Origin of the sequence: Streptomyces sp. NPDC050658 (assembly GCF_044457025.1) — a bacterium.
Lineage (GTDB): Bacteria > Actinomycetota > Actinomycetes > Streptomycetales > Streptomycetaceae > Streptomyces.
Genome location: NZ_JBITGM010000001.1, coordinates 1133673 through 1191343, shown reverse-complemented (window position 1 = coordinate 1191343; position 57671 = coordinate 1133673). Strand labels below are relative to the sequence as shown.

Genomic DNA, 57671 nt, shown 5'->3' with positions numbered 1-57671 from the left:
AACAGCCGCAGGGGGAGGGGGTACAGCCGTACGAGAAGAAGGGCCGCGATGCCGCCGACCAGCAGTGGCGCGGCGCTCACCAGACCGCCGCCCAGGGACGAGTCCCGCCGCAGCGTCACCACCGCCCCCACCGCGAGCACGAACAGCACCAGCTCGGCCACCGTCCGCCGCCGCGAGGGCCGCGCCGTCAGGAGATCGTCGCGGCCCTCGTGCGCACGCGGCCTGCGGTGCGTGAACGCCGCACGGACCGGGAGCGCCGCACAGCCCACCACTCCCACCACGACCGCCGCGAGCACCGAAGGCCAGAGCCGCGCGTCCGGCACCAGGAGCACCGCGCCCAGCAGCCCCAGCGCGGCGGCCGGCACCGCGACCACCGACGTCTCGGCCAGCAGCCGCCCCGCGACGCCGCGCACGCTGCCGCCGCGCGAGCGCAGCAGTGCGAGCTCTTCATGGCGTCGTACGGCGGTGAGGGAGCAGGTCATCAGGAGGACCACGGCGGCGACCCCGCCGACTCCGTACGCGGCCACGGCGACGATCGGCGACACGGCGTCGCGCAGTCCGTCGTACCCGGTGACGACCTTGTCGAGGTCGGTGGAGACGAGGGCGTCCGGGCCGGTGCGGCCGCGCAGTTCGGTGCGCAGGGGCCCGGCTTCGAGCGAGGCGATGCCGCGCTTCAGGGCGGGCAGCTCGCGGGCGGTCAGGGCGGTGAAGTCCGGGGCGATACGCCAGTACTGCTGGGGGACCTGGTCGACGGCCGGCAGGAAGGCGCCCGCGCCGGAGGCCAGGAGCAGGGCGGCGTGCCAGCGTTTCTGCGGCTCCTGGGAATTGGCGCCGGGCACGTCGATCAGGGACGGGGTGCGCAGGACGGGATCGTGGGACCAGTAGGCGGCCTTGGGGCGGCTCGGTTCGACGATCCCGGTGATCCGCACGGTCACGCGCTCGCCGGTCAGGGTGCCGATGTGGACCGCGGAGCCGGCCTTCAGCCTCATCACGCGGGCCGTGTCGGCGGTCACGGCTGCCTCGATGCGGCGGCTTTCGGCGGTGACGGTGGTGCCGTCGGATCGGGGCAGCCTGCCGTCGCGCACGCGCGCGTGGGCGGCGACACCGGCCTGGGCGGCCAGTGTGAACTGCGGGGCGATGGAGTCGGGTCGGGGCAGCGAAGGGTCCAGGCCCTCGGGTGGTCGGACCGTTCTGACGCCGTACGCCGACTGCGTGCCGTCGACGCGGATCGGCTCCGGCATGGCGGACGCGACCTCGCGGAACTTCCCGCGCAGCACGGAATCCCGCACCGCCTGCTCGCGTTCCGCGCGCGACACCTCAAGTCCGGGTGCGGGTGCGGCCAGTTCGACGGAGCTTCGCGCGGGACCCGCGTCGGTGATCGCGGCCCGTACCCCCTTGCCCTCGTACGTGTCGACCGCGCGAGGGAAGACGGCGGCGAGGAACGCGGTGACGCACACCAGCAGCGCGAGCGCGGCGGCGGGCGCGGGGGCGGCGCGGAGCCGGGTGCGGGTCCAGGGGGCAACCAGGGGCGCGGGCACGTCAGTTGCCTCCCTCGTGGCGCAGCGACACCCGCGGGTCGCCGCGGCTCAGGGACAGGGTGGCGACGATCAGGAGCGGGACCGCCGCGATGCCGGCCAGGAGCGCCGCCGCGTGCGACATCGGCAGCTCCACCAGGACCGGCGGCACGGGGCGCACAGCGTCTCCGGTGAGCACGATCAGCGGGACCACCGCCCGAGTCAGGAACGCGCCGATCGCGACGCCGACCAGCAGCGCCACGGAGAGCAACAGGCCCTGTTCCGCCGCGATGGTACGGGCCAGCTGGCGGCGTGGGGCGCCCAGCGCGCGCAGCACCGCGAACTCGGCGGAACGCTCACGCAGCGACCCCGCGGCGCTCACCGCGAAGCCCACCGCCGCGAGGGCGGCAGCCGCCACCGCCACGGCGAGCAGCGCCGACTGGGGGCCCGCGCCCAGCGGGTCGTCGCGCAGGCCTGCGGCGATCTCGTCGCGGACCAGGACCTGTTCGGGGTCGATGTCGGGGCGGGCCCGCAACGCGGCGGCCGCGTCGTCGGCGGCCCCGGGCCGGGTGCCGAGCCACCATTCGGTGGGGGAGAGCGCGGACCTGCCGTCGGACCGCAGCACCTTGTTCACTCTCGGCAGGTCGAGCAACAGGGCGCCCCCGTCGGCCTCTTCCACGCCGGAGGCCTCACCGGTCGTCGGCAGCTCGGGCACCGAGTCGGCGATCGTCACGCGCAACGAACCGCCGGTCACCGGCACATCGACACGGGAGCCCACGGACGCTCCGCTGGAGCGCAGGAACTGGTCGGTGGCTATGGCCCGAGGAGCGCCCGCCGAGCGCAGCGCACCGGCGAGGGCCGCCCGGTCCGCGCGGTCCCCGCGCACCAGCAACCCCGGCAGCGCCCGCGCCGCGTCCAGTGCGAGCACCGTCGCCTGGCGGTCGTCGGCGAGGTCCATCGTGGAGCGTGCGGCGGGTGCCGCGTGCCGGACGCCCGGGAGCGAGCCGAACACCTCGGCCTGCTGCTGCGCGGGGACCCGGCCGCCGACCACCCTGAGCTGCGTACCGGCCCTGAAGTCCGCCTGGTCCTCCTGTGAACGGTCCCAGGAGGCGCTCTGGCCGATCGCCAGCATGCCGAGCGCCACGGCGAGCACGAGGAGAAGCACCGGGCCCGCGCCCCGCAGGGGCCTGCGGCTCAGCTGCCAGCCGGCCAGCGCGCCCGACAGGCCGCGCCCCCGCGCTGCCCTGCGCTCGGCGAGCCGCGCTGCGGGCGGCAGCAGCCGCAGTGTCACGACCGTGCCCGCGAGCAGCGCCAGCGCGGGAGCCGCCACCAGCAGCGGGTCGATCCCGAGGCCGCCCGCGCCGTCACCGCTCAGCGCGCCCGAACCAGACGTCCTGCTGTCCAGCTGCCAGTACGCCACCGCCGCGATCACCAGCAGCCCCACGTCCGCGCCCGCCCGCAGCGGCGCGGGCAGCGCGGCCGACCGGGAGCCGCGCCGCACCCCGGCGCCCGACGACAGTGCGGGCGCGACCACCGCAAGCGCACAGCCCAGCGCCGTCGCCACACCGATCAGCCACACCTCCGTACCCGTGGAAGTGCCTGTGGAGGTGTCGAGCCGCACGCCCGTCCTGGCCAGTGCGCCGTGCCCCGCGAGCAGCCCGGTCAGCGGGCCCGCGAGCAGCGGTGCGAGCAGGGCCGCGGGCAGCGCGAGGAGCAGGGCCTCGACCGTGGCGAGCCAGGCGACCCTGCCGCGCGAGCCGCCCCGCGCGAGCAGCAGCTCCGTCTCGCCGCCGCGTTCCGTGCCGAGCAGCCGGGCCACCAGGAGCAGTGCGTACCCGGCGAGCATGATCAGCTGAAGGGCGACGATCAGAAGCGTCGAACGGGACACCAGCAGGGCCCGCTCGGCCCGCTCCAGGACCTCGGGGAGCGAGGTGCTCGCGCTCGGACTGCCGCCCGGCGAAGTCGACTTGGCGAGCGCGGCGGGTCCGGTCCGCGCCGCCTCGCGCAGTGCGTCGATCCGGTCCGTGGTGACGTCGCGGAAGTCCGCCGTCGCCAGCCACTGCGTGCGGCCCGCCGAGACCTTCCCCAGGGCCGTCGGATCGGCGAGCAGCGGCCCGTACGTGAGGAAGACGCTCTCGCGCACCCCGCGCCCGCCCAGCTCGTCGAGCTGCCAGTAGGGGTCGGTGGGATCGGCGGGGCGGTAGACGCCGGTGATCCGGACGGTGACCTTCGGTCCGGTGAGGCGGTCGGTGAGGGTGAGGGGGGTGGAGCCGGGGCCGAGCTTCAGACGGGCGGCGGCGGCTTCGGGGAGGGCCACGTCGATCGGGGCCTTCGCGCGCCTCGGGCCCCTGGTGTTCTTCGCGCCCTTCGAATCTTTCGCGTCCGTCGCGTCCGTCGCGTCCGTCGCGTCCGTCGCGTCCTTCGCGTACGAGGAAGGCCAACTGCCCTTCGTCAGGCGGACCCTGGAGCGGTCAAACGCCGCGAAATGCGTGAGGTCCGGATCCTCGCCCTGAGCCGCGCCCGGCAGCGCGTACGGCCCCGAACGGGCCAGGGAGCGAAGCCCCACCGGTAACCCGTCGAACGTGCGCCGCGCCCCCTCCCGTACCGCCACGTCCGCCGACTCCCGCGCACCGGGCGGGACTTGGGCCCCCACGACGAGCGAGGCCTGCGCGGCGGAGCGGGTGCGCAGGGAGTGCCGCAGCGCCGCGTCGCCGATCGAGCCGGAGAACGCGGTCAGCGTGGCCAGCACGGCGGTGGTGAGGAGCACGGCGAGCAGCGCCGCCGCGAGCAGCAGCCGGTGCGCGCGCACGCGCAGAAAGATGAACCCCGTCACAGCCCCCCTCGCCCCCGCTCGGCTCCCCCCGGAGCCGGCCGTCCTGCCTCAGCCCTCGGAGTTGACCATGGACGCCGCCGCGTACGTCAGGTAGTTCCACAGCGTCCGCTCATGCTCCTCGGACAGCTTCAGCTCGTCGACGGCCGCCCGCATGTGCTTCAGCCAGGCGTCGTGCGCGGCCCTGTCGACGGTGAACGGAGCGTGCCGCATCCGCAGCCGAGGGTGGCCGCGGTTGTCGCTGTACGTGCGCGGGCCGCCCCAGTACTGCATCAGGAACAGCGCGAGACGCTCCTCGGCCGGGCCCAGATCCTCCTCCGGGTACATCGGCCGCAGCAGCGGATCCTCCGAAACTCCCTGGTAGAAGAGGTGCACCAGGCGCCTGAAGGTCTCCTCGCCGCCGACCTGTTCGTAGAAGGTCTGCTCCTGAAGCGTGCCGCGCGGGATCTCATTCACATGGTCCATGCTCTCAGACGGGGCGGCCGAGTACGGAAGACTTAGGTCCCGGCCCTCAGTGGATGGGTGTCCGCCGCTCGCCTCGCGGGCCTCGCGGCAGCACAGTGGCTGTATGGGACCCGAAGCCGACCCCGTCCCCGTAGGACCCGAAGGACCCGAAGCCGACCCCCTCCCCGCGGAGCGGGCCAGGGCCGCCCTGGTGCGCGAGATCGAGGCGAGCGGTGCCCTGCTGCGGGACCCGGCCCTGCGGTCCGCCTTCGCATGCGTGCCGCGCCATCTGTTCGTGCCGTACTACTACGTGGCGGCCTCGGGCGGCGGCTACGAACGACTGTGGGGCGAGGACCCCGACCCGGACCGCCGGGCGCGCTGGCTGGACGGTGCGTACGCCGACGCCCCGCTCGCCACCCGCGTACGCGACGGAGAGCTCGTCTCGTCCAGCAGCCAGCCGTCCCTGATGGCGAAGATGCTGGAGGAACTGGAGCTGCCGGACGGCGGCTGCGACGTCCTGGAGATCGGCGCGGGCACCGGCTACAACGCGGCGCTGCTCGCCGACCGGCTGGGCGAGGAGCGCGTCACCACCGTCGACCTGGACCCGGAGATCACCGAGTCCGCCCGGCGGCATCTCGCGGCGGCCGGCCACCGTCCGGCCGTGGTGACCGGGGACGGCGCCGCGGGCTGCCCGGAGCACGCCCCGTACGACCGGATCATCGCGACCTGCACGCTGACCTCGGTGCCGCGCGCCTGGCTCGCCCAGTGCAGGCCCGGCGCCCGCATCCTGGCGCCGCTCGCCACCGGCCTGATCGCGCTGACGGTGCGGGACGCGACGCACGCCGAGGGGCGGTTCCTGCACACGCCCGCGTACTTCGTGCCGCTGCGGGGCGGCAGCACGCGGGCCCCGCGGGAGCAGCACCTGGGAGGGCTGCCCCGCAGGGCCCTGCAGAACGAGCTGTTCCGTTTCTTGCTGGAGCTGACCGCCGGGAGCCTCGACCCCTATGAGGCCCTCGCCCTGTGGCAGCGCGAGGGCCGGCCGGCGCGCGAGCGGTTCGGCGTCAGCGTCAGCGGCCCGCACGAGTGGGCCTGGCTCGACGAACCCGAAGGGCCGTACGCCTGGCCCCTGTGACCGGCCGTCCTGCCTGCTGTCCTAGCCGTGCCGGATGGTGATCGTCGTCCAGGCGCCGACGTGCACCTGGTCGCCGTCCTGGAGCGGCACGGGGACGAACGGCTGGATGGGCTCCTCGCCGTTGTTGACCGTCGTGCCGTTCGTCGAGTTCTGGTCGACGACCGCCCAGCTGCCGTCCGGCTGCTGGACCAGGACCGCGTGCTGGTGCGAGACGCCCGGGTCCTCCGGCGGCACCGACAGGTCGATGTCCGGGGTGTCACCCGTGGAGTGCCTGCGGCGGCCGATCGTGATCTGGTTGCCGACCAGCGGACGCTGCTGCTCCGGCGAGTACGCGGGCAGGTTCAGGCCCGAGGCCTCGGGGCCGCTGCGGTGCATCATCGCCATGAAGTACTCGCGGTCCGGGCCGATCGTCGCGGTCCAGGAGACCGTGCCGACACCGGGGCCGTAGCCGCCGGGACCCTGCGGCTGCGGGGCCTGTGCGCCCTGCGGACCCTGCGGGCCCGGACCTTGCGGCTGCCGGGTCCAGTCGCCCTGCTCGGGCGCCTGCGGGGCGGGCGGGGCGCCGGGGCCGGGAGCGGCCGACGAGGGCGGCGAGAGCACCCAGTCGTCACCGCCGCCGAAGGACGGACCCGGAGCGCCGGGGCCGGGCTGCGGCGGAGGCGGCGGAGTGCCGCCCTCCTGCGGGAACGCGGGCGGTGCCGCCGGACCCTGCTGCTGGAACGGCTGCGGGGGCCCCGAGGGCTCGCCGCCGCCGTTGAAGGGCGGCGGGGGGACCTGGCCGGGTGCTCCGCCGTTGCCGTTGCCGAACGGCGGGATCGGCTCGGCCGGGCGGTTCATCTGCGAGGGACGCGAGCCCTGGTACCCGAAGGGGTCCTGGCCCGGCTGGGTGCCCGCGGGCGGCGCCGGCGGGCCCTGCTGCTGGAACTGCTGCTGCTGGAACTGCTGCGCCGGGTTCGGCGCGGGCGGGTGCGGGGCGGCCGGGGTGTACGAGGTCGCCGTGTTCGTCAGGAAGTTCCAGCGGCACTCCTCGCAGAACGGCGCGTTCGCCTCGCGGGGCGTGCGGCACTGCGGGCAGAGCTCCGCCTCGGCGGGCTGGTCCGGCACGGCGGCCAGATGCGGGGCACCGGGGGCGGGCGGGAAGCCCGCGTCCTGGCCGGGGCCCGGCGGCGGGTAGCCGTAGCCGGGAGCGGCCGGGGGTGGCGGCGGGGGCGGCGGTACGGCACCGGCCATGCGGTGACCGCAGACCTCGCACCAGTCGTCGGAACCCGACTGGTGTCCGTTCGGGCAGGTCGGCATGTCGGCGCTTCCCCCTCTCCTTCTCCGGCCCAATGGCCGTACGTGCTGTTGGTGGGGCTGATGGCTGGCAGCTGATGCTGCTACTTCTTCACGCGAACGGTCTTCGTGGACCGCGTCTCGAGAGTCATCTCGTCGGCCTCGGCGACCCTCGCCTTCAATCGAACAGTACCTGCCACGGCATCGACCACGTCGACCACCTTCGAAAGCAGCTTCGCGGTGTCCGCGTTGCCCGAGGCGCTGGCGAGCTGAACGGCGCGGCCCAGTTTGGCCGTTGCCCCGTCGACATCGCCCGCTTTGCGGGCATCCAGGCCCTGTTGGATGACTTGTGCCAGTTCCGCCTGGCCCGTGTAGTGCGCCACCTGCGGATTGATCGACGTGGAAGCGGCCATGTCGTCCGTCCACACGGCCCGCACCAGGCCCTGCGAGAGCGTCTGCGCGCTGCCGTCCGGCTGCGGGACGATCAAGGAGACGCGGGCCGCCAGCATCTCCTGGCCCAGCTCGGCGCCCGGCACCTCGACACAGATGTGGTAGTCGCGGGACTCGTCGCCCCAGGACCCGGTGGGATAGTCCCCGGCGCGCGGCCCGGCCTCCGTGCGGCGGTCGGTCAACTCCTCGACCGTGGGCGCCACTTGCTTGACGAACTTGATCTCCACGCCCATCGGCGTCCACAGCCGCAGACTGACGTCGGCGACCTCCTTGCCCATCGCCGCCTCCATCATCTGCGTGAAGTCGGCGGACAGGCCGGACGGGTCGGCGACGATGTCGGCGCTGCCGAGCAGCGCGGAGGCGATCCCTGTGACCTCTTTCACCTCCCAGTCCGTGCCGACGCCGCGGGCGTCACAGGTGAAGCGGCCCGCGCAGGAGTCGAGCGCGGCCCTCAGGTCCTCGGGTGACTCGTGTTCATTGCGCCCGTCGGTGAGCAGGATCCCGTGCCGGATCGATACGTCGGCCGACGCGAGCAGCCGGTCGGCGAGCCGCAGCCAGGTGCCGATCGCCGTGCCGCCGCCCGCGCTGAGCTTGCGCAGCGCCTGCTTGGCCTGCGCCCGCGTCTGCGGCCCCGCCACCGCGAGCCGCCCGTCCCCGGGGAAGACCTCCTTGGCGACATGCGTGCCGCCGATCACCGCGAAGTGCACCCCGTCGCGTACGGCGTCGATCGCGGCGGAGGTGGCGTCGCGGGCCCCGCGCATCTTCGTCGGCGGATAGTCCATCGAACCGGAACAGTCGACCATGATCGCCACGGCCGCGTCCGGGCTCTGCCCCGCCGAGTAGAGGTGCGGGGCGCTGACCGCGGAACCGACCGTGCCCCCGCCCGTCGAGGTCACCGTGGCGATCGCGTTGACCTCGCGGCCGCCCTCCGGGAGGTACTCGTTCTGATACACGTCGACCGAGAACTGCGGCACGTTCGACTTCGAGAAGTTGGCCATGGATCCCTGCTCCCCCTAGACGTCCCACCCGCTTCCCCAAGCAGGTGGGTGACAAGTGCGTGTGCCCCGAGGCCCGTTGCCGGGGCCTTCTCTAGGCCGATCCTGCCCCTTGGGGCATGACACGGAACGGCACAATCGCCACTGTTACGTTGTCGTGGCCCCCGCCGTCCAGGGCGTGACCGACCAGGACCTGGGCGCTGTGCAGCGGCCGGGCCGCGGAGTCGGCGGGTACGGCGGCGGCCATTTCCTCCACCGCCTCCGCGTAGTTCCACAGACCGTCCGTGCACACCACCACTACACCCGCACGGTCCGGCTTGAAGGAAGCGGTGTGCGGCTCCAGTTCGTACGCGTCCGCGCCGAGCCAGCCCGTGATGGCGTGCGCGCGCTCGTCCGCGTACGCCTCCGCCTCGTTCATCAGACCCGCGGCCACCATCTGCGCGGCCCACGAGTCGTCCTCGGTCAGGCGGACCGTCGGACCACTGCGGTCGTCGGGCACCCAGTACGCGCGGCTGTCGCCGACCCAGCCGACGACGAGCAGTCCGCCCGCGACGATCGAGCCGACGAGCGTGCACGCGGGCGCGTTCTGGTGCGGGGAGTGCTCCCTGGCCTCGGTGGGCTCCGCGGCGAGCGCGTTCACGGCGTCGGAGGCCGAGAGGATCGCGTCGTGCATGGCCTGCTGCGGATGCGTGCCGCGCGGCAGCGATTCGAGCAGCGACTCGTTGGCCGCCCGTGACGCGGCGAGCGAGGCCTCGTCGGGGCGCGTCGCCGAGGAGACGCCGTCACAGACGATCGCGACGACGGCCGGCGAACCGTCCGGCAGCGCGGCCGACGAGATCGCGAACGCGTCCTCGTTGCGGTGGTGGCGAAGCCCCCGGTCGCTGACCGCGGCGACCGCGTCCAGCTCCTGCTCCATGTGGTCGCGCTCGCGCGGCTGGGCGTGCCCGCAGTTCTCGCAGTAGCCGTCCGGGTCGACCCGGCCCGAGCGGCACGCCACGCAGAGCTTGGTGCCGGCCGGCGGGGTGGGCTCGGGCAGCGCCGTACGGGGATCGGCGGGCTCGGTCTCCGGGCGGGGGCCCGGTGCGGCCAGCGGGTACTCGTCCGGCTCGGCGGGGTCCGCCGACGGCCGGTCGGTGCGCATGCCGCGCCCGTCGGACGCCAGCTCGCCGCCCGCCGAGTCCGTGCCCGGCAGATCCGTCGGCAGATGCGCGGGCACCGGCATGTCCGAACTGTCCACGTCCGGGGCGACGGGCCACTCGGTGGAAGCGGCACTGGACGGGCGGTTGATCGCCACCGTGGGGTGATCGTGCTCCGCGTCCGCCGAGCCCACCGGCTGCGCCGACAGGTCGTACCCGCAGGCGCCGCAGAAGAGGTCACCCGCCTCCAGCGGCTCTTCGCAGCTGGGGCACGTGGAACCGGCGGCCCCGGCAGTCTGCTGGTGCATCTGCGACATCTTCACACCCACGTCCGGGGGCGGAAACGGTTGGCCCGCTCCACCAGTTCGATCCTCTCCTCGCCACCCTGGGCGAGCCGGGCCAGTGTCCGGTACGAGCGTTCAAGGCCGAACCGGAGTCCCCGCTCGTCCAGATCGCTGCCCAGCAGCACGGTCCGCGAGCCGCCGGGCGACGCTGTCGGTGGCGCGGCGGCGTGACCGGAGTGACTACCGGAGAGTACCCAGTCCAGGGCGGTGCCGAGGACCTCGGTCGACAGGCGCTCCCGGCGCACCGCGTCGAGGCCGAAGCCCGCGAGGGCCTCGACCTGCCCCGCTGCGGCCGTCAGGTCGTCGAGGAAGCCGGGGAAGCCGGGGAAGGCGCCTCCGGGCGGCGGCGCGGCGGACAGCGCCATCCGCAGCCTCGCCCGCACCGCGGCGACCCGCGCCGCCGTGTAGTGGATCGAGGCCTCCGGCACCGACTCCAGGGTGGCGACGGCACCGCGCCGGTCGTCCGCCGCGAGCTGCACCCGTGCCAGGCCGAACGCGGCGCTGACATAGCTCGGGTCGGTCGTCCACACCAGGCGGTAGTACTCCGCCGCGTTGTCCAGCTGCCCCAGGACCTCCGCGCAGACGCCGAGGGCCAGCTTCGGCGCGGGCTCGCCGGGGAAGGCGTCGTACACGGCGTCGAAGGACAGCGCCGCGTTCTCGTGGTCGCCGGTCGCCAGCGAGGCCACGCCCCGGTACCAGACCACCCGCCAGTCGTCCGGATGCTGGAGCTCCAGCTCGGCCAACGCCTGCGCCGCGGGCTCCAGTTCACCCATGGCGAGCCGGGCGCGCAGTCCGCGCAGGCGCAGCTCCACCGAGTCGGCGGGCGCGGCCCGCAGCGCGGTGATCAGCTCGGCGGGCGCGGAGGCCATCAGGCCCGCCAGGAAACCGGCGTTCGGGTCATTCGGGTCGACGCGGGGCACCGGCAGCGCCAGCGCCGTCGCGGGGGCGTCGAGGTGGCGGACGATCCTGGCCGGCGGCGCGGCAGGGGCGGGAGGCGGACCGCCGTTGCCCGCCGCCAGCTCCGGACGGCCGCCGCGCCGGCCCACGGGCAGCGCACGCGCCCCGAGGCGCGAGACGTCCTCCGTGAGCTCGGCGAACAACTCCGTGTCCGTGACCTTCACTTCGGGCCCGAAGAGGGTGGACAGGGACGGGCGCGGCCGACCCGTCTGCAGCGCCACGACCTCCCGCAGCACGCCCGTCAGCTGTTCCGACATCTCCTGCGCGGAGGCGAACCTGCGCGCGGGGTCCGGGTCGGTGGCACGTACCAACAGGCGGTAGAAGGACTCGTACTTGCGGAAGACCTCGATGTTGTCGGGGTCCGGCAGGGAGTCCACGAACACGTTCGTGTAGCCCTGGAAGTCGAAGGTGAGCACGGCGAGGGTGCGCGCCACCGTGTAGAGGTCGGAGGCCACAGAGGGGCCGGCCTCGGCGACTTCGGGGCCCTGATAGCCGACCGTTCCGTAGATCGCCGACTCGTCGTCGTCCATCCGGCGGACCGCGCCCATGTCGATCAGCTTGAGCTGGTCCTCGGTCTGGATCGCGTTGTCGACCTTGAAGTCGCAGTACAGCAGATTGCGGCTGTGCAGATGGCCCAGCGCCTCCAGGGCCTCGATGCCGAACGCGCACGCCTGCTCCACCGGCAGCGGATCGCGCTTCCCCTCCGCCGTACGCCGGCCGTTGGCGATCTCCTTCAGGGACTTTCCGCCGACGTACTCCATGACGATGTAGCCGTCCATGGAGCCCGTGCGCTGGTCGAGGTGCTCGACGAAGTTGTAGATCCGGACGATGTTGGAGTGCTCGATCTCGGCGAGGAAGCGGCGCTCGGAGATCGCCGCGGCCATCGCGTCCTGGTCGCCCGTGTCCAGCAGACCCTTGAGGACCACCCAGCGGTCGGAGACCGCGCGGTCGATGGCGAGATACACCCAGCCGAGCCCGCCGTGCGCCAGACAGCCCACGACCTCGTACTGGCCGTGCACGATGTCGCCCGGATTCAGCTTCGGCACGAACGAGTACGGGTGCCCGCACTTGGTGCAGAACCCCTCCGTGCGGCCGGGACGGTCACCGCGCGCACGGCCGACCGGCGCCCCGCAGTCCGAGCGCGAGCAGAACCGCTTCCGCTCGGGCACCTCGGGATGCGCCTGCACCGCCTGCCGCGGATCGGGCCGCGGCACCTCCGGCACCTGAACCAGACCCGCGCCCAGCCTGCCGCGCCCCGACGAACCGGCCGCCGAGCCCGAGCTGCGCACCGACACCGAACGGGACGTCGTGCTGCCCGACAGGGAGCGCGAGAGCCGCCCCGAGACCGAGCGGCGAGACGTCGACGAGCGGGACGAGCGGGACGTCGAGGAGCGTGAACTGTTGCGTGAACTGCTGCTGTTGGACCCCTTGCCGCCACCGGTGATGCCGGTCGGGGGCGAGGACACCATGCCGCTCGGCGAGACGACCGGCGCCAGGCCGCAGGTGTCGCAGTACAGCTCGCCGCCGCCCACGTCCTCGTACGACCCCGCACATCCCGGTCGCTGGCACTTCCGCTGCTCACTCATGCTTCCCCCCTCCGGTCGGTGGGACCGCCCTGCTGCGGCACCCTCGGTGCAAGGACTTCGGCGGCGGCCTGCTGGTAGCGCAGCACCGCCTGTTCGGCCACGCGCAGATCACAGGGCGCGCTCCACAGCATCCGGCGGGCCGCGTCGTACCGCTCGACCAGGAGCGGGTCCTCCGCGTGGCCGTGCCGGGCGACCTTCGCCTTGTAGGCGTCCAGGCGCCCGCGCAGCTCGGCGCGGACCGCGAGGGGCTGGGTGACGGCCGTCAACGACTCGCGGGCGCGCAGGAGTTCGTCCTCGGCCTTCTGCTCCAGGGACTCCAGGAGCGGTGAGAGGCGGTGCCACTGGGCGTGCCTGCGGTAGTCGGACGCCATGGCCAGCTGCTCCTGCAGCGCCGTCGGCGGTCCACTCACCGCGGGCACCTCGGATGCGGCGATCTTGGCGAGGACCTCGCCACGCGCGGACCGCGCCTCGGCGAGCGTGCGGTCCGCGCGGGACAGCACGTCGCGCAGCCTGCCGAGCCGCAGTTCGGCGTCCTGCCGGACCGTGAGCACCGCGTCGATCTCCCTGCGTACGTCCTCCAGGGCGCGGGCCTCGCGGTCGTAGCGCTCGGTGTGCGGGCGGCCGCCGCCGGGGGCCGAACTGCCCGGCGCGGGCTGCCAGAAGGCCAGCGGGTCGGTCACCACCTGCTCACGGAGCAGCGTCAGCTCGGCCGTGATCCGCTCCAGGTCGTCGCCCGCCGGATGCTCACCGGGGCGTACGCCGACGGAGTGCGCGAGCTGACGGGTGCGCTGCAGCTCCGCCGCGAGGAGGTCTATACGCGCGGGCAGCGCCGACCACACCGCGTCCGCGGCGACGACCATGTCCAGCGAGTTCGCGTACAGGTCGTTCATCCGTGCGACGAGGTCGGCCAGCGTGAAGCGTTCGGTGAGCTTGGCGGGGCCGGTGATCGACGACGGCGCGGGGGCGGCGCCGCCGGCGACCGTGACGCTCTCGCCGCGGAGCAGTTCGGTCAGCTCCGCCAGATCGTCACGGTTGGGCCAGCGTCTGCGGGCCCGGATGTCGCGGGCGGTGCGCAGCGCACCCGCGTACGCGTCGAAGTAGGCCCAGAGCAGCGTGATCTGCTGCTCCGTGGCCGCCCAGCGCTCCTGGGTGGTGCCGGTCAGGCCCGCACCCTCCAGGAGGCGGCGGCCAGCGTGATCCTGGAGGGCGAGGAGCGAGGTCTCGATCGCCTCGTGCTCGGCGTCGAGCCGCGCCAGCGCACGGTCCACCTCGTCCCGGTCCATCACAGGACCGGGGGGTCCCGCGACGCTCATCGATCACCTCTCCGCTCTGCGTTGCCGTGTTCCGCTGCCTTCGCCGGTGCCTGGCGGTCAGTCGCTGTACGTCGGTGCGGGCGGTCCCGCCGATTCGCCGAGCGCGGGCTTCAGCCACTTGTCGTACGACTTCTGCCAGCCGTTGTCGCTCTTGCGGTAGTCCTCCAAGACCTGGTTCACCCGCCGCACCAGGTCGTCCGCGCCGCCCTCCGGCTTCTTCATCGCCACGCCGTAGTACTCCGTGTTGAGCGGCGCGTCGCCCTTCAGCTCGACCGTCGGGTCCTGCGCGGCCTGGCTCGCGGCGAGCGCGCTGTCCGTCACGACGGCGTCCACCTCACCGAGCTGGAGCCTTACCAGGCAGTCGAGTTGATTCGGGACCGTAGTCCCGATGTCGGCATCCAGGCCCTTCTTCTTGAGCTCCTCGAGCTGACCGAGCGCCGTGGAACCCTTCGCGGAACAGACCTTCTTGCCGTCGAGCGAGTCGTCGAACCCGGTGATGTCGGCGGACTTGGGGGCGAGGATCTGCTGGCCGGTCTTGAAGTAGGCGGTGGAGAAGGCGACTTCCTTCTCCCGGTCGCAGGTGATCGTCATCGTCCGTACGACCATGTCGACCTGGCCGCTCTGGATCGCCTTGACCCGCTGGTTCGTGGGGATGGCGCGGAACAGGACCGCGTCCCGGTCGCCGAGGATCTCCTCGGCGATCTTGTGCGCCAGGTCGATGTCGAAGCCCTCGAGCGTCGCCGTCTTCTTGTTCGGGTCGCGATAGCCCCAGCGGTAGCTGTTCTGGTCGACGCCGACGATCAGCTTCTTCACCTTGCGGTTGCGGATCGCCTCGATCGTCGGGCCGTCCTTGTCGTCCGGCGACAGGCTGGCCTCGGGCTTCTCGCACTCCTCGGCCCGCGCCGGAGCGGCCGCCGCCGAGCCCCGCCCGGCCTGCCCCGCACCGTCGTCGTCCTTCCCGGAGCCACCGGCCCCCCCGCCCATCTCCGGCAGCACGAGCACGAGGGAGCCCGTGAGGGCGCAGGCCACCGCCATGGCCGCGGCTCCGCCCCAGCCGCGCAGCCTCGCCAGTCCTCGCGTACGCATCGTCCGCCCGCCCCCTCTCACCGGTACTCCGAAAGCCGGCGCCCGATGCCGAGCACCGCGCCCGCCGCGGCGAGCACCGCGAGCACGGCGGCACCCACCGGAAGGCCCGCCATCGCGCCCTTGCCGTCGCTCGCGGCCTGCTTGAACTCGCCCTGCTCGTGCGCCAGGGCCTGCTCCAGGGCCTTGTCCACGTTGTCGAAGCACTCGCCGGTCGGCTCGTCGCTCTTGTCGCCGACGACCTTGGCGAGCGCTCCCTTGTAGTCACCCGCGTCGTCGCTGTCCCGCGCGGTCTTGTGGCGGTCCTTCCAGACCGACACGTTCTTCGCGGCGTCCTTCACGGGGTTCTTGCCCGCGGCGTCGTCGGCGATGGCCACCGCCTGGCCGAGCAGCCCGCTGTCGGCACTGCCGAGCCGCTTCATCTGCGCCTGGTACTCGTAGTCGAACTTGTCCTTGATCTCCGGCTTGTCCGCCGGGCCGACCTCGACGGTCTCCGCGCCGCGGCTGACCAGCGTCAGGTTCTCGTTGCTCCTGGCCTTCAGGGAGTTGATCCGCGCGTCGTGCAGCACGTTCAGGGACTTCACGCCATGGTCGTACGAATCACTGAGCCCCGCCCGCGCGAAGGTGTGCCCGGCGATCAGCCAGAGCAGGACCACCGTCGACGCGGCCGTCGCGGCGACCAGACCGTGGTTGAACACCCGGTTCGTCCGCCGGTAGTTGCGCCGCTGGGCCCAGCCGAGGGCGGCGAGGGCGAGCACGCCGAGGGCGATGGCGAACCAGGGGTAGGGCTTCGCGTCGTCGTAGTCCGCGCCGAGCCGCTGGTTCTCCGCCGTGTAGAGCTTCTCGGCGGCCGGGAGCATCTGCTTCTGCATCTTGTCGTTCGCGTACCGCAGATAGGCGCCGCCGAGGGGGAGGCCCTGGCGGTTGTTCGCGCGGGCGCGCTCGATCAGGCCCGTGTACTCCGGAAGCAGCTTGTTCAGCTCGCTCACCGAGGTGGCCGCCGACGATCCCGCGCCCGCGTTCGACGCGGCGTTCGCCAGTTTCTCGGACGCGGTCTTGATGTCCCGCTTGTACCGGTCGCGCACATCCGCGGGCTCCTGACCGCCGGCCAGGAAGCCGCTGGACGCGGCCGTGTTGGCGTCCGCCAGGGAGCGGTAGATGGCCGCGGCGTCGGCGCTCAGCGGCTGGCTCCGGTTCAGCACGCTGTTCGCCGCGTCCGAACGGTCCGTCATCTGCCAGGTGGTGACCGCGCCGAACGCCACGACGAGCAGCGCGAGCACGGCGCCGATGATCCGCAGCTTGCCCGGCTCCGTCGTCGCGGCGGCACGCAGCCGGTCCCGCCCCTCGACCCAGGCGGGGCGGCGCGGGGGCGCGGGCTGCGGCGGAACCTGTGCCTGCGCGCCGCCCGTCTGAGGCGGCACGGCGGGCATCGTCGGCGCTGCCTGTGCCGGCGGCGCGGCGCTGCCGTTCGGCGGATATGTCACCTTGACCTCGACCTCCCCCTCGGTCATCGGACGGTCACCTCCGCCCGCCGTGCGCGGCGCGGGAAGAGGTGCACGGCGGCAAGTATTGCCGCAGGGAGCGGCATCCGCACAGGTCTTGACTGGATCTTGTTCGATCACCCGCCCCTGCGGAGCCTCCCTCCACCACCACGAAGATCGCGTGCCGCCCCTGCCTTTCAATACGCGATTCAGCGGGGTTCGGTTCCATCGGAGGCAGCACCTTCGTAGTGCCCCCGCACCCGCGCCACAGCCCCCGAGGACGCCCCCACCCGGTCAAGTCCCAGCAGCGCCGCCCCCAGCACCGGCCGCACGGACACCACTTGCGGGACCGCCTTCGGGGCACGCGACGCCAGCAACGCACGTATCCCGTCGTCCAGTTGGGGATGACCGGCCGCCAGCACACTTCCCCCGAGCAGCACCGGCGTCTCCTCCTCCAGGAGTTCGAGCCGGGCCAGGGCGACGACCGCCATCGCCACCACCTCCTCCGCGAGCCGGTCCACGATGCCCCGCGCCACGGCGTCCCCCTCCACCGCCGTGCCGAAGAGCACCGGCGTCAGTTCATGGCGCCGCAGCTCGTCGATCCGCCCGAGATGCAGCGCCTCGATCAGGGCGTACATGGACGGCAGTCCGAAGTGTGCCGGAAGCGTGCGGGCCAGGGAGGTCGGCCCGCCGCGGCCGTCCTCCGCGCGGGCCGCGTGCCACAAGGCCTCTTCCGCCAGGCCCCAGCCGCCGCCCCAGTCCCCGGAGATCCGCCCGATCGCGGGGAAGCGGGCCGTGCGGCCGTCCGGGCGCATGCCGACGCAGTTGATGCCCGCGCCGCACACCACGGCGACCCCGCGCGGCTCCGTGACCCCCGCCCGCAGGATCGCGAACGTGTCGTTGCGCACGGCCACGCTCCGGCCCCAGCGGCGAGCGGTCAGCGCAGCCGTCAACTGCTGCTCCTCGACGGGGAGATCGGCGTTGGCGAGGCACGCCGAGACATGGTCGACCCCGTCGACCCCGGCCGCGGCGAACACCTCGCGCACCGCCGACTCCAGCACGTCCACAGCGGTCTCGACGCCCACCGCGGGCGGCTGGAACCCTCCGCCGCGCGCCGCCGCGACGACACTGCCGTCCGCGGCGACCAAGGCGACGTCGGTCTTGCTGTTGCCCGCGTCGATCGCGAGAACCGACCCGGACGCGACGGGACTCACGGCACCACTCATGCCCACGCGAGGTGCTCCCGGTTGTGCGCGATCAGCTGATCGGTGAGCTGCTCGGCGTACCCGAACTGGCCGATCAGCGGATGGGCGAGCAGCGCCCGGAACACCCGGTCACGGCCGCCCCGCAGCGCCGCCTCCAGGGCCAGCTCCTCGTACGCCGTGACGTTGGCGGTCAACCCCGCGTACAGCGGGTCGAGTTCGGGCACCGCGAGCGGCGCCGCCCCCTTCGGGCCGACCGCCGCCTGCACCTCGATGACCGCGTCGTCCGGCAGGAACGGCAGCGTTCCCCGGTTGTACGTGTTCACGACCTGGTACGGACTGCCCCCGCCGGCGAGCAGCGCCGCCGCGAGGTCGACGGCGGCCTCCGAGTAGAAGGCGCCGCCCCGCTTGCCGAGCAGCTCCGGCTTCCCGTCGAGCGCGGGATCGCCGTACATCGCCAGCAACTCCGCCTCCATGGCCGCCACTTCGGAGGCCCGGGACGGCTTCGTGCGCATCTCTCGTACGACCTCGTCGTGCGCGTAGAAGTAGCGCAGATAGTAGGAGGGGACGACGCCTAGCCGGTCCAGGACGGTGCGCGGCAGGCGCAGGTCGGCCGCGATGCCGTCGCCGTGCTCGGCGAGCAGCCCGGGCAGCACGTTCTCGCCCTCGGGCCCGCCGAGCCGCACTCCCGTCTCCCAGGTGAGGTGGTTGAGCCCCACATGGTCGAGGTGGACGTCACCGGGGGTGACGTCGAGCAGCTTCGCGAACTTCCGCTGGAAGCCGATCGCCACGTTGCAGAGCCCGACCGCCTTGTGCCCGGCCTGCAGCAGGGCGCGCGTGACGATGCCCACCGGGTTGGTGAAGTCGATGATCCAGGCGTTCGGATTGGTACGGCGTACGCGCTCGGCGATGTCCAGGACGACCGGCACCGTCCGCAGCGCCTTGGCGAGCCCGCCCGCCCCGGTCGTCTCCTGACCGACGCACCCGCACTCCAGCGGCCAGGTCTCGTCCTGATCCCGGGCGGCCTGCCCGCCGACGCGCAGCTGCAGCAGCACGGCATCAGCGCCTTCGACGCCGGCGTCCAGGTCGGAGGTGGTGACGATCAGCCCCGGATGGCCCTGCTTGGCGAAGATCCGCCGGGCAAGACCACCGACAAGCTCAAGCCGCTCGGCGGCCGGATCGACGAGGACGAGTTCCTCGATCGGCAGCGTGTCCCGCAACCGGGCGAATCCGTCGATGAGTTCGGGGGTGTAGGTGGAGCCTCCGCCCACAACGGCGAGTTTCATATGCAGCCCTTCAGCCCTTCACTCCGGTGAGCGTGACACCCTCGACGAACGCCTTCTGCGCGAAGAAGAACACGAGGATCACGGGGGCCATGACCAGCAGGGTCGCGGCCATGGTCAGGTTCCAGTCGGTGTGGTGCGCGCCCTTGAACGACTCGAGGCCGTACGAAAGGGTCCAGGCACCCGGATTCTCGGACGCGTAGATCTGCGGCCCGAAGTAGTCGTTCCAGGCGTAGAAGAACTGGAACAGCGCGACGGCGGCGATACCGGGCTTGGCCATCGGAACCACGACCCTGAGCAGGGTCCTCAGTTCCCCGCAGCCGTCGACCTTCGCCGCGTCGATGTACTCGTTCGGGATGGTCAGCAGGAACTGCCGCAGCAGGAAGATGGAGAACGCGTCGCCGAACGCCATCGGGATGATCAGCGGCCACAGCGTTCCGGACAGGTCCAGCTGCTTCGCCCAGAACAGATACATCGGGATGATGATCACCTGCGGCGGCAGCATCATCATCGAGATGACCAGCATCAGCGAGAGATTGCGCCCCCTGAACCGGAACTTGGCGAGCGCGTACGCCACGGGCAGCGAGGACACGACCGTCAGGGTGGTGCCGAGTCCCGCGTACAGAAGGGTGTTTCGCCACCAGGTCAGAAAGCCCGGGGTGTCGAAGACCTTGCTGTAGTTGGACCACTGCCAGGTGTCCGGGACCAGATCGCGGGTGAGCGTCTGCTGGTCGCTCATCAACGACGTGAGGAAGACGAACACGAACGGCAGCACGAAGAAGAGCGCGACGGCGACGCCGATGGCGTGGACGGCGATCCAGTGCAGCAGGGCCTTGCGGCGGGCGGTGCGGGCGGCGGGGGTGGTGGCCGCCGGCTCGGCACCCGGCTTGGTTGTTTGTTCTTCCAGCAATTGACTCGTCATGACGTTTCAGTCACCTGCCTGGACGAGGCCGCCGCGCCGCCGCATCAGGAACGCGGTGAACGCCATGGCCAGGGCGAAGAGCACGAGCGCGATGACGCAGGCGGAGCCGTAGTCGAAGCGCTGGAAGCCGAGGTTGTAGACGAGCTGCGGCAGCGTCAGCGTCGACTTGTCCGGGTAGCCGGGCTCGAACTGCTGCCCGGAGCCGCCGATCACACCGGACGCGACCTTTCCGGCGACCAGGGGCTGTGTGTAGTACTGCATGGTCTGGATCACGCCCGTGACCACCGCGAACATCACGATCGGCGAGATGTTCGGCAGCGTCACGAACCGGAACCGCTGCCAGGACGACGCGCCGTCCAGCTCGGCGGCCTCGTACTGCTCCTTCGGTACGTCGAGCAGTGCGGCCATGAAGATGACCATGAGGTCACCGATGCCCCACAGGGCGAGCATGGTGAGGGCGGGCTTGGACCAGGCGGCGTCGTTGAACCAGCCCGGGGCGGGCAGCCCCAGATCGCCGAGCAGCGAATTGACGGGCCCGGTACCGGGGTTGAGGAGGAAGGCGAACGCCATGGTCGCGGCGACGGGCGGGGCGAGATAGGGCAGATAGAAGAGAGTCCGGAAGACCCCCGTACCGGTCTTGATCTTGGTGATCAGCAGCCCGATCCCGATGCCGAAGACGACCCGGCAGGACACCATGACGACCACGAGCCAGAGGGTGTTGCGCAGGGCGGGCCAGAACAGCGGGTAGTCGGAGAAGACGTAGGCCCAGTTGTCCGTCCCCGTCCACGTCGGCGGCTTGAAGCCGTCGTAGTGCATGAACGAGAAATAGACGGTGGAGATCAGCGGATAGGCGAAGAAGACGGCGAAGCCGATCAGCCAGGGGGACATGAAGGCGGCGGTGCGAAGCGCTGACCTGCGGCGCTTCGAACGCAAGGTATTCGAGGGCGACGTGTTCGAAGGCAACGTATACGAGCCGGAAGTGCTCGTCGATTTCACCGTGCTCATCGGACGCCGACTACTTCGCCTGCTCGATGTCCGTGTCGATCTCGTCGGCGGTGGCCTTGAGCCCGGCCTCGAGATCCTGCTGCTTCCCCTTCTCGTAGTCGTATCCGAGGTTCTGGATGGAGACGAGGTAGGGACCGCCGTTGACCGACGCGGGGCTTGTCGTCGATTCCGGGTTCTCGGCGATGTCCAGGAACGTCTTGAAGCGCGGGTCGTACTTCAGCTTCGGCGACTTCAGGGCGTCGTGGGTGGAGGGCACGTTGTGGATGGCGTTGGAGAAGTTCACGACCGCATCCGTGTTCGTGGTCATGAATTTGACCAGCTCCCACGCGGCGTTCTGCTTCTTGCTGGTGGCGGCGATACCGGCGATGGTGCCGGTGACGTACCCCTTGCCGTAGCTGTCCTTCTGGTCGTCGGGCACAGGCAGCGGCGCCACGCCGATGTCGAACCCGACCTTGGCCTCCTCCGCCATGCCGAGCCGCCACTCGCCGTCCATCTGCATCGCGACCTGGCCGGTGTGGAAGGGGTGCTTGGCGCCCCACTCGTCACCGAAGGCCGACCGGTACTTCTCCAGTTTCGTGTATCCGCCCAGTGCGTCGACGAGCTTCTTCTGGTACGTGAATCCGTCCGCGAAGGCGGGATCCTTGGCGACGTTCGACTTGCCGTCCTTGTCGAAGTACGTGGGGGACCACTGCGCGAAGTAGTGCTCGGTCTTCGTCTCGTAGCCGTGGTAGTTCGGCATGAACCCGAGCTGCGAGAAGGAGTCCCCCTTCTCCTTCGTCAACTTCTTGGCCACGGAGGTGAATTCGGACCAGGTCTTGGGCGGGCTCTTGATGCCGGCCTTCTTGAACGCGTCCTTGTTGTAGTAGAGGCCGTACGCGTCGCCGAGGAGCGGGGCGGCGCAGCGGTTGCCCTCGAACTGCGTGTACTCGTTCATGGCCTTCGGGAAGGTCTTCCCGGGATCGATCCCGTCCTTCTTGAAGAAGGGATCGAGATCGACCCAGGCACCGGACGAACAGAACTTGCCGACGTTGTTGGTGGTGAAGGAGGAGATGACGTCGGGCGCCTTCGAACCGCCGGCCCGCAGGGCCTGATTGATCTTGTCGTCGTTCATGTTCCCGACGACGTTGACATGAATGTTGGGGTGTTCGTTCTCGAAGGCGTCGACGTTCGCCTGGACGGCCTTGACCTCGGAGGGCGCGCTCCAGCCGTGCCAGAAGGTGATGGTCGTCTCCTTGCCGGCGTCGTCGTTCGCGCCGGAGCTGCTCTGACCTGTACAGGCGGTGGTGCCGGCGAGCAGGGCTATGGAGGCGGTCGCGGCGAGCGCGACGGCGGTCGCGCGGCGGTTTTCGGGCATGCGGCGGTTTTCGGGCATGACGAAGGACTCCCTGGCAGGACGGGGTTGCTCGGACGAGGGGTTACGTCAGGGGCGGAGAGTGCGGGGGCGGTGGGGCCGGGGTGGGTGGGTGAGGTGACGGCGGGGTGGTCAGCGGGAGGTGTCGAAGACCTCGTCGCGGGTGGCGGCGAGGGCGCTCTCCAACGCGCCGCGCAGCACGGGGTGTTCGGCGACTTCTCCGACGACGAGACGGGGACGTGAGACGGCCAGCTCGTCGAGCTCGGCCTGGATCAGTTCACGCAGGGGTTCGCCGCCTGCGGTGTGCAACGAGCCGCTGAGGACGACGAGTTCGGGGTCGAATACGGCGATGAGCGAGGCGAGTCCGGTGGCGAGCCCGGTGGCGTACGTCTCCAGGAGTTGCCGGTGGGGACCGTCGTTGATGCGGGCGGCCTGCTCGACGAGGGCGGCGGCGACGTCGGCGTACGGACCGTGTGGGATGGGGGAGATCCCGAGCTCGCGGGCAAGCTTGGGAATGACCTGGGACCCGGCGAGCTCCTGATACCCACCGCTGTTGGCCTTGGTGACCTGCCGTACGAGGGGCGCTCCGGGCACGGGCAGGAACCCGATCTCACCGGCGCCCCCGGTCCAGCCGCGGTGCAGCCGCCCGCCGATGACGAGGGCGGCGCCGAGCCCTTCCTGATTCCACAGCAGCACGAAATCCTGGTGATCTCTGGCTGCCCCGATCCGCTGCTCGGCGATGGCGGCGAGGTTGACGTCGTTCTCGTACTCGACGGGCATCGGGAGGGCGGCGGCGAGTTCGTCGAGGAGGGTGGCGAAGTGCCAGCCGGGCAGGTGGGAGGCGTATCGCAGCCGCCCGGTGTTGGGGTCGAAGGCCCCGGGGGTGCCGATGACGAGGCGGTGGATGTCGGCGCGGGTGAGCCCTGCCGCCTTCACGGCCCCGTCCAGCGCCTCGGTGACCTGGCGTACGACGGCGTCGGCGCGGCGGCCGGGGGTCGGCAGCCGGAACTCGCCCACGGTCCTGCCGGTGACGTCGGCGACGGCGGCGCGGATGCGGTCGGGGTTGACGTCGAGTCCGGCGGCGTGGGCGGCGGCCGGATTGACCGCGTACAGCTGGGCGTTGGGCCCCGGCCGCCCCTCGGTCGTCCCCGTGGCCTTGACCAGTCCGGCCGCTTCGAGGCGGGCGAGGAGCTGGGAGGCGGTGGGCTTCGAGAGCCCGGTGAGCTTGCCGATCTTCGTGCGGGAGAGGGGGCCGTGGGCGAGCAGCAGGTCCAGCGCGGCGCGGTCGTTCATCGCCCGCAGGACACGCGGGGTCCCTGGCGTGGACCCACCACCGGTCGAGCCACCCATGAGCTGCTCCTCGCCTTACGTCTGTACGGAACCGGCCGAGGACGGAACCTGCCTTGTACTGAACCTGCCTTGTACGGACCGTACCGGCGCCGCACTGTTAGGAAACTTTCCTATTGGGTGTGGGGAAGGTATGCCGGAGGTGGCGGGGGCGTCAATAGCGGGGGTGGGGCCGGCAACCAAGTCGTTATGTGGGGGCGGGGGTTGGGGGGTGAGGGTGCTGGGGGGCGCTGTCGGGGTAGGGCGGCGCTGGGCGCACCGGGCCGGGGCTCCACGCCCCTGCGTCCCATCGCGCGGCTCCGTCCCCACCTGAAGCCGAACTGCCGTCCCTGGCAAGGGCGGGCGCGAGGGCGGCTTGGGGCGGGTCGGTACTTTGCGCACCGTGCCGGAGGCTGCGATCGCCTGGCACACCGGGCGCTGGACTACAGGCTTGGCTCCGGTGCGGCGGCGGGTCGTCCTGCCGGGCGCGGACCGGCCCTTCGCGTATGGCTGTCAGGACCGGGTGCCGATCGGCGGGGTGGCTTCGGTGGCAGTGGCGGGTGTCGTGCCGGGTGCCGTCCGGTCCATGCGGGGCTGGGGTCAGGGCGGCTGCTTGGGGTGGGCCGGTGTCGTTGATGGTGGCCGGGGCCGCCCGGCTTCTGCGGAGTGTGGCGGTTCCGGCGTGCCTGTAGAGGGCGCTCCCTTCGGTCGCGTCGGCTTCGCCGATTCCGCTTGCGCTCCACCCTTGACAGGCCCGCCTCCACCGCAGAGACCTTCTTGACCGGGCGGCCAGGGGAGGGGACTCACGGGGAGGTCCGGTGGGGCGGTTCGGTCTTCGTGCCGGGTACGGACTGGTTCGGTGGGGCTCGGTCATGCGGGGAGGCGCCGCCCGGCAGACCGGCTTGGCTCCGGAGCCTGGGGCGGTCGTGCTGCCGTCTGCGGACTGGTTCGGCGCGGCTTGCCCACTCGGTGAAGGTGCGGGCCGACAGGCCGGCTCGACTTCGGTGGCGGTGGCGGGTCGTCCTGCCGGGTGCGGACCAGTTCGTTTGGGGCTCGGTCAGGGGGTGGGGCTGGGTAGGGGCGGCTGCTTGGGGTGGGCCGGTGTCGTTGATGGTTGCCGGGGCCGCCCGGTTTTGGGGAGTGTGGCGGTTCCGGCGTGCCTGTAAAGGGCGCTCCCTTCGGTCGCGTCGGCTTCGCCGATTCCGCTTGCGCTCCACCCTTGACAGGCCCGCCTCCACCGCAGAGACCTCCTTGACCGGGCGGCCAGGGGAGGGGACTCACGGGAGGGACCGGTCCGGTGCCCGGTCTTCATGCCGGGTGCGGACTAGTTCGGTGCGGCTCGCCCACTCGGGGAGGGGCCGCCCGACAGCCCGACATCGCCCCGGAGGGCGGGTCGGGTCGTCATGTCGGGTGCGGACTGGTTCGGTGCAGGCGCCGCCAGTTGGGAGGAGCGGGGGTGCGCGGTCGGTGCGGGGATGGGTCCCGGTTTCGTCGAGCGGCTGCCGACCGGGTCTTTCGGGGCGGGCGTCATGCGGCGGGGGTGCCGCCAGGCGGAAGGGGCTGGGGGTGCGCGGCCGGTCCGGGGGACGGTCTGTGGTGATCACGGCCATGCGGGCGGTGGGGGCCGCCGGACAGTGGGAGATGGGTGCCGGATGACGGGCGTCGTGCCGCCGGTGGCGGCGGCCAGACGGCAGGGGCGGGAAGGGCGGCGCGATGAAGGGGAGGCGGTCGAGGTGTGTGTGACGGGCGGGGCCTTACCTCCCGCCCCCGATTCCGGCATATCGGTCATCTCGGGTGCTGGAAGGGGGGATCTGGGGCGGGATCCGAGAAAGTCCCGCTGATTGGGGGCTGGGGGCGGCGTGTCGTGGGACTTTCTCGGAAAGCAGCCCCTGCACCGCATGCCGCCCTGCTGCCGCGCCCTTCCGCGCGGGCGAGCTGCACCGAACCAGTCCGCAGACGGCACGACGGCCGCCCCAGGTCCCGGAGCGAAGCCGGCCTGTCGGGCCCCGACTTCACCCAGTGGGCGAGCTGCACCGAACCACTCCGCAGACGGCACGACGGCCGCCCCAGGCCCCGGAGCGAAGCCGGCCTGTCGGGCCCCGACTTCACCCAGTGGGCGAGCTGCACCGAACCAGTCCGCAGACGGCACGACGGCCGGCCCAGGTCCCGGGGCTGAGCCGATCTGTCGGACGGCCCCTCCTCGCATGACCGAGCCGCTCCGGACTAGTCCGCACCCGGCATGAAGACCGGGCGCCGGACCGGTCCCTCCCGTGAGTCCCCTCCCCTGGCCGCCCGGTCAAAAGGGTCACTGCGGTGGAGGCGGGCCTGTCAAGGGTGGAGCGCAAGCGGAATCGGCGAAGCCGACGCGTAGCGCAGCGGAGCGCCCTTTACAGGGGCGCCGGAAGCGCCACACTCCGCAGAAGCCGGGCGGCCCCGGCCACCATCGAAGGCACCGGGCCACCCCAAGCAGCCGCCCTGACCCCAGCCCCACCCCCTGACCGAGCCCCAAACGAACTGGTCCGCACCCGGCAGGACGACCCGCCACTGCCACCGAAGCCATCCCGGCCGGTGACGGCAGTTCGTCCCAGGCGGGGGCAGGGCTATGGCACCCAGGCCCGGTGCGGAGCACGCCGTCCCGCAGGGCCAGGCAACCGTGGCGGGGCGTGGGGAAAGTGGTGTGGTGCGAGTGGGATCTGGCCGTCGGCGCAGGGCGCGTGACGAATGACGCTAGCGTGGGCATGTGCCGCGAAGGCGCTCGACGATCAGGAGGGGTGGCCGATGACCATGCCGTACGCGGCCGGGGACCGTCCGCTCATTCCCCGCCCCGAGCTCAAGCTCCCGGCCCTGCGTCAGGCTGTGGCCACGGTGGCTCCGTCTCGCCTCCCCGAGTTCTTCGAAGACCTTCAGCAGGCTTTCGTGCAGGCTGGCGACGAGGACAGCGTCGTACCGATCCGGATGTTCTACCGACGATGGGGCGTGGTCGTGTAGATCGAGCGATACCCCGAGACGGCCCGCCGTCTGCACGCCGCCGAACAGGCGGTCAACAGCCCGGATCCGGAGGAGCGGGACCGGGCGATCCGCGAGGCCGGGGAGATCGTGCGTGCCGCGCATCGAGAGGCGGTCGGTGGCTGACGGGCACTGGGAGCAGTTCCGGGATGATCTTCCAGACGGGCTGACTGCCGAGGCCCGGGCGGAGGCCCGAGCGGCTGGCCGGCGAGATCGCGGTGCGCGAGTCCATGGTCTTCCTGGAAGGCGCCGCCTTCACGGGCCCAGGGCTCGGCGTGCGGACCGAGAGCCGGGGCCTGCTCATGCTGACGTCCCTGACTGATGTGCGCGGCGAGCGGATCGTGGTCGTTCAGGTCAGCTGGTTCGGGTGACGGTCTTCGGTAGCTGTGTAGCTGTGTAGCTGTGTAGCTGTGGAGCTGTGGAGCTGTGGAGCTGTGGAGTGGGTCGCGGGGAAGTGGATCTCGGGTGCGTCGGTGGGGTGCCCGGAATGCGGCCTTCCAGATGCCCCCCCCCGACCACCTACCGAGACCACCTACCGAGACCACCTACCGAGACCACGTACCGAGACCACCTACCGAGACCACGTACCGACCGCCGCCCCCTACTTAGAAAGATTCGGCGGCGGTGCTATAGGCGAAGCTGCCAGGGACTGGGGGGACGTCGATGACGCGTAGGCCGACGGGGCCGACATGGCTGCCGTCGGGTCCGGGGTTGATTCCTCCGGCTGCTGTAGCGGGAGGCCGCCCACGATGCGGATGCCCGCCGCGTCGAACGCCCGCTTGATGCGCCAGCGCAGCTCCCGCTCCACGCCCAGCGACTTGCCCGGCATCGTCTTGGCGCTGACGCGGACCACCATCTGGTCCAGGAGCACGCTGTCCAGGCCCAGGATCTCCACCGGGCCCCAGAGGCGCTCGTTCCACGGCTCGTCCTTCGCCATCGTCTCGCCGACCGAGGTCAGGACCTCCGTCACCCGGTCGAGGTCCTCGTCGGGACGGACGGTCACGTCGACGCCCGCCGTGGACCAGCCCTGCGAGAGGTTGCCGATGCGCTTGACCTCGCCGTTGCGGACGTACCAGATCTCGCCGTTGTCGCCGCGGAGTTTCGTGACGCGCAGGCCGACCTCGATCACCTCACCCGACGCCACGCCCGCGTCGATCGAGTCGCCCACCCCGTACTGGTCCTCCAGGATCATGAAGACGCCGGAGAGGAAGTCCGTCACCAGGTTGCGGGCGCCGAAGCCGATCGCCACGCCCGCCACACCGGCCGACGCGAGGAGCGGGGCCAGATTGATCTCGAATGTGCCGAGGATCATCAGGGCCGCCGTGCCCAGGATCAGGAATGACGCCACCGAGCGGAGTACCGAACCGATCGCCTGTGAGCGTTGGCGGCGGCGTTCGACGTTCACCAGGAGGCCGCCGAGCGCTGTGCCGTCCACCGCCTGAGCCGTGCGGTTCATGCGGTCTATCAGCTTGGTGATCGCGCGGCGGATCAGGACCCGCAGGACCACCGCGATCGTGATGATCAGGAGAATGCGGAGGCCGATGCCGAGCCACGTCGACCAGTTCTGCTCCACCCAGCTCGCGGCGTTCGTCGCGCTCTGCTGGGCGTCTTCCAGGGTCGGGGGCTTCGTCGACGGCGACTTGTCGTCCGGGTCCGTTCCGGCTGCCGACAGGACGGCGGACAGCAACACGGCAGGTACCTCCAGGCATAGCGGTCTGCCCAGAAGATGCACCGGACAGAGACACCACACTAACGGGGCATTGTGTGTGGATCGTTGTGATGTTCGAGGGAGAGACAGTGCTCACTTGGGGAAGATGAGGGTGACGCACAGGTGTGGTCGAAAACACTCCGAGCCCGTTACCGGTACATGGTGGCGCTCGGACCAGGCATGAGGGGAGACTGGCAACAGATCGTCCCGGCGCGAGCCACGCGCCGCCGGCGTACAAGGAGGCATCCGTGCCGCATGTCCTGGTCCTCAATGCGTCGTACGAACCATTGGGTGTCGTACCGCTCCGCCGCGCGCTCGTCCTCGTCCTGGAGAACAAGGCTCTCTGCCTCGAGGAATCCGGCGCCTTCATGCACAGCGCAACGCGCACCGTCCCCGCACCCAGCGTGGTCCGCCTCAAGCGGTTCGTCCGGGTCCCCTACCGGGGGCCCGTTCCTCTGACCAGGCGGGCGCTGTTCGCCCGCGACGGCGGTCGGTGCATGTACTGCGGTGGCGTCGCAACCAGCGTCGACCACGTCATTCCGAAGAGCCGGGGCGGTCAGCACGCCTGGGAGAACGTGGTGGCCTCGTGCCGCCGCTGCAATCACGTCAAGGCCGACCGGCACCTGCTCGAGCTGGGGTGGCGGTTGCGGCACAAGCCCGCGCCGCCCTCTGGGCTCGCCTGGCGCATCATCGGGACCGGACATAGGGATCCGCGCTGGCTGCCGTACTTGCAGCCGTTCGGCGCGGACGACGCGATGGCCCGGATCGACGGCATTTCTGCCTAGTCAATGATCCGGGCCTTTGTTGTACGTGCAGGTAGGCGCATGTGTGCCGCACGTGCGTCGTACGTGTGGGTGTATGCGGTCGGCCAGTAGGTAACGGCCGCTTACACCCGCAGTCCTCAGCCCTCCGCCACCGCGTACGCCTCCACCGACCACAGCGAGTAACCGAAGCGCGTCGCCCGCTTGTCGCCCTGTACGCGGATGTAACGCGTGTCACGCGCGTCCATGCGGACCGCCTCGCGGCCGCCCCTGCCGTCCTTCACCGTCGCCGCCGTGCGCCACGTCCTGCCGTCGGCCGACGTCTGTACGCGGTAGCCCGCCGCGTACGCGTCCTGCCAGCGCAGGACCACCTGGCCCAGGCGTACCGGCTCCGCCAGCTCCAGTTGCCACCAGGCGCCGTCCTCGGCGGGTGAGGACCAGCGGGTCTTCGGGTCGCCGTCGTTGGCGCCGGATGCCGGGAAGTCCTTCGTCTCGTCGCCCGAGGACGTCGCCTTCGCGCCGCGTGCCAGGTCGCGGCCGTCGGTGCGCGGGTAGGCGCGGACCGAGACGGTGCGGGTCTGGCCCTCGAACGTGACGGGGATCTCGTACGTTCCCGAGCGCGTGCCCGCCGGGACGGTGACGTCCAGCGGGACGTCCACCCGGGTGCCGCGCGGCAGCGTCGACGTCTTCGGGGCGCGGACCTCGATGCCCTTGGGGGCCTTCGCCGTGAGCTCGCCCTTCACCTCGCCGGGGCGCAGCGAGAGCAGCTCGGCCGTGACGCGCTGCGGTCCGCCGCCGATCTCCGCGTCGGCCTCCGTGCGGGCCAGCGAGAACTTGGCGGCGGGGGCGTCGGCGTACCAGGGGACCAGGTGGCGCACCGTGCCCTCGGTGACCGTGACGCGGACCGCGTCGGCGTGCAGCTTCCCCGCCCCGGCCTCCGTGAAGCCGCTGCCGGACAGCACGGCCACGCGGCGCCAGCCCTGGCCGGGGACGTGCGCCTCGACGCTGCCCCTGGTGCCGGGGTCGGTCAGTGCCGTCACCGCGGTGAGCGGGCGGGCTCGGGGGATGCGGACCGTGGCGCGCTCCGATGCCTGGTCGCCGTCGAGGCCCGCCCAGGTGTCGTACGACTGCTGCGCGCGGGCGAGGAAGGGGTCAAGGACGCCCTTGCCCACCGTCACCCGTGCGGCCTTCAGCTCCTTGCGGAGTCCGGCCAGGGTGCGTGAGGCGCGCCAGGCCGCCGCGCCGTCGCCCGCGGCCTGCGCGCGCACCATGTCGACCGCCGTCTCGCCCGCCTCGCCGTACCGGGCCAACTGCTCGACCCAGGGGCCGACTTCAGTCTTGAGGTCGCTGTCCGTGAGCCGCCTCGGCGCCTCCTTCATGACGGTGAAGGCATCGCGCAGGACCTGCCCCGACTTCTCGATCCGGGTCTTGTCCGTCGTCGTACGGGCGCGCCAGAAGTCGGCCATGAGCGGTCGCAGGTACGCCGATTCGTCCGCGCCGAGCACGGAGGAGGCGTCATTGCCCGCGAGGGCCCGCAGCGCGCCCCGTGCCTTCGCGTCGCCGCCCGAGAGGTCGTCGATCGCGGCGAGCCAGGACTCGTGCGGGCGGTAGGCGCGGGGGTTCCACGCGTAGTCGGCGGCGGTGAAGAGCGGGATGCGGGAGGCCGAGGGCTGCTCCATCGCGTTGCCGAGCAGGGCGGCGGAGCCGGTGGCGACGGCGGGTTCGCGGCCGGTGTAGGGGCCGAGGAAGATGCGGTCCTGCGCGAAGTCGTTGACGGGGTAGTTGTCCATCGTGACGAGCGGGTGCGAGCCGAACGCCTTGCGGGCGCCCGCCAGTTCGCGTCCCGTGATGGTCTTGGGGACGACGCCCACGCCGGTCCAGGCGACCTCGACGCCGCCGTCGAGTTCGTCGGCGATGGCGTCGCGGTACTCGGTCGAGCCGTCCTGGAAGTACTCGGTCGGCATCAGGGAGAGGGGCTTCGCGCCGGGGTGGCGCTCGGCGAGGTGCGCGGCGACGGCGTTGGCCACGCGGGACTGTGCCTTCGCGGCGGCCTTGGGCCCCGAGCCGAACTCGTCGGCGTCCGCCTCGCAGTGCCACTCGCTGTAGCTGACGTCCTGGAATTGGAGTTGGAAGGCGCGTACGCCCAGCGCCCACATCGCGTCGATCTTGCGGTTGAGGGCCTTGATGTCCTTGTCCGACGACATGCACATGGCCTGGCCGGGGGCGACGGCCCAGGCGAGCGTCACGTGATTGCGCTTCGCCCGCTCGGCGAGGGCGCGGAAGTCGGCGCGCTGGTCGGCGGGGTAGGGCTCGCGCCAGCGGGCCTGGCGGTAGAGGTCGTCGCCGGGGGCGTAGAGGTAGCGGTTCTGCTTGGTGCGGCCCATGAAGTCCAGCTGGTCCAGGCGCTGTTCGCGGGTCCAGGGAGTGCCGTAGAAGCCCTCCGTCATGCCGCGCACGGCGGTGCCGGGCCAGTCGCGGATGGTGACTCCGGGGACGGTCCTGCCGGTGATGAGCTGGCGCAGGGTCTGTACGCCGTGGAAGAGGCCGTCCTCGCCTGCGCCGCCGAGGGCGACGGTGGGTTGTCCGGCGACGTTGCCCACGGCGAGGCGGTAGCCGCCGTCCGGGAGGTCTCGGCGGTCGCGGGCGCCGAGGCCGCGCAGGGCCTGGTCGGCGCCGGTGCCGTCGACGCGGACGACGAGACGGTTGTCGCCGCCCGCCGGGAGCCGGTCAGCCGGGAGCCGGTCGCCGTCCTTGACCTCGGTGATCTCGCGGGCGCCCGCGTCGCGCAGGAGGGTGCGGAGGGCTTCGACGGCGTACGGGTCCGGGGCGTGGCCCGTGACGAGGACGACCTCGTCCGTGACGGCGACGGAGGCGCCGGCGGCGGTCATCGACTGGGGGCGGGGCCAGACCGGGGGGAGGTTGCCGTCGTCCGTGTCCGGGGTGGTGGCCGGGGTGCTGGGGCGGCCCGGGATGCCGGGGGCGGCGATGGCGCCGGGGGCGGCGGTGAGTGAGCCCGCGATGACGGCGACGGCGACGGCGGCCGCGCCCTTCCTGCGCCGCAGCTGCACGGCCCTCTCCTCGTTGTCCCTTGTGGTCTTCACCTGCGGTGATGATCACGTGTGGTGCGTCGGTTGTCTCAGGGTGTCACTGAGCCCACCACTCGGGTGGCGGGGGTGTCAACGGGGGTGGGTGTTGTGGGGGGTTTCTTCCCTTCCCCGGCCTGTCACCGACGGGGAGAGCCGGTCCCTGCCGGGGAGGACACGGAAGTCCCGTCTCGGCCCGGCGAAAGGAAGATCTTGCGGCGGATGTGCCCCGGGGGAAACGAATGTGAGCACGCGCACGTTCATACAACGGATATGTCTGCGATCCCGCCCGCTGGGTAGGGACGCGATGACCTGCCCCCTGAAAAGGAGCTCCCACGTGGCCGCTTCCGCGAATCTTCTGCTCTCCGCCCTCTCCAAACAGGTCTCCGACCCCGACTCCGGCCTCGACGGCTCCTGCTCCTGCGGCTGCCTCGAACCGCCGCTGACCAGCGAGCCCCCGCTGGCCGACGCCGCGCCCCTCACCAGCGAGCCGCCGCTCGCCGACGCCGCCCCCCTCACCAGCGAGCCGACCTCCACCGGTACGGCCTCGGGCCTGGACTACATGGGGGTCTAGATGCCCCCACCCGGCGAACGTTCCGGGCTTTCGCGCCTCGCCGCCGCATACGGCGTGGCGACCTCATACTCCCCGTCCCCGGACCGCACGGTCCCGGCCACGGACGCCGCCGTCGTCGCGGCCCTGGCCGCCCTGGACGTGGACGCGAGCACCCCCGAGGCGATCCGGCACGCCCTGGCGGCGTACGAGACCGAGCAGCGGGAGCGGCTGCTTCCGCCGACGGTCGTGGTGTGGTGGCAGGGGGCCGGGGACCAGCCGCAGGGGGCAGGAGATCAGCGGCAGGGGACCGGGGACCAGCAGGCACCCTGGGCCACTCTGCCTCCCGACACCCGCGTCCGCGTCGTCACCGAGCAGGGCGAGGTGATCGAGTGGCTCGCCCCCGCCGAGCCGCCGGGCCCTTTGGCGGACGGCGTGCACCGGATGCGGGTCGAGACGACCGCCGGGGCTGTGGGCGAGGCCCATCTCATCGTGGCCCCCTGGCGGCTTCCGCCGCCGCCCCCGCGCACCCACGGCCTCCTCGTCCAGCTCTACTCCCTGCTCTCCGAGCACTCCTGGGGCATGGGCGACCTCGCCGACCTGGCCGATCTTGCCGCCTGGTCGGGGCGGGCCGTCGGCAGCGGCTTCGTGCAGGTCAACCCGTTGCACGCGGCCGTGCCGAAGCCGCCTGACGGCCCGTCCGACCCGTCCCCGTACCGGCCGTCCTCGCGCCGTTTCCCCGACCCCGTCCATCTCCGGATCGAGGAGATTCCCGAGTACGCGTATCTCGGCGGCGAGGCGCGCAGGCAGGTCGCGGAGCTGGCGATGCGGGCCGCGCGGCTGCGGGAATCCGTGCTGCGCGAGGGCGAGTTGATCGACCGCGACGCGGTGTGGGCGCTCAAGCGCGAGGCCCTTGAGCTGATCGCGGAGGTCCCGCTCGGTCCCGGCCGCCGGGCCGCGTACCACGACTTCATCGCCGAGCACGGACAGGCCCTGGAGGACCACGCCACCTGGTACGCGCTGGCCGAGCGGCACGGCCCGGACTGGCGCACGTGGCCCGCCTCGCTCCAAGACCCGTCGAGCCCTCACATCGCCCGCACACGCGGCGAGTTGATGGACCGTGTGGACTTCCACAGCCGTCTCGTCTGGCTCACCGACGCCCAGCTCGCCACCGCCCAGCGCACCGCGCGGGACGCGGGCATGGCCGTCGGCCTCGTACACGACCTGGCCGTCGGCGTGCACCCGAGCGGCGCCGACGCGTGGGCGCAGCAACGGCACTTCGCGGCCCGCATGTCGGTCGGCGCCCCGCCGGACGCGTTCAACGCGCGTGGCCAGGACTGGGGGCTGCCGCCCTGGCGCCCCGACCGCCTCGCCGCGTCCGGCTACGCCCCCTACCGCTCCCTGCTGCGCGCCCTCCTGCGGCACGCGGGCGCACTCCGCGTCGACCATGTGATGGGGCTCTTCCGGCTCTGGTGGGTCCCCGAGGGCCGCGCGCCCACGGACGGGACGTATGTCCATTACGACGCCGACGCGATGCTCGCGATCCTCTCCCTGGAGGCGCACCGCGCGGGCGCCACCGTCATCGGCGAGGACCTCGGCACGGTGGCGCCGGGCGTCCGCGAGACCCTGCGCGGGCACGGAGTGCTCGGCACGTCCGTGCTCTGGTTCGAGCGGGACTGGGAGGGCGGCGGGCGCCCGCTGCCGCCCGAGCGGTGGCGCGCGGACTGCCTGGCCACCGCCACCACCCACGACCTGCCGTCAACCGCCGCCCGGCTCACCGGCGAGCACGTCCAACTCCGGCACAGCCTAGGCCAGTTGACCCGCCCGGTCAGCACGGAGCGGGCCGTCGCCGCGGCCGACGTGCGGGAGTGGCTCGCGCTGCTCGCCCGGCTCGGCATGCTGCCGGGCGGCGGCGGTCACGAGGAGGAGGAGATCCGTGCCGTCCACCGCTTCCTGCTGGCGACCCCGGCCCGCATGGTCGGGATCTGGCTGCCGGACGCGATCGGCGACCGCAGACCGCAGAACCTCCCCGGCACCCTGGACGAGTATCCGAACTGGCGGCTGCCCGTCGCGGACGCCGCGGGCCGCCCCGTCACCCTGGAGGAACTCGCCGCGTCACCCCGCCTGCACGCGTTCATGGACGTGTTCCGCGGCCGCGACCGAACCGGCGGCCACACCCCCGACGGCACTCGTACGGCACCCCCGGACGCGCGGCCCGTTTAGCCGTTCGCTACGTTGGCACCGTGGACAAGAAGAACGCCCTGCGCGCCGGCGCCCTGGCTTCCGGTACGACGCTGATGATGCTGCTCATGTCGTCCCCCGCGCTCGCGCTCACGCGCGACGACGGCGACGACCCGGGTCCGGGCCTGAGCGTGATCGAAACGCTCGGGCTCTATGTCGTGGCGCCCATCGTGCTGTTCCTGGTGATCGCGGGCCTCGTGATGGTCGGTGACAAGTCCCGCAAGCAGGAGAAGCAGAGCTGACGCCGCTTCCGTAAGAAACGCCCCGCTTTCCGTGGAGGGCGCTCTTCGTCGACGTACGCATCATGCGTGTCCACGTCGACGAAGAGCGTCCTCCACGTGTTTTTGACTCAGGGCGCCCCTCGCGCGTCCTTATGGCCCTTCAGCCGTCAGATAGCGCTGCACCGTCGGACCCGCCCAGTCCACGACCTCCTCGCGGCTCAGCTCCGTGAGCGGCGGGAAACGCAGCACGAACCGGGTCAGCGCCATGCCGAGGATCTGCGCCGCGCACAGCCCGGCCCGCGTCGCGGCGGCCTCCGGGTCCGGGCAGACCCGGTGCGCGACCGGCAGCAGCTGGTCCCGGAAGATGCCCCGCATGCGCTCGGCGCCCGGCGCGTTGGTGATGGCGACGCGGAGCATCGCGGTCAGCGCCTCGTTCTCCTCCCATACGTCGAGGAAGTGGCCCACCAGCACCCGGCCGACCTCCTCGCGCGGCACCGAGCCCAGGTCCGGCAGGCGCAGGTCGAAGGAGCAGGCCGCCGCGAACAGGCCCTCCTTGTTGCCGTAGTACCGCATCACCATCGACGGGTCGATCTTCGCGTCCCGGGCGATGGCGCGGATGGTGGCCCGCTCATAGCCGTCGGCGGCGAATCGCTCGCGGGCGGCGGCGAGGATCGCGCCGCGGGTGGCGTCGGAGCGGCGATGCGGTGTCGCCGTGGCGGGGTCGGGTGCGCTTGCGGTCATGCCAACGAGCGTAGGCCAACACACGTATGCCAACAAGTGTTGACAGTCCATGGCGACGGTCCTACGTTAGCCAACAAGCGTTGACCAACACTCGTTGGCCAACGGGTGTTGGCATCAGGAGGCCGCCATGAACGGAATCGGAAACGGAACCCCCGGCACCACCGACCCCGCCGTGATCGTCGTCGGCTCCGGCCCCACCGGGCTGCTGCTCGCCGGAGACCTGGCCGCCGCCGGCGTCCCCGTCACCCTCCTGGAGAAGCGGCCGCACGTCATCAGCAACCTCTCCCGCGCCCTGGTCCTGCACGCCCGCACGCTGGAGCAGCTCGACGCGCGGGGCGTCGCCGACGAGCTGGAGGCCAAGGGCAGGGTCCTCGACCGGCTGCGGCTCTTCGCGCACCTGGAGATCGGCCTCGACGAGCTGCCCTCGCGCTACAACCACCTCCTGGTCCTGCCGCAGTACGAGGTCGAGCGCGTCCTGGAGCGGCGTGCGGTCGAGGCCGGGGTCGACTTCCGCTACGAGAGCGAGGTCACCGGCCTCACGCAGGACGCGGACGGCGTGACGGTCCGGGTCGAGGGGCCCGGCGGTGCGCCGACGAGCCTGCGTGCCGCGTATGCGGTGGGCGCCGACGGACTGCACAGCCCCGTGCGCAAGGCCATCGGCCTGCCCTTCCCCGGACGGTCCGCCATCCGCTCGCTCGTCCTCGCCGACGTGCGGCTCGCCGAGAAGCCCGAGTCGGTCCTCACCGTGAACGCCGTGGGTGACGCCTTCGCCTTCATCGCGCCCTTCGCCGACGGCTACTACCGCGTCATCGGCTGGAACCGGTCGCGCGACGTCCCCGACAGCGAGCCCCTCGACCTCGAAGAGGTCAAGGAACTCACCCGGCGCGCGCTCGGCCGCGACTACGGCATGCACGACGCCCGCTGGATGTCCCGCTTCCACAGCGACGAGCGGCAGGCGCCGCACTACCGGGTCGGCCGGGTCTTCCTCGCCGGCGACGCCGCGCACGTCCACACCCCGGCGGGCGCGCAGGGCATGAACACCGGTCTGCAGGACGCCGTGAACCTCGGCTGGAAGCTGGCCGCGGCGGTCGAAGGCCGGGCTCCGAAGGGCCTGTTGGACACGTACGAGTCGGAGCGGCACCCCGTCGGCAAGGCGGTCCTGCGCAGCAGCGGCGGGATCGTGCGGCTCGCGATGGCCAAGCGGCCGTGGACGATCGCGGCCCGCGCCGCGCTCGCCGCCTTCGTCAACCGGGTGGCCCCGGTCCGCACCAAGGCGATCGGCCAGATCACCGGCATCGGCTACGCCTACCCGGCACCGAAGGGCGCCCACCGCATGGCCGGACACCGGGCCCCGGATGTCGCGCTCAAGGAAGGGCGGCTCTACGAGGCCCTGCGCGAGGGGGAGTTCGTGCTGATCGCCCCGGAGGGCGTGGAGTACGCGTCGAGCGGCCGGGCCGCGGTGGCGCACTGGGCCAGTGGACGGCGTACGACCGTCCTGGTCCGCCCCGACGGGTACGTGGCGTGGGCGGCGGAGGAGGCGGACGCGAAGGCCGTGGAGGCCGCGCTGGCGGCGTGGGGCACCGACTAGCACCACCATTCGCATTCACTTAACGGAATGGTCGAAAAGTTTCGATGGACCTGACTGGTCGGGGAGTGCGACGGTAGTCCCGCCATCAACCCCCGGCCTGCCCGGGAGAGAGACGAGGGATACCCAGTGACTGTCCTGGACCGGACCCCCCTGCACACCGAGTCGGCCACGACGACGAGCGAGCCGAAGGGCGCGGCGCGGGCCGCGCGCCCCATCGGCGTCGGACTCGCCCTCGCGGCGCTCGCCACGGTCGTCTGGTCGGGCAGCTTCGTCACGTCCCGCGCCCTGCACGACAGCGTGCCGCCGATCCAGCACGCGTTCTGGCGCTGGATCATCGCCATCGCGGCGGTGGCGCCGTTCGCGGCGCGGCAGACCTGGCGGCAACGGGCCCTGCTCCAAAAGCACTTCCGCTTCCTGCTCCTGGCGTCGTTCCTGGGCATCACCCTCTACAACACCCTGGTGAACCAGGCGGGCATGACGACCACCGCGGGCAACATGGGCATGATCATGGCGGCTTCGCCGGTCCTGATGGCGGTGTACGAGCGGGTCGGCGGCACCCGGCTCGGGGCGCGCCGCGTGACGGGCATGCTGATCGCCTGTGCGGGAGTGCTGATCCTGGTGTCGGGCGGCTCCCTCGCCATGGACTTCGCGGTCGGTGACCTATGGGTGATCGCGGGGGCGATCGCCTTCGGTTCGTACAGTGCGCTGCTCAAGCGGAAGCCCGCCGAGATCGGCGGACTGCCGTTCCTCTTCGCGGCGTTCGTGCTGGGTGCGCTGATGCTGCTGCCGGTGTTCGTGTGGAGCTATCTGGTCCAGGGTGGTTTCGAGCCGACGGTCGGAACGGTCTCTCCTCTCATGTACGTCGGTGTCGTCTCGTCGGCGGTCGCCTTCTTCGCCTGGAACAAGGCGATCTCGATCATCGGCGCGGCGCGTGCCGGGGTCGTCTACTACCTCCAGCCGGTGTGCGTGGCCCTGCTCTCCTTCGCGCTGCTCGGCGAGGCGATGGGGTGGCTGCAGGTCCTGTGCATGGGGCTGATCCTGGGCGGGGTCGTGCTGGGCTCGGCGGAGATACGCTCGCGCGCATGACGATCACCATGAGCGAGTCGGCCCGGAAGATACTCGACGCCCCGAACCCGGCTGTCCTCGGCACGGTCAGCCCCGACGGCAGTCCGCAGACGTCCGTGGTGTGGGTGGGGTGGGACGGCGACGACCTCGTCGTCTCCTCCCAGGAGGGGCGGCGCAAGGTGCTGAACGCGGAGCGTGAGCCGCGGGTGAGCCTGACCGTGTACGACAGGGCGGACCCGCTGCGGTACGTGGAGGTGCGGGGCACGGCGACGGTGGGCGTGGACGCGGACCGGAAGGTGGCGGCCGCGCTCGCCGAGTCGTACGAGGGGGCGGGGGCGGGGCAGGAGTACATCGACCTGCCCCCGGAGGTCGTCCGGGTCGTCATCCGGATCACCCCGCGCAAGGTGCTGGGCAGTGCGGCGCGCTGATCCGCCGGGACCGGTCGGTACGTTGACCCCATGAGCGAGTGGGACATCAAGAAGCTGCAGATCCTGCGTACGTTGAGCGAGCGGGGCACGGTGACCGCGACGGCGCAGGCGCTGCGGATGACGCCGTCGGCGGTGTCGCAGCAGCTGTCGAACCTCGCGAAGCAGCTGGGGGTGCCGCTCCTGGAGGCACACGGCCGGCGTGTCCGCCTCACGGACGCGGCGCATCTCGTGCTCCGTCACGCGGAGGCGGTCTTCGCCCAACTGGAGCGTGCGGACGCGGAGTTGGCGGCGTATGCGCACGGGGAGGCGGGGGAGGTGCGGGTCGGGGCGTTCTCGACGGCCGTGCCCGCGCTGGTCGTGCCCGCGGTGCGGGAGCTGCGGGCGGCGGCGCCGGGCATCACGGTGCGGGTCCGGGAGGCGGAGGCGGCGGAGGCGTACGAGCTTCTTGCGGCGGGGGAGGTGGACGTCGCCCTCTCCCTGGCGGTGCAGGCGCCGGCCTCGCCGGACGCGGACAGCCGCTTCACGCGTGAGTCCCTGCTCGCCGACCCGCTGGACGTGGCGCTGCCGGGGGACCACCCGCTGGCGACGGCGGAGGGCCTGCGCCTGTCGGACCTGGCAGGCGAACCGTGGATCTTCGGCGGCAGCGGCCCCTGGTCGGAGATCACGCGGGCGGCGTGCGAGGGGGCCGGCTTCTCGCCGGAGCAGGCGCATTCCGCCTCCGGCTGGACGGCGATCCTGGCGATGGTGGAGGCGGGCATGGGGGTCGCGCTGGTCCCCCGCATGGCGGCGGCGAGCCGCGACGGCGTGACGATGCGAGAACTCTCCGCGGACCGGCCGCGCCGCCACGTCATCGCCGCGGTCCGCCGCGGCGCGGGCGCGGGCGCGGCGATCTCCAGGGTCCTCTCAGCACTCCGCGAGGTCCCGCGCCGGGAAGTCGCGGGGTAAACGGGCGGCTGGGAGGGAGAGATCCGCGCGGAGCGCGGCTGGAGCGGATACGGCCCGCAGACGAAGACAGCACCCACCCGGGCGGGGCCCAGTGAAGGGTTGCCCCGCCCGGTCAGAGGGCTATGCGTCGGCGGACTGGGCCCGCAGTGCTCGTTCCACGCCTGCTCGGGACTCCGTGATCAGGCGGCGCAGTGCTGCCGAGGGCTCAGCCGAGGCGAGCCACGTGTCCGTCGCGTCCAGGGTCGACCGGGAGACCTGGAGCGAGGGGTAGAGGCCCACCGCGATCTGCTGGGCCATCTCGTGGGAGCGGGAGTCCCACGCGCCCTTGACCGCCGCGAAGAACTTCTCCGTGTAGGGGGCGAGCAGTTCGCGCTGGTCCGTCTGGACGAAGCCGCCGATCACCGCCTCCTGGATCGCGTTCGGGAGCTTGTCGGACTCGACGACCGAGGCCCAGGCCTCCGCCTTCGCTTCCGCCGTCGGTCGCGCCGCCCGCGCCGACGCCGCGTGCCGCTCGCCCGCCGCCGTCTTGTCGCGCTCCAGCTCCGCCGCGATCCCCGCCTCGTCGAGCCGACCCGTCGCCGCGAGCCGGTGCACGAACGCCCAGCGCAGTTCCGTGTCCACGGCCAGGCCCTCGATCGACTGCTTGGCGGAGAGGAGTTCCTCAAGCAGCGACAGCTGCTCCTCCGTGCGTGCCGTCGCCGCGAACGCCCGCGCCCACGCCAGCTGGTGGTCGCTGCCCGGCTCCGCCGAGCGGAGATGCGAGAGCGTCGCCTCGGTCCAGCGGGCCAGCGCCTCCTCCCGGCCGGCCGGCGCCGCGTACAGGTCGAGCGCCAGCTTCACCTGACGGTGCAGGGACTGGACGACCCCGATGTCCGACTCCTTCGCGATGCCGGACAGGACCAGCGACAGATACTCCCGCGTGGGGAGTTCCGCGTCCCGCGTCATGTCCCACGCCGACGCCCACGAAAGGGCACGCGGCAGCGACGCCTCGAAGTCGCCGATGTGGTCCGTGACGAAGGCCAGAGACTCCGCGTCCAGGCGGACCTTCGCGTACGACAGGTCGTCGTCGTTCAGGAGGATCACCGCCGGGCGCACCCGGCCCACCAGCTCCTCCACCGCCGTCAGTTCGCCGTCCACGTCCAGCTCCACGCGGTCCGTGCGCAGCAGCTTGCCGGACTCGTCGTCCATGTCGTACAGGCCGATCGCGATCCGGTGCGGGCGGAGAGTCGGCTCGCCCTTCGCGCCGGCCGGGAGCGCCGGGGCCTCCTGCTTGACCGCGAACGAGGTGATCCTGCCGGACGTGTCCACGTCCACCACCGGCCGCAGCACGTTGATACCGGCCGTTTCCAGCCACTTCTTCGACCAGGTCTTCAGGTCGCGGCCGCTCGTCTCCTCAAGGGCGCCTAGAAGGTCGGAAAGCCGCGTGTTCCCGAACGCGTGCGCCTTGAAGTACGCCTGCACGCCCCGGAAGAACTCGTCCATCCCGACGTACGCGACCAGCTGCTTGAGCACCGACGCGCCCTTGGCGTACGTGATGCCGTCGAAGTTGACCAGGACATCGTCCAGGTCACGGATGTCCGCCATGATCGGATGCGTCGACGGCAGCTGGTCCTGGCGGTACGCCCATGTCTTCATGGAGTTGGCGAACGTCGTCCACGAGTGCGGCCAGCGCGAGTCGGGAGCGTACGCCTGGCAGGCGATCGACGTGTACGTGGCGAACGACTCGTTCAGCCACAGGTCGTTCCACCACTCCATGGTCACGAGGTCGCCGAACCACATGTGGGCCAGCTCGTGCAGGATCGTCTCCGCGCGCGTCTCGTACGCCGCGTCCGTCACCTTCGAACGGAACACGTACTGGTCGCGGATGGTCACCGCGCCCGCGTTCTCCATCGCGCCCGCGTTGAACTCCGGCACGAAGAGCTGGTCGTACTTCGCGAAGGGGTACGCGTAGTCGAACTTCTCCTGGAACCAGTCGAAGCCCTGCCGCGTCACCTCGAAGATCGCGTCCGAGTCGAGGAACTCGGCCAGGGACGGCCGGCAGTAGATGCCGAGGGGAACCGACTGGCCGCCGGGACCCTCGTACGAACTGTGGACCGAGTGATAGGGACCGACGATCAACGCCGTGATGTACGTCGACATGCGCGGCGTCGGCTCGAAGACCCAGACGTCACCGCTCGGCTCGGGAGTCGGCGAGTTGGAGATCACCGTCCAGCCCGTCGGCGCCTTCACGGTGAACTGGAACGTCGCCTTGAGGTCGGGCTGCTCGAAGGAGGCGAACACGCGGCGCGCGTCCGGCACCTCGAACTGCGTGTAGAGATAGGCCTGTTGGTCCACCGGGTCGACGAACCGGTGCAGACCCTCACCCGTGTTGGTGTACTCGCAGTCGGCGACGACCTTCAGCTCGTTCGGCCCCGCCTCCAGGTGCCGCAGCGCGATCCGCGAGTCACGGAACACGGCACCCACTTCCAGCGGGTGGCCGTTCAGGACCACCTCGTGGACGGCCGGGGCGACCAGATCGATGAAGGTCTCGGCGCCCGCCTCCGCGGAGTCGAAGCGCACCGTGGTCACGGACCGGTAGGTGCCGCCCTCTTGCGCTCCGGAGAGGTCGAGGTCGATCTCGTACGAGTCAACGGTGAGCAGCTTCGCCCGCTGCTGTGCCTCTTCGCGGGTCAGATTGGTGCCGGGCACGCGGTCATCTCCTCAGGTACGTCAGGTAGGTCGGGTACATCGGGTTCGTCATGTTGGTCAGGCACGACTTGTGGCGTTTCCGGCCATCCTTCCACGTGCCCGCGGCAGTGCGCCCGGGCATTGTCCGGCGGCCGACGGGCGCCATTGTCGGCGGGCCGCGCCGCCGCTAGCATCCGCGCGGCGACGAACGCCCCGGGGGGAGCGCTCATGGGACGGGCACGGGCACGTGGCAGACGGGCACGATTACGCGGCGGGGGCCGGACCGGGGTGTTGCCGGTGCGGCGGGTGGTGCCCACGCCATGATCGACGTACTCGTCGCGGGAGCGGGGATCGGCGGGCTCACCGCCGCGCTCGGTCTGCACGCCGCGGGCATCGGGGTGCGGGTCGTGGACGCGGTGGACGCGCTGCGGCCCGTCGGCGTCGGCATCAACCTCCTCCCGCACGCGGTAAGGGAGTTGACGGAGCTGGGCCTCGGCGCCGAGCTGGCCGCGACGGCCGTACCGACCGCCGAGATGATCCACTTCGACCGGCACGGCAACCACATCTGGGGCGAGCCGCGGGGCATCGCGCGCGGCCACCACTGGCCGCAGTACTCGCTGCACCGCGGGGCGCTGCAGATGCTGCTGCTCGACGCGGTCCGGGACCGGCTCGGGGAGCAGGCGGTGCGCACGGGTACGGCGTTCGTGCGGTACGCCGAGACGGACGGCACCGCGCGGTCGCTGCTCGTGACTCTGCGGGACGTGGCACGCGGCCGGGAGTACGCGGTGCCGGTGCGGGCCCTCGTCGGGGCCGACGGGCTCTACTCGGCGGTGCGGGCGCGGCTGCACCCCGGTGAGGGGCCGCCGCTGTGGAACGGCATCCGGATGTGGCGGGGCGTCACCGAGTGGGATCCGGTGCTCGGCGGGCGCACGATGGCGGTCGCGGGCAGCAACGCGAGCGCGAAGCTGGTCGTCTACCCGATCTCGCGGGAGGCGGAGGAGCGGGGGCGCGCGCTGCTCAACTGGGTGGCGGAGGTGCGGTTTCCGGTCCACCACCACGGGGTCGCGGGCCCCGTCGACTGGAACCGCTCGGGCCGCCTCTCCGACGTCCTGCCGCACTTCGCGGGCTGGCGCATCGGCGACCTCGACGTGCCCGCGCTGCTCGCCTCGACGGCGCGGATCCTGGAGTACCCGATGGTGGACCGGGATCCGCTGCCCTGGTGGGGCCACGGCCCGGTGACGCTGCTCGGCGACGCGGCGCACCCGATGTACCCCGTCGGTTCGAGCGGCGGCTCGGAGGCGATCCTGGACGCACGGGTACTGGCCCGCTGCGTGGCGCTCACCGCCGACCGGACGGCGGGCCTGCGGGCGTACGAGGCGGAACGCTGGGCCTCCGCGAACGCGGTGGTCCTGGCGAACCGCGCGATGCCGGCGGACACGGTCCTGCGCACGGTCGCGGAGCGGGCCCCCGAGGGCTTCGACCGTGTGGAGGACGTCCTGACACAGGAGGAGCTGGCGGAGCTGGGGGAGGGATACCGGCGGATGCGGGGGGCTTGGTAGGGGGGCGGGGTGCAGGCACCCGTACGCGACGAAAGTGCACGTCCGGATTCCGCCAGCCTCCACCCGCCCGCACGCGCGACCCTCGACCCATGAACGCCACCACCGCCACCACCACAGCCGTGAACGCCACCACCACTTACACCCCCCGCCCCATCGACCCCGTCGCCCTCGAACAACTCCGCGTGACCGACGACGCGGGGCGGCCCTGCGTGCCTTACACGGACGGGGAAGGCGGCGACCCCCTCCGCTGCTGTCTGCGCCCCACCGCCCCCGGCGATCGCGTCGCCCTCGTCTCGTACGCGCCGCTCCGGCGCTGGGCCGCAGCGACCGGTGCCGCCCCGGGTGCCTACGACGAGCAGGGGCCCGTCTTCATCCACGCCGAGGAGTGCGCGGGGCCCGAGGGGGACGGATACCCCTTCGCCCGGCCCGGAGCCCTGCGCACCCTGCGCCGCTACAACGCCGAGGGCCACATCGTCGGCGGCCGCCTCTTCGAGATCCCGGAGGACGCCACCGCCGGCTTCGACGCCGCGCTCGCCGAGGCCTTCGGCGACCCCGAGGTCGCCCTCGTACACGTCAGGGCCGTCGAGTACGGGTGCCTGCACTTCGAGGTACGTCGCCCCTGACCGCCCGCGCGAACTCCCGCACCCGCTCCGTCTCCCCGTCCCGGTGCCACACCATCCCCAGCACCGAGTCCGGCAGCCCCTCCACGGGCACGAACGTGACGTCGCGGCGGCCGTGGTACTCCGCCGTCGGGCTGCACAGCAGCATCGCGCCGCGCCCCGCCGCGACCAGGGTCAGGCCCTCCTGGAGGGTCCGGACCTCCGGCGCGGGCACGGGGGAAGGGGCGTGGGCCTCGCGCCAGTACGCGGGTGCCGGAGCCGCCGCCGAGATCAGCGGGGTCCGTGTCAGCTCGGCGGCGCTCAACGAGGCACGCCCCGCGAACGGGTGGCCCACCGACACCGCCACGTTCTGCGGCTGCCGCGAGAAGACCGGGCCGAGGACCAGATCCGGTTCCGCCACCGGAAGCAGCACGATCGCCGTGTCCACCTCACCGCGCCGCACCGCCCCGAAGGGATCGGCGAACGGCACCTCCACGATCTCCGTCACACACGCCGGATGCAGCGCCTGGAACTCGGCGATCGCGCCCATCAGCCGCGCGTCCGCCGTCCCCTGGAACCCGATCCGCAGCCGCCCCGACACCCCGCGCGCCGCCTCCCGCGCCGACTCCACCGTGGCGCTCAACGCCTCGTACGCCGGACGCAGTTCGGCAAGGAAACGCTCCCCGACCGGCGTCAGCCGCACCCGCCGGCTCGACCGCTCCACGAGCCGCGCCCCGATCCGCCGCTCCAGGGCGCTCAGGAGCTGGCTGACCCTGCTCTGCGAGACATAGAGCCGCTCGCCCGCCCGGCCGAAGTGCAGCTCGTCGGCGAGCGCCATGAAGCACTCCAGCTCCCGAATCTCAAGCCCGCCCATCAGGAACCAGTCCCGCCTCTCCTCGCCGAGCCCCGCCGTCGACGGGCCCGCCATCGATGAGCCCCACTCATCCAAGGATGAGATCTTCGGCGTTGTTCCCCGCGGGCCGCTCACGAAGGCTTGGCCTCATGAAAGCCACCCAGGAAGCCCCCGCACGCCCGGCCTCGCCCCAGCCCTCGCTGCCCCTCTCCGTCCTCGCCCTCGCCGCCACCACCTTCTCCGTCGTCACCACGGAGATGCTCCCCGTCGGGCTCCTCACCTCCCTCTCCGCCGGGCTCGACGTCTCCGACGGCACCGCGGGTCTCACCGTCACGCTGCCCGGAGTCGTCGCGGCGCTCGCCGCGCTGCTGCTGCCCGTGGCCGTGCGGCGGGCCGACCGGCGGACGGTGCTGTGCGCGCTGACGGGACTGCTCGCCGCCGCCAACCTGCTCTCCGCGCTCGCCCCGGCCTTCGGGGTGCTGCTCGCCGCGCGGGTCCTGGTGGGCGTCTGCATCGGCGGGGTGTGGGCCATCGCCGCGGGACTCGGCGTACGCCTCGTGCGCGCGCAGGCGGCGGGGCGCGCCACGACCGTGATCTTCAGCGGGATCGCGGTGGCCTCGGTGCTCGGCGTTCCCGCCGGTACGTTCCTGGGTGAACTGGCGGGCTGGCGCTGGGCGTTCGCCGCGATGGCCGCGTTCGCGCTCGCCGTCACGGCCCTGCTAGCCGCCGCCCTGCCGAAGCTGCCCTCGTCGGAGGCGATACGGCTCGGCACGTTCCCGGGGCTGCTGCGGGCGGCGCCGCTGCGGGCCGGGCTCCTGGTGGTGCTGCTCCTGGTGACCGGCCACTTCGCCGCCTACACCTACGTACGCCCGGTCCTGGAGCGCGTGCCCGGCCTCGGCGCGGGACTGATCAGCGGGCTGCTCCTCGCGTACGGCGTCGCGGGCATCGCCGGCAACTTCACGGGCGGCGCTCTCGCGGCCCGCGATCCGCGCCGCGCGCTGCTCGTCATCGCCGCGGGACTCGCCGCCGTGATGCCGCTGATGGGCCCGGCGGGCGGCTCGCTGCTCGCTTCGGTGGCGCTCCTGATCGCCTGGGGCCTGGCGTACGGCGGGGTCTCGGTCTCCACGCAGCACTGGGTGCTCGCCGCGGCACCGGACCACCGCGAGGCGGCGTCGGCGCTCTTCGCCGCGGTGTTCAACGCGGCGATCGCCCTGGGCGCCCTGACCGGCGGCCTGGTCGCGGACGGCCTCGGGGCGACGGATGTGCTCTGGCTCGGCGGCGGCCTGGCGCTGCTCGCCCTGCTGGTGGTGGCGGGCACGCGACGGACGACCACCACCGGGTGACGCGAAGGGGCGGCCACCACCGGGGTGACGCGAAGGGGCGGCCACCGACGAACGGTGACCGCCCCTTGACCGGCGTACCGGAAAGTGCCCGGCGTACCGGAAGTGATCAGCCCTTGAGCTCGGCCGCCACCAGCTCCGCGATCTGCACGGCGTTGAGCGCGGCGCCCTTGCGGAGGTTGTCGTCGGAGATGAAGAACGCCAGGCCGTTCTGCACCGTCTCGTCGTTACGGATGCGACCGACAAACGAGTCGTCCTTGCCCGCGGCGACGAGCGGCGTCGGCACATCCGTGACCACGACGCCCTCCGCCGAAGCCAGGATCTCGGTGGCGCGCTCGGGGCTCAGCGGACGCTCGAAACGGGCGTTGACCTGCAGCGAGTGGCCGGTGAAGACGGGAACGCGGACACACGTGCCCGAGACCTTCAGGGCCGGGATCTCCAGGATCTTGCGCGACTCGTTGCGCAGCTTCTGCTCCTCGTCGGTCTCGTTCAGACCGTCGTCGACGATGGAGCCGGCCATCGGGAGCACGTTGTACGCGATCGGCGCGACGTACTTGTTCGGCGCGGGGAACTCGGTGGCCGAGCCGTCGTGCGTGAGCTTCGGGGCCTCGTCGCCGACCTGCTTGACCTGCTCGAACAGCTCGTCGACACCGGCGAGGCCGGAACCGGACACGGCCTGGTAGGTGGCGACGACCAGCGCCTGGAGGCCCGCCTCCTGGTGCAGCGGCTTCAGGACGGGCATCGCGGCCATCGTCGTGCAGTTCGGGTTGGCGATGATGCCCTTGGGGCGGTTCGCGATCGCGTGCGGGTTGACCTCGGAGACGACGAGGGGGACCTCGGGGTCCATGCGCCAGGCCGAGGAGTTGTCGATCACGACGGGACCCTGCGCGGCGACCTTCTCGGCCAGGGCCTTGGAGGTGGCGCCACCGGCGGAGAAGAGCACGATGTCCAGGCCCGCGTAGTCGGCCGTGGAGGCGTCCTCCACCGTCACGCCGTCGATGACCGATCCGGCCGAGCGGGCCGAGGCGAACAGGCGCAGCTCGTCGACCGGGAACTTCCGCTCGACGAGGATCTTGCGCATGACCGTGCCGACCTGACCGGTGGCTCCGACGATTCCGACCTTCACAGGGACTTCCTCCGTATGTGCATGCGCGCGGCCCGCTGACCTGGCGCTCGGGGTGCGTTCCATGATGCGTCTGTCCACCGTCGCCTTGTCCAATCCATTGTCCGAAGTACGGGATGTCACATCGCCGGGAAACCTCCGCCGCCGCCCGGCGAACGTTTCGGGCGGCCCCGGCGTCCTAGGGGAAACGTGGGGATGGGAGGGGTGCCTTGCTGCGGAGAAAAACGCGACGGGCCGCCGAGAGGCACGAGAGGACGGATCCGCTCGACGCGGCGCAGGAGGACCGGGTGCGGGCGGTGCTCGCCCTGGGCGGGGTGCCGCACTCCGACCTGCCCGACGGCGTCCAGCAGGTCAGGCTGAAGCTCCTGGAGCGCGCCGCCGACGGCCGCGAGGCACCGCGTGACGTGTCCGCGTGGGCGGCGGTCGTCGCCTCGAACCTCGCGATGGACTGGCACCGGGCGCGCCGCAGGCAGGAGCGGCTGGGGGAGCGGCTCGCGGTGCTGTGGCGGGAGGCGGGCGACGACGACGCCGCCGAGTCGCGGGCGCTGTCCCTGGCCGTGGCACAGGGCCTCGGCGAGCTGCCGGACGCCCAGCGGCAGGTCGTGGTCCTGCGGTTCTACGCGGACCTGCCGGTCCGGGCCATCGCGGACGAGCTGGGCATCCCGGAGGGCACGGTCAAGAGCAGGCTGCACTCGGCGGTACGGGTGCTGCGGACGCGGCTGCACGAGGGCGAGGTGGTGTGACGTGTCCGAAAAGAACGAGCAGCACGACGACGGCACGCACGGCGGCGGCGCGCACGGCGCGGACTTCTCCGCGCTGATGCTGGCGGTCACGGGCGACGCCGTCCCCGCCGAGCTGCGCGACGACCCCGAGTTCGGCGCCGAGCACGCGGCGGCCGTGGCGGACGTCGCGCTGCTGCGGGACCGTCTGGGCGCTCTGGGCGACGCGCTCGCGGAACGTCCGGCGCCGCGCCCCGCGGCGGTGCCGCCCCCGCCCCGGCGCACCCGCCGCCCCCTGCGCCTGGCCTTCGGGGCGCTGGCCACGGCGGGCGGTCTGGCGGTGGCGGGCCTCGTGGTCTGGGCGGCGGTGCAGGCCGGGGGCGGGGCGGCGGACCGGGACGCGGCGTCGTCGGGCGCCGACAAGGCGGCGCCCGACGACAGGCAGGAGGACTCCGCCGGCTCGACATCGCCGGAGGGCTTCGTGGCGTGCTCGCGGCTGATCGTGGAGGGCACGGTCACGCGGGTGGAGAAGGTGCCCGGCGCCGCGCGGGACCGGATCACGCTGGACGCCGCGCGCTACCTCAAGCCGGAGTCGGGCCCGCGGAAGGTCACGTTCCCGATGGACCACGACGTCGACCCGCGCCTGAAGGTGGGCGACCGCGTCCTGATCACGATCCCCACGGGCGAGTCGGAACCGGACAACTGGGCGAAGGGCAAGGAGCGCGACAGCCTCCGCACGCTGATCGTGAAGGCGCTCCCGGGATCGCGCGAGGTCCGCTGCGATTAGCCCGCCCCGCTCGGGCCCGCTCGGGGAGCGTAAAAAGTCCCGCCATAATGCCCCCAAAAGGGGCATTCGGCGGGACTTTTGGCGTATCGCCCACTAACCGACGGCTACGGAACGACCTTCGTGATCTTCACGCTGCCCGTCCCGGACATCGTGCCGCGCCCGTTCAGGAGGGACACCTCGCCGAACAGCTCGCGGCCCTCGGCGGTCGGGGCGTCCGCCACGACCTCGGCCTTCACCTCGGCCGACGCGCCGTTGGCCAGCTTCACGGGGGCCGACCCGTCGACCTTCACCGTGCCGAGCGCCGCCGAGAAGAACACGTCCCGGTATTGGTACTCGGTGGTCCCGGCCGGGATGGAGTAGCCGACGACCTCGATCTCGTATTGGCCGGCGGCCGGCTTCGGCAGGCTGACGGACTCCTCCGAGTCGCCGTCCGCCGACGAGCCGACGACCTGGCCGTCCTTGGAGACCGACAGGTCGAGGTCGGCCGCGCTGTCCGACGTCGCGCCGATCGCCACGTCGAGCCGCTCCGCGCCCTCGGGCACGACCACGGTGGTGGTCTGCGTCTCGCCCTGCTTGATCGACGGACGCGCCGCCTTCGCCGAGCCGAGCGGGCCGCCCTTCAGCTTTCCGTCGACGGCGGCGAAGCCGTTGGTGACCTTCCAGGAGACCGGCGCCGGCGTGCCGACCTTCGCCTCCGGGAGCGTCTGCACGGCGGGGTCGAAGGTGACGCCCAGTGCGGCGACGTCCAGCTTGTACGGGTTGTCGAGCAGCGGCGACGTACGGCGCGACTCGACCTCGATCTCCCAGACGCCCGGCTGCGGGTCCGCGTACGAACGCAGGTCGGGGCGGCAGGTGTTGGCGGGGTTGTCGTAGTTGGCGTAGCAGACCAGCGACGAGGTGCTCTCGGCCGGGACGCCGTACGGGTGGACGGAGATGAAGCGCGTCTGGCTCTTGTCCTTCAGGCCGCCGAGGGCCACCTCGAGGGACTTGGCGCCCTTGGGCACCGTCACGAAGTACGACTTGGTGCCGTTGCGCTGCACCGAGCCGTTCGCCGCGAAGGTGTACGACGGCTTGGCGAGCGACGCCGAGACGACGACGGTCGACATGATCTGCTGGTCGACGCCCTCGGTGCGCTCGTCGTCCACGGTGAGGATCGCGCTGTGCAGACCGGCCGACTTGGCGTTCGCCTGGACCTTGACCGTGACCGGCTTGTTCAGCGGCAGGGAGACCTCGTCGTCGCCGAGGAGGCGGAACGTGCCGCCGTGGTTGTTCTCGATGTCCAGCTCGTGGCGTACGGCGCGGTCCGGGCCCGAGGTGCGGGTGATCGTGACGTCGTACGTGCGCTTCTGGCCCGTCTTCAGGCCGCCCTCACGGTCGTAGATGCCGGTGCCGGGCTTCTTCAGCTCCTGCTCCAGGGCGGTGTCGACCGGGGCCTTGACCGAGTAGGTGTGCGCGTTGGCACCGGACTTGATGGAGTCCCAGGCGTCGACGACGTCGATCAGGCCCGTGCCCTGCGCGTACGCCTGCTCGCCGCGGATGTGGTGCGCGGTCGAGGTGAGCGCGGTGCGCAGCTTGGCGGGGGTGAGGTCGATCTTCTTCTGCTTGGCGGCGGAGAGGAGCAGCGCCGACGCGCCCGCCGCCTGCGGGGACGCCATCGACGTACCCTGCAACATCTGGTAACCGGCGGGGAGTTGGTAGCCCGCCTCGGCGACCGCGGAGCCCGGCAGCCAGGTCTGCGTGGTGTTGATGGCCGAGCCCGGCGCGGAGATGAGCGGCTGGAAGCCGCCGTCCTCGCGGGGGCCGCGCGAGGAGAAGTTCATCATCGCGTACGGCTTCTCCACGGCGGAGCCGTAGTTGGCGGCCCAGGTCTCCTTGGAGATGGACGCGCCGACGGAGATGACCTTGTCGGCCAGGCTCGGGTCGCCGATGGTGTTGGCGCCGGGGCCGGAGTTGCCCGCGGAGATCACCAGCTGCACGCCGTACTCGTCGATGAGGCGCTTGTAGAGCTCGGCGCGGGCGTTGTTGCCGTCGTTCAGGGCCGGGAGGCCGCCGATCGACATGTTCACGATGTCGACGCCGCGCTTGGTGACGAGGTCGATCATGCCCTCGGTGAGCGCGACGTTGGTGCAGCCGCCGGACCAGGTGCAGGCGCGCGACGAGACCAGCTTGGCGCCGGGCGCCGCGCCGTTCATCTTGCCGCCGAACAGGCCGTTGGCCGCGGTGATGCCCGCGACGTGCGTGCCGTGCTCGGACTCGATGACGCCGATGTTGACGAAGTCGGCCTTCTTGCCGACCCAGTCGCCGCCGTACGGGTCGGTGGGCACGTCCTTGCGGATCTCGACGACGAAGGGGACGCGCTCGGCGACGTCGGTCGCCGGGTCGTCCTTGCCGAAGTAGGCGACCTGGTGGTCGTCCTTGTACGGCTTCATCGTCTCGTCGTCGGTGAAGTCGTTGTTGTCGTTCAGGTCGACGCGGACCGTCCCGGCCGCCGGGTCGTAGAGCACGCCCCAGCTGTCGGTGGTGTCGCCGTCGCGGTTGATGTCGCCCTTGGCGTCGCCGCCGGTGGTGGCCGACTCGCGGAAGCGGTTGACCTGGAAGGAGCCCGCGGGGGACTTCCAGGTCTCGCTGTCCCAGGTGAAGGTGGGGCCGGTGACGGGGTTGGTCATCCGGCGCCAGGTGCCGTCGGCGTCGACGATCGGGTCGGTCGCCGTGACCCAGTCGGTGATCTTCCGCTCGCCCGTGGTGGTCTTCTGGAGCGCGGGGTGGCCCAGGTCGACGCCGGAGTCGAGGATGCCGATGGTGATGCCGCGGCCGTCCGCCTTCGGGTTCTTCTTCACGAAGTCGACGGCGCCGGTCTCGAAGGAGGGGTTGTACGGGTTCTTGGCGGGGGTGCTCTTGCCGGGCCCGGCGTACGTCCCTTCGGCCGCCTTCTGCGCGCCCTTGGCGCGGTCGGCGGCCGGCGTCGGGTCGTCGAGCTCGATCTCGTGCCGCAGGTCGATGCCGTGCACGGAGGAGAGCTTGCTCGCGGCCTTGATGGCGGCGTCGGCCTTCGCGGTGGGGACGGAGGCGCGGACGTAGCCGAGCTTGTCGTCCTTGCGCCCGACGGATCCGCCGGTCACGGCGTCGAGCTGGCCCGCGACCTGCTCGGTGGCGCCGGGGGCGGTGGCGACCATCATCGTGACGGTCTTCTCGCCCTCGGTCCTGGCCTCCGCGAGGAGTTCGGCGTCGGCCGAACCGAGCTTGCTGCCCGCGGACTTGGGGGACTGGTCCCCCGGGTCACCATCGGCCGCGAGGGCCATGGGTATGGGCCCTGCGGCGGAGAGTGCGGCGGTGAGGCCGACGGCTATCGCGAGGCGGGCCGTGCGTCTAGCACTGGATCTGTGCATCAGCATCCCTGTACGTAAAGGTCGAAAGGGTCCGGAATTCGGTACCAGATGACCGCTCAGCTTTACGTAAGTGACTGCTGTTTGGGGAGAGTTGTCCGAGCCGGATACGGGGCGTGGCGTAATCCCGCCATACGTCAATGGCGGCATTACGGGCTAATCGGCCGCGGTGGGGCTCAGTTCTCGCGCGACCGCGCGTAATGGCGGGACGCCTTCGCCCTGTTGCCGCACGCCGCCATCGAGCACCAGCGGCGCGTGCCGTTGCGTGACGTGTCGAAGAAGTGCAGGACGCACGCCTCGTGCGCACAAGGCCGGATCCGGTCCGGCGCCGTGGCGAGGAGGGTCAGATAGTCCCGCGCCGCCATCCACGCCGCCCCCCAGCCGGCGTCCGTGAACTCCGGCTCCTCGCCAGGTCCTTCGGGGCCGAGCGTGGCCCGGATGAGCCCGTGCCCGAGCACCTCGTTGACCCGCGCGGCCCCCGCCGCGTCCCCCGGCGAGTCCACCACGGAAGCGAGCGCGTCCCGCGCCTGCAGCACATGCTCCAGGGTCTGCCCGTCCGCGCGGAACTGACCGGCGAGGCCGTTCGAGGTGAGCCAGACGGCGAGGCCCTCGACGTCGGTCAGCAGGTCCCGGTGCACGCCGTCCGCGATCCACCGGGTGTTGAGCAGGTCGAGGGAGAGCGGCTCACCGATGAGCGGACGGGGGTCGGAGGGTGGGGCGGACATGGGGGCTCCCTTCAAGGCTAACCAGCAAAGGGTACGTGACCGGTTGCGCCTCTCGATTCTAACCTCTAACATCGAAGTCAATGGTTAGTTCGAGTTCGCCCATCGGCGGGCCATTGATGACAAGGGGAGAGTCATGACCAGCACCACCAGCGCCACCCGTACGCCCAGCGCCCCGCGCACCGGCCACGTCGGCCTGAACGTCACCGACCTGGACCGCTCCCTCGCCTTCTACCGCGACGTCATCGGGTACGGCGTGATCGGCGAGGGCAAGGAGGAGGGCCGCAGGTTCGCCTTCCTCGGCGAGGGCAGCAGCGTCGTTCTCGCCCTCTGGCAGCAGGCCGACGCGGCGTACGCGGCGGGGAACGCGGGCCTGCACCACCTCGCCATCGAGGTGGACACCGTCGAGCAGGTGCGCACATACGAGAGCGCCCTGCGGGCGTACGGTGTCGAGTTCGCGTACGAAGGCGTCGTGCCGCACGGCGAAGGCGCCGCTTCCGGCGGCATCTTCTTCCACGACCCGGACGGCACCCGCCTGGAGATCTACGCCCCGACCGGCGCCGAGACCGCCACGGCCCCCGTGGAGTCGGCCCCCACCTGTGGCTTCTTCTAGCCGGAAAGGGCATCCGTTCTTCTGGCCGGAAAGGACATCCAGCGCCATGGCCTCGCACATCACCGACGCAGGGCCCTATCACCACGGCTCCCGCGCCGTCCAAGACCTCGTCGGCGTACGTGAACTGGCCGACCACGTGGGCCGGTCCATCGGTCAGGGCATCCGCCCCGTCGCCGCGGCCTTCCTGGAGCTGCAGCCGATGCTGGTGCTCGGCGGTGCGGACACCGAGGGCGCCGTGTGGGCCTCGCTGCTCACCGGCGCCCCCGGATTCGTGCGGGCCACGGGGGAGCGTCAGATCTCGGTCGCGGGCGGCCTGCGCAAGGCCGACCCGCTCGCCGAAGCCCTCATGCGAGAGGGCGTCCCCGTGGGCACCATCGCCCTCGACCCCCGCACCCGCCGCCGCATGCGCCTCAACGGACGGGCCCGGCCCACCCCGCGCGGCCTGGCGATCGAGGCCGACCAGGTCTTCAGCAACTGCCCCAAGTACCTCCAGAAGCGGGACCTGTTGGAGGGCAGGGCGCCGGGCCGCCCGGCCAAGCCCCGGCAGGGCGTGCGGCTCACCGGCGAACAGCGGGACTTCATCGGTGCCGCCGACACCTTCTTCCTCGCCACCGTCCACGAGGGCGGCGCCGACGCCAGCCACCGGGGCGGCAACCCCGGCTTCGTCGAGGCCCCTTCGCCGTACGAGGTGGTGTGGCGGGACTATCCCGGCAACGCCATGTTCCTGAGCCTCGGCAATCTCACCGCCGACGACCGCGCCGGGCTGCTGTTCCTCGACTGGGCCACCGGCACCACCCTCCAGCTCTCCGGCACGGCCCGGACCGAGCACGCGGGCGACGGCTCCCGCACCGTCCGCTTCACCGTCACGCGTACGGCTCAGACCCTCGGCGCGAGCCCCTACGCGTGGTCGCTGCCGGAATACTCACAGGCCAACCCGAAGGAGGACTGATAGAAGGACCGTACAAAGACCCGATGAGGTCTAGCGTCAGCATGTGCACAAAGAGCTCCGGGTGGCGGCCTACGCCGTATGTGTACGGGACGGGCAGGTGCTGCTCGCGCGCTGGGTGGCGCGCGACGGCAGCAAGCGCTGGACCCTGCCCGGCGGCGGCATGGACCACGGAGAGGACCCGTACGACACGGTGATCCGCGAGGCCGACGAGGAGACGGGGTACGCCGTCGAGCCCGTCGCGCTGCTCGGCGTCGACTCGCTGCGCCGCCGCTACCCGCGCAAGCTCGGCGCGGTCGCCGACTTCCACGGGCTGCGCATCGTCTACGAGGCGCGGATCACCGGCGGCGAGCTGCGCCACGAGACGGACGGCTCGACCGACCTCGCCGCCTGGCACCCGCTGGACACCGTCCCCGAACTCGACCGGGTGGGGCTCGTCGACATCGGCATCGGCTTCTGGCGGGAGCGGCCGAGTGACGGCCACCGCACCGCCTGAGCCGCGGCTGCCCCTCCCCTTCCCCGGAAGGTGAACACGGAGTGACCGATTCCTCTCCGCCCGGAGAGGGCTGTGTGGCCGCGCAGGGTGCCCGGTGATCCACGTACGGTGATCGGCGCTGCCCGTTGCGGTCTCGTTAACGTGCAGGTCATCCCCGATGCCAACGATCCAGTACGAGCGGGAAGTTCGCACGGCGCGCGGCGCACAGGGCGTGGCGCGCGGCTCCCCGCGACCACTGCTGACGCGATCGCACTCGGGGAGACCGCGCCATGTCGCGCATACGCTCTGTCGCCACCGCCGCCCAGACCGCCACCCATGCCGCCGCCTCCCTCGCGTCGGCCGTGGACCGCCGGGCCTTCCTCGCGGCCACCGGGGCGGTCACCCTCTCCGCGGGCGTCGGCTACGCCATGCGGCCCGGCACCAGCCACGCCGCCGCGAGCCGCCCCGCCCCCGTCGCGCTCACCCGCAACGCCCCCGCCGCACCCCTGCTGCCCTACAAGGGCGGCACCACGCTGGCCTCCGTCGCCGCACCGCGCGGCAGCTCCGGCTACCGGCGGCTGGGCGACGGACCCGCCTGGGAGCGGGTGGTCCGCGGCGACCTCGCCGCCGCCAAGAGCGGCCGCGAGGGGCGGCGCACCGCGCTCGCCGCGTTCGTCCAGTTCACCGACCTGCACCTGGTCGACGTCCAGCATCCGCTGCGGTACGAGTATCTGCGTGCCCAGACCGCGAGCGCCTGGCGCCCGCAGGAGGCCCTGTCGGTGGCCGGCGCGGTCGCGCTGGTCGAGCGGGTGAACGCGCTGCCCGGCGGGCCCGTCACCACCTCGCCCCTGCAGTGCGTGGTGACGACCGGCGACAACACGGACAACAACTCCCGCTCCGAGCTCGACTGGTTCCTCAAGACGATGAGCGGCGGCCGCATCACCCCCAACACCGGTGACCCGCGCCGTTACGAGGGCGTGCAGGACAGCGGCCTCAAGCTCTACTGGCACCCGGACTCCGCACTGCGCGACGCCGACAAGGGCCTCGGGTTCCCGCGCGTCGAGGGCTTCCTGGAGGCCGCCCTCCGCGAGGTCAACAGCCCCGGCCTCGGGCTTCCCTGGTACTCGACCGTCGGCAACCACGACGCGCTGCCCGGCGGCTGCTGGGGGCCCGGAGACTCGCACTTCACCGAATTCGCCGTCGGCGGCCGGAAGCTGATGTCCCTGGACGAGTCGCGCGGCGCCGCCCTGTGGAAGGCCGTCAAGAAGGGCCGCGACCCCAAGGGCGCGCACTTCAAGGAGCTGTTGAAGAGCGAGACCCGCCGGATGCGGTCGGTCACCCCGGACGAGAGCCGCGCGCCGTTCACGCCCGCCGAGTACGTCGAGGCGCACCTGGACCCGGCGTACCAAGGGCACGGCCCGGTCGGCCACGGCTACACGCAGGAGAACCTCGACGCGGGCACGCAGTACTACACCTTCCGCATCAGCGACGACGTACTCGGCATCAGCCTCGACACGACCGACCCCGGCGGCCACTACGAAGGCTCGCTCGGCACCGCCCAGCTGGAGTGGCTGGAGCGGGAGCTGAAGAAGAACGAGCGGGCGGCCGGGGGCGGTTCGTACGTCGTCGTCTTCAGTCACCACACCAGCAAGACCATGCGGAACCTGCGCCATGACCCGAGCCGTCCGCGCGAGGCCCGGCACGGCGGCGACGAGATCGTCGCCCTGTTGGGCCGCCACCGCTCCGTCCTGGCCTGGATCAACGGCCACAGCCACAAGAACGACATCACCGCCCACCAGACGCCGCGCGGCTCCTTCTGGGAGGTGTCGACGGCATCGCACATCGACTTCCCGCAGCTGGCGCGGGTGGTGGAGCTCGCCGACAACCACGACGGCACGATCTCCGTCTTCACCACCCTCATC

44 protein-coding genes (2 of these 44 cut by a window edge) are annotated in these 57671 nt (G+C 72.0%); 20 read left to right on the top strand and 24 right to left on the bottom strand.

The window, feature by feature from the left end; all coding sequences use genetic code 11:
- The 3 genes in view from ACIBKX_RS05305 to ACIBKX_RS05295 are tightly spaced (at most 48 nt apart) and all read right to left on the bottom strand, a layout consistent with a single transcriptional unit that may run on beyond the window.
- Window positions 1-1538, bottom strand: partial view of an FtsX-like permease family protein gene (locus ACIBKX_RS05305; protein WP_363271791.1) — the 5' portion only. Its footprint begins 1225 nt before the window's first position; 1538 of the gene's 2763 nt are visible here — the first part of the coding sequence; its start codon is at window positions 1536-1538; its stop codon lies beyond the left edge, outside the window.
- 1 nt (window position 1539) lies between these two features.
- Window positions 1540-4347 (bottom strand): ABC transporter permease, encoded by a 2808-nt coding sequence (locus ACIBKX_RS05300; RefSeq protein WP_363271790.1) that lies wholly within the window; start codon window positions 4345-4347, stop codon window positions 1540-1542.
- Between the two features lie 48 nt (window positions 4348-4395).
- Entirely contained in the window at window positions 4396-4809 is a 414-nt protein-coding gene (locus tag ACIBKX_RS05295; protein ID WP_363271789.1) for a globin, read from the bottom strand.
- Between the two features lie 103 nt (window positions 4810-4912).
- On the opposite strand from ACIBKX_RS05295, the gene ACIBKX_RS05290 reads away from it, so the two are divergent.
- Window positions 4913-5920: a methyltransferase domain-containing protein gene (locus ACIBKX_RS05290; protein ID WP_363271788.1), complete on the top strand. Its 1008-nt coding sequence runs from the start codon at window positions 4913-4915 to the stop codon at window positions 5918-5920.
- Between the two features lie 21 nt (window positions 5921-5941).
- On the opposite strand, the gene ACIBKX_RS05285 is transcribed toward ACIBKX_RS05290, so the two are convergent.
- The 13 genes from ACIBKX_RS05285 to ACIBKX_RS05225 all read right to left on the bottom strand — a co-directional run bounded on the left by ACIBKX_RS05285 (window position 5942) and on the right by ACIBKX_RS05225 (window position 23650).
- Window positions 5942-7216, bottom strand: a complete 1275-nt coding sequence (locus ACIBKX_RS05285; RefSeq protein ID WP_363271787.1) for an FHA domain-containing protein — start codon at window positions 7214-7216, stop codon at window positions 5942-5944.
- Between the two features lie 80 nt (window positions 7217-7296).
- Entirely contained in the window at window positions 7297-8640 is a 1344-nt protein-coding gene (locus ACIBKX_RS05280) for a VWA domain-containing protein (RefSeq protein WP_363271786.1), read from the bottom strand.
- 91 nt (window positions 8641-8731) lie between these two features.
- Window positions 8732-10081 (bottom strand): PP2C family serine/threonine-protein phosphatase, encoded by a 1350-nt coding sequence (locus ACIBKX_RS05275; RefSeq protein WP_363271785.1) that lies wholly within the window; start codon window positions 10079-10081, stop codon window positions 8732-8734.
- A gap of 11 nt (window positions 10082-10092) precedes the next feature.
- Complete coding sequence (locus ACIBKX_RS05270) at window positions 10093-12660, bottom strand: tetratricopeptide repeat protein (RefSeq protein ID WP_363271784.1); 2568 nt, start codon at window positions 12658-12660, stop codon at window positions 10093-10095.
- Window positions 12657-13973 (bottom strand): hypothetical protein, encoded by a 1317-nt coding sequence (locus ACIBKX_RS05265; RefSeq protein WP_363271783.1) that lies wholly within the window; start codon window positions 13971-13973, stop codon window positions 12657-12659. The genes ACIBKX_RS05270 and ACIBKX_RS05265 overlap by 4 nt, the downstream gene beginning before the upstream one ends.
- 57 nt (window positions 13974-14030) lie before the next feature.
- The gene (locus ACIBKX_RS05260; RefSeq protein WP_363271782.1) at window positions 14031-15059 is read right to left on the bottom strand and encodes a glutamate ABC transporter substrate-binding protein; all 1029 of its coding nucleotides are present in this window, start codon (window positions 15057-15059) and stop codon (window positions 14031-14033) included.
- Between the two features lie 17 nt (window positions 15060-15076).
- Complete coding sequence (locus ACIBKX_RS05255) at window positions 15077-16567, bottom strand: hypothetical protein (protein WP_399375643.1); 1491 nt, start codon at window positions 16565-16567, stop codon at window positions 15077-15079.
- 179 nt (window positions 16568-16746) lie between these two features.
- Window positions 16747-17763, bottom strand: coding sequence for a BadF/BadG/BcrA/BcrD ATPase family protein (locus ACIBKX_RS05250; protein WP_363271781.1), 1017 nt, complete (start codon window positions 17761-17763; stop codon window positions 16747-16749).
- A complete protein-coding gene (locus ACIBKX_RS05245) occupies window positions 17760-19025 on the bottom strand; it encodes a 6-phospho-beta-glucosidase (protein ID WP_363271780.1) in 1266 nt (421 codons plus the stop codon). The genes ACIBKX_RS05250 and ACIBKX_RS05245 overlap by 4 nt, the downstream gene beginning before the upstream one ends.
- 10 nt (window positions 19026-19035) lie before the next feature.
- Window positions 19036-19944: a carbohydrate ABC transporter permease gene (locus ACIBKX_RS05240; protein WP_363271779.1), complete on the bottom strand. Its 909-nt coding sequence runs from the start codon at window positions 19942-19944 to the stop codon at window positions 19036-19038.
- A gap of 6 nt (window positions 19945-19950) precedes the next feature.
- Window positions 19951-20832 carry a sugar ABC transporter permease gene (locus ACIBKX_RS05235; protein ID WP_363271778.1) on the bottom strand — a complete coding sequence of 294 codons (882 nt, stop codon included), beginning with the start codon at window positions 20830-20832 and terminating at the stop codon, window positions 19951-19953.
- Between the two features lie 127 nt (window positions 20833-20959).
- Window positions 20960-22303 (bottom strand): ABC transporter substrate-binding protein, encoded by a 1344-nt coding sequence (locus tag ACIBKX_RS05230; protein ID WP_363272041.1) that lies wholly within the window; start codon window positions 22301-22303, stop codon window positions 20960-20962.
- A gap of 129 nt (window positions 22304-22432) precedes the next feature.
- Window positions 22433-23650: an ROK family transcriptional regulator gene (locus ACIBKX_RS05225; RefSeq protein WP_363271777.1), complete on the bottom strand. Its 1218-nt coding sequence runs from the start codon at window positions 23648-23650 to the stop codon at window positions 22433-22435.
- A gap of 2754 nt (window positions 23651-26404) precedes the next feature.
- Here ACIBKX_RS05225 and ACIBKX_RS05220 point away from each other — a divergent pair.
- On the top strand, window positions 26405-26614 hold the full coding sequence (locus tag ACIBKX_RS05220) for a hypothetical protein (protein ID WP_363273256.1): 210 nt from the start codon (window positions 26405-26407) through the stop codon (window positions 26612-26614).
- Between the two features lie 236 nt (window positions 26615-26850).
- On the top strand, window positions 26851-27003 hold the full coding sequence (locus tag ACIBKX_RS05215; protein WP_363273257.1) for a hypothetical protein: 153 nt from the start codon (window positions 26851-26853) through the stop codon (window positions 27001-27003).
- Window positions 27004-27233: 230 nt separating this feature from the next.
- Here ACIBKX_RS05215 and ACIBKX_RS05210 read toward each other — a convergent pair whose 3' ends face one another.
- Window positions 27234-28322, bottom strand: coding sequence for a mechanosensitive ion channel family protein (locus tag ACIBKX_RS05210; protein WP_363273258.1), 1089 nt, complete (start codon window positions 28320-28322; stop codon window positions 27234-27236).
- A 266-nt stretch (window positions 28323-28588) separates the two neighbouring features.
- On the opposite strand from ACIBKX_RS05210, the gene ACIBKX_RS05205 reads away from it, so the two are divergent.
- Window positions 28589-29125 carry an HNH endonuclease gene (locus ACIBKX_RS05205; protein WP_360765489.1) on the top strand — a complete coding sequence of 179 codons (537 nt, stop codon included), beginning with the start codon at window positions 28589-28591 and terminating at the stop codon, window positions 29123-29125.
- Window positions 29126-29241: 116 nt separating this feature from the next.
- On the opposite strand, the gene ACIBKX_RS05200 is transcribed toward ACIBKX_RS05205, so the two are convergent.
- A complete protein-coding gene (locus ACIBKX_RS05200) occupies window positions 29242-32169 on the bottom strand; it encodes a beta-N-acetylglucosaminidase domain-containing protein (protein WP_363273439.1) in 2928 nt (975 codons plus the stop codon).
- Window positions 32170-32521: 352 nt separating this feature from the next.
- Here ACIBKX_RS05200 and ACIBKX_RS05195 point away from each other — a divergent pair, with 352 nt between their 5' ends.
- The 3 genes from ACIBKX_RS05195 to ACIBKX_RS05185 are packed head-to-tail and all read left to right on the top strand — an operon-like array spanning window position 32522 to window position 35217.
- Entirely contained in the window at window positions 32522-32758 is a 237-nt protein-coding gene (locus ACIBKX_RS05195; RefSeq protein ID WP_266866893.1) for a hypothetical protein, read from the top strand.
- Window positions 32759-34957, top strand: coding sequence for a 4-alpha-glucanotransferase (malQ, locus tag ACIBKX_RS05190; RefSeq protein ID WP_363273259.1), 2199 nt, complete (start codon window positions 32759-32761; stop codon window positions 34955-34957).
- Between the two features lie 20 nt (window positions 34958-34977).
- Window positions 34978-35217, top strand: coding sequence for a hypothetical protein (locus tag ACIBKX_RS05185; protein WP_363273260.1), 240 nt, complete (start codon window positions 34978-34980; stop codon window positions 35215-35217).
- A 129-nt stretch (window positions 35218-35346) separates the two neighbouring features.
- On the opposite strand, the gene ACIBKX_RS05180 is transcribed toward ACIBKX_RS05185, so the two are convergent.
- A complete protein-coding gene (locus ACIBKX_RS05180; RefSeq protein ID WP_363273262.1) occupies window positions 35347-35937 on the bottom strand; it encodes a TetR family transcriptional regulator in 591 nt (196 codons plus the stop codon).
- Between the two features lie 127 nt (window positions 35938-36064).
- Between ACIBKX_RS05180 and ACIBKX_RS05175 the strand changes: the two genes are divergently transcribed.
- The 4 genes from ACIBKX_RS05175 to ACIBKX_RS05160 all read left to right on the top strand — a co-directional run bounded on the left by ACIBKX_RS05175 (window position 36065) and on the right by ACIBKX_RS05160 (window position 39963).
- On the top strand, window positions 36065-37525 hold the full coding sequence (locus ACIBKX_RS05175) for an FAD-dependent monooxygenase (RefSeq protein WP_363273263.1): 1461 nt from the start codon (window positions 36065-36067) through the stop codon (window positions 37523-37525).
- A 126-nt stretch (window positions 37526-37651) separates the two neighbouring features.
- Window positions 37652-38611, top strand: coding sequence for a DMT family transporter (locus ACIBKX_RS05170; RefSeq protein ID WP_399375642.1), 960 nt, complete (start codon window positions 37652-37654; stop codon window positions 38609-38611).
- A complete protein-coding gene (locus tag ACIBKX_RS05165; RefSeq protein WP_363273265.1) occupies window positions 38608-39018 on the top strand; it encodes a PPOX class F420-dependent oxidoreductase in 411 nt (136 codons plus the stop codon). The genes ACIBKX_RS05170 and ACIBKX_RS05165 overlap by 4 nt, the downstream gene beginning before the upstream one ends.
- 30 nt (window positions 39019-39048) lie before the next feature.
- The gene (locus ACIBKX_RS05160) at window positions 39049-39963 is read left to right on the top strand and encodes a LysR family transcriptional regulator (protein ID WP_363273266.1); all 915 of its coding nucleotides are present in this window, start codon (window positions 39049-39051) and stop codon (window positions 39961-39963) included.
- Between the two features lie 120 nt (window positions 39964-40083).
- On the opposite strand, the gene pepN is transcribed toward ACIBKX_RS05160, so the two are convergent.
- On the bottom strand, window positions 40084-42651 hold the full coding sequence (pepN, locus tag ACIBKX_RS05155; RefSeq protein WP_363273267.1) for an aminopeptidase N: 2568 nt from the start codon (window positions 42649-42651) through the stop codon (window positions 40084-40086).
- Window positions 42652-42950: 299 nt separating this feature from the next.
- Between pepN and ACIBKX_RS05150 the strand changes: the two genes are divergently transcribed.
- Both ACIBKX_RS05150 and ACIBKX_RS05145 read left to right on the top strand, forming a co-directional pair.
- The gene (locus ACIBKX_RS05150; RefSeq protein ID WP_363273269.1) at window positions 42951-44189 is read left to right on the top strand and encodes a flavin-dependent oxidoreductase; all 1239 of its coding nucleotides are present in this window, start codon (window positions 42951-42953) and stop codon (window positions 44187-44189) included.
- 89 nt (window positions 44190-44278) lie between these two features.
- Entirely contained in the window at window positions 44279-44812 is a 534-nt protein-coding gene (locus ACIBKX_RS05145) for a DUF1203 domain-containing protein (protein ID WP_363273270.1), read from the top strand.
- Here the strand turns inward: ACIBKX_RS05145 and ACIBKX_RS05140 are convergent.
- Window positions 44763-45662, bottom strand: coding sequence for a LysR family transcriptional regulator (locus tag ACIBKX_RS05140; RefSeq protein WP_363273442.1), 900 nt, complete (start codon window positions 45660-45662; stop codon window positions 44763-44765). The two genes, ACIBKX_RS05145 and ACIBKX_RS05140, sit on opposite strands and share 50 nt — an antisense overlap.
- Window positions 45663-45790: 128 nt before the next feature.
- On the opposite strand from ACIBKX_RS05140, the gene ACIBKX_RS05135 reads away from it, so the two are divergent.
- Window positions 45791-46984 (top strand): MFS transporter, encoded by a 1194-nt coding sequence (locus ACIBKX_RS05135; protein ID WP_363273272.1) that lies wholly within the window; start codon window positions 45791-45793, stop codon window positions 46982-46984.
- 106 nt (window positions 46985-47090) lie between these two features.
- Here ACIBKX_RS05135 and ACIBKX_RS05130 read toward each other — a convergent pair whose 3' ends face one another.
- Window positions 47091-48107 carry an aspartate-semialdehyde dehydrogenase gene (locus tag ACIBKX_RS05130; protein ID WP_363273274.1) on the bottom strand — a complete coding sequence of 339 codons (1017 nt, stop codon included), beginning with the start codon at window positions 48105-48107 and terminating at the stop codon, window positions 47091-47093.
- A gap of 206 nt (window positions 48108-48313) precedes the next feature.
- On the opposite strand from ACIBKX_RS05130, the gene ACIBKX_RS05125 reads away from it, so the two are divergent.
- Window positions 48314-48847: a sigma-70 family RNA polymerase sigma factor gene (locus tag ACIBKX_RS05125; protein WP_363273276.1), complete on the top strand. Its 534-nt coding sequence runs from the start codon at window positions 48314-48316 to the stop codon at window positions 48845-48847.
- 1 nt (window position 48848) lies between these two features.
- Window positions 48849-49610, top strand: a complete 762-nt coding sequence (locus ACIBKX_RS05120; RefSeq protein ID WP_363273277.1) for a hypothetical protein — start codon at window positions 48849-48851, stop codon at window positions 49608-49610.
- Window positions 49611-49714: 104 nt separating this feature from the next.
- Here ACIBKX_RS05120 and ACIBKX_RS05115 read toward each other — a convergent pair whose 3' ends face one another.
- Window positions 49715-52996: a S8 family serine peptidase gene (locus ACIBKX_RS05115; RefSeq protein WP_363273278.1), complete on the bottom strand. Its 3282-nt coding sequence runs from the start codon at window positions 52994-52996 to the stop codon at window positions 49715-49717.
- Between the two features lie 173 nt (window positions 52997-53169).
- Entirely contained in the window at window positions 53170-53718 is a 549-nt protein-coding gene (locus ACIBKX_RS05110) for a CGNR zinc finger domain-containing protein (RefSeq protein WP_363273279.1), read from the bottom strand.
- Window positions 53719-53851: 133 nt separating this feature from the next.
- Here ACIBKX_RS05110 and ACIBKX_RS05105 point away from each other — a divergent pair, with 133 nt between their 5' ends.
- The 4 genes from ACIBKX_RS05105 to ACIBKX_RS05090 form a co-directional block, all read left to right on the top strand.
- Window positions 53852-54328, top strand: coding sequence for a VOC family protein (locus ACIBKX_RS05105; RefSeq protein ID WP_363273281.1), 477 nt, complete (start codon window positions 53852-53854; stop codon window positions 54326-54328).
- 46 nt (window positions 54329-54374) lie between these two features.
- On the top strand, window positions 54375-55277 hold the full coding sequence (locus ACIBKX_RS05100) for a pyridoxamine 5'-phosphate oxidase family protein (protein ID WP_363273282.1): 903 nt from the start codon (window positions 54375-54377) through the stop codon (window positions 55275-55277).
- Between the two features lie 43 nt (window positions 55278-55320).
- Window positions 55321-55770: an NUDIX hydrolase gene (locus ACIBKX_RS05095; RefSeq protein ID WP_363273283.1), complete on the top strand. Its 450-nt coding sequence runs from the start codon at window positions 55321-55323 to the stop codon at window positions 55768-55770.
- Between the two features lie 269 nt (window positions 55771-56039).
- Window positions 56040-57671, top strand: the 5' portion of a protein-coding gene (locus tag ACIBKX_RS05090) for a TIGR03767 family metallophosphoesterase (protein ID WP_363273284.1). The gene runs 159 nt beyond the window's last position; the window shows 1632 of its 1791 coding nt (coding positions 1-1632); the start codon lies at window positions 56040-56042; its stop codon lies off the right edge, out of view.

What these genes read in the sequence shown, in the direction of transcription:
- ACIBKX_RS05295 (WP_363271789.1), bottom strand. Translation starts at nt 4,809, where the DNA reads ATGGACCATGTGAATGAGATCCCGCGCGGCACGCTTCAGGAGCAGACC.
- ACIBKX_RS05290 (WP_363271788.1), top strand. Translation starts at nt 4,913, where the DNA reads ATGGGACCCGAAGCCGACCCCGTCCCCGTAGGACCCGAAGGACCCGAA.
- ACIBKX_RS05285 (WP_363271787.1), bottom strand. Translation starts at nt 7,216, where the DNA reads ATGCCGACCTGCCCGAACGGACACCAGTCGGGTTCCGACGACTGGTGC.
- ACIBKX_RS05280 (WP_363271786.1), bottom strand. Translation starts at nt 8,640, where the DNA reads ATGGCCAACTTCTCGAAGTCGAACGTGCCGCAGTTCTCGGTCGACGTG.
- ACIBKX_RS05275 (WP_363271785.1), bottom strand. Translation starts at nt 10,081, where the DNA reads ATGCACCAGCAGACTGCCGGGGCCGCCGGTTCCACGTGCCCCAGCTGC.
- ACIBKX_RS05270 (WP_363271784.1), bottom strand. Translation starts at nt 12,660, where the DNA reads ATGAGTGAGCAGCGGAAGTGCCAGCGACCGGGATGTGCGGGGTCGTAC.
- ACIBKX_RS05265 (WP_363271783.1), bottom strand. Translation starts at nt 13,973, where the DNA reads ATGAGCGTCGCGGGACCCCCCGGTCCTGTGATGGACCGGGACGAGGTG.
- ACIBKX_RS05260 (WP_363271782.1), bottom strand. Translation starts at nt 15,059, where the DNA reads ATGCGTACGCGAGGACTGGCGAGGCTGCGCGGCTGGGGCGGAGCCGCG.
- ACIBKX_RS05255 (WP_399375643.1), bottom strand. Translation starts at nt 16,567, where the DNA reads ATGACCGAGGGGGAGGTCGAGGTCAAGGTGACATATCCGCCGAACGGC.
- ACIBKX_RS05250 (WP_363271781.1), bottom strand. Translation starts at nt 17,763, where the DNA reads ATGAGTGGTGCCGTGAGTCCCGTCGCGTCCGGGTCGGTTCTCGCGATC.
- ACIBKX_RS05245 (WP_363271780.1), bottom strand. Translation starts at nt 19,025, where the DNA reads ATGAAACTCGCCGTTGTGGGCGGAGGCTCCACCTACACCCCCGAACTC.
- ACIBKX_RS05240 (WP_363271779.1), bottom strand. Translation starts at nt 19,944, where the DNA reads ATGACGAGTCAATTGCTGGAAGAACAAACAACCAAGCCGGGTGCCGAG.
- ACIBKX_RS05235 (WP_363271778.1), bottom strand. Translation starts at nt 20,832, where the DNA reads ATGTCCCCCTGGCTGATCGGCTTCGCCGTCTTCTTCGCCTATCCGCTG.
- ACIBKX_RS05230 (WP_363272041.1), bottom strand. Translation starts at nt 22,303, where the DNA reads ATGCCCGAAAACCGCCGCGCGACCGCCGTCGCGCTCGCCGCGACCGCC.
- ACIBKX_RS05225 (WP_363271777.1), bottom strand. Translation starts at nt 23,650, where the DNA reads ATGGGTGGCTCGACCGGTGGTGGGTCCACGCCAGGGACCCCGCGTGTC.
- ACIBKX_RS05220 (WP_363273256.1), top strand. Translation starts at nt 26,405, where the DNA reads ATGACCATGCCGTACGCGGCCGGGGACCGTCCGCTCATTCCCCGCCCC.
- malQ (WP_363273259.1), top strand. Translation starts at nt 32,759, where the DNA reads ATGCCCCCACCCGGCGAACGTTCCGGGCTTTCGCGCCTCGCCGCCGCA.
- ACIBKX_RS05180 (WP_363273262.1), bottom strand. Translation starts at nt 35,937, where the DNA reads ATGACCGCAAGCGCACCCGACCCCGCCACGGCGACACCGCATCGCCGC.
- ACIBKX_RS05175 (WP_363273263.1), top strand. Translation starts at nt 36,065, where the DNA reads ATGAACGGAATCGGAAACGGAACCCCCGGCACCACCGACCCCGCCGTG.
- ACIBKX_RS05165 (WP_363273265.1), top strand. Translation starts at nt 38,608, where the DNA reads ATGACGATCACCATGAGCGAGTCGGCCCGGAAGATACTCGACGCCCCG.
- ACIBKX_RS05160 (WP_363273266.1), top strand. Translation starts at nt 39,049, where the DNA reads ATGAGCGAGTGGGACATCAAGAAGCTGCAGATCCTGCGTACGTTGAGC.
- ACIBKX_RS05150 (WP_363273269.1), top strand. Translation starts at nt 42,951, where the DNA reads ATGATCGACGTACTCGTCGCGGGAGCGGGGATCGGCGGGCTCACCGCC.
- ACIBKX_RS05145 (WP_363273270.1), top strand. Translation starts at nt 44,279, where the DNA reads ATGAACGCCACCACCGCCACCACCACAGCCGTGAACGCCACCACCACT.
- ACIBKX_RS05140 (WP_363273442.1), bottom strand. Translation starts at nt 45,662, where the DNA reads ATGGGCGGGCTTGAGATTCGGGAGCTGGAGTGCTTCATGGCGCTCGCC.
- ACIBKX_RS05135 (WP_363273272.1), top strand. Translation starts at nt 45,791, where the DNA reads ATGAAAGCCACCCAGGAAGCCCCCGCACGCCCGGCCTCGCCCCAGCCC.
- ACIBKX_RS05115 (WP_363273278.1), bottom strand. Translation starts at nt 52,996, where the DNA reads ATGCACAGATCCAGTGCTAGACGCACGGCCCGCCTCGCGATAGCCGTC.
- ACIBKX_RS05110 (WP_363273279.1), bottom strand. Translation starts at nt 53,718, where the DNA reads ATGTCCGCCCCACCCTCCGACCCCCGTCCGCTCATCGGTGAGCCGCTC.
- ACIBKX_RS05105 (WP_363273281.1), top strand. Translation starts at nt 53,852, where the DNA reads ATGACCAGCACCACCAGCGCCACCCGTACGCCCAGCGCCCCGCGCACC.
- ACIBKX_RS05100 (WP_363273282.1), top strand. Translation starts at nt 54,375, where the DNA reads ATGGCCTCGCACATCACCGACGCAGGGCCCTATCACCACGGCTCCCGC.